Source organism: Aphanizomenon flos-aquae FACHB-1287 (assembly GCF_014698755.1).
GTDB classification, from domain to species: Bacteria; Cyanobacteriota; Cyanobacteriia; order Cyanobacteriales; family Nostocaceae; genus Dolichospermum; species Dolichospermum flosaquae.
Window position 1 is genome coordinate 1 of sequence record NZ_JACJTO010000030.1, and the last position, 54,775, is coordinate 54,775.

At 36.4% G+C, this 54,775-nt stretch carries 51 protein-coding genes; 23 read left to right on the forward strand and 28 right to left on the reverse strand.

Going from position 1 to position 54,775, the window contains the following annotated elements; translation table 11 throughout:
* Positions 1 to 679, reverse strand: a 679-nt coding sequence (locus H6G44_RS14220) for a hypothetical protein (RefSeq protein ID WP_199318021.1), incomplete at its 3' end; no start/stop codon positions are given.
* 842 nt (positions 680 to 1,521) lie between these two features.
* Complete coding sequence (locus tag H6G44_RS14225) at positions 1,522 to 1,959, reverse strand: CAAD domain-containing protein (RefSeq protein WP_190387212.1); 438 nt, start codon at positions 1,957 to 1,959, stop codon at positions 1,522 to 1,524.
* 392 nt (positions 1,960 to 2,351) lie between these two features.
* On the opposite strand from H6G44_RS14225, the gene pcrA reads away from it, so the two are divergent.
* Positions 2,352 to 4,679, forward strand: coding sequence for a DNA helicase PcrA (pcrA, locus tag H6G44_RS14230; protein ID WP_190387168.1), 2,328 nt, complete (start codon positions 2,352 to 2,354; stop codon positions 4,677 to 4,679).
* A 23-nt stretch (positions 4,680 to 4,702) separates the two neighbouring features.
* Here pcrA and H6G44_RS14235 read toward each other — a convergent pair whose 3' ends face one another.
* From H6G44_RS14235 to H6G44_RS14250, 4 genes are all read right to left on the reverse strand, one after another.
* Positions 4,703 to 4,990, reverse strand: coding sequence for a hypothetical protein (locus H6G44_RS14235; RefSeq protein ID WP_190387169.1), 288 nt, complete (start codon positions 4,988 to 4,990; stop codon positions 4,703 to 4,705).
* A 39-nt stretch (positions 4,991 to 5,029) separates the two neighbouring features.
* Complete coding sequence (gene aroH, locus H6G44_RS14240) at positions 5,030 to 5,443, reverse strand: chorismate mutase (RefSeq protein ID WP_190387170.1); 414 nt, start codon at positions 5,441 to 5,443, stop codon at positions 5,030 to 5,032.
* A 106-nt stretch (positions 5,444 to 5,549) separates the two neighbouring features.
* Positions 5,550 to 6,371 (reverse strand): signal peptide peptidase SppA, encoded by an 822-nt coding sequence (sppA, locus tag H6G44_RS14245; protein WP_190387171.1) that lies wholly within the window; start codon positions 6,369 to 6,371, stop codon positions 5,550 to 5,552.
* 248 nt (positions 6,372 to 6,619) lie between these two features.
* Positions 6,620 to 7,729: an S-(hydroxymethyl)glutathione dehydrogenase/class III alcohol dehydrogenase gene (locus tag H6G44_RS14250; protein WP_190387172.1), complete on the reverse strand. Its 1,110-nt coding sequence runs from the start codon at positions 7,727 to 7,729 to the stop codon at positions 6,620 to 6,622.
* A gap of 296 nt (positions 7,730 to 8,025) precedes the next feature.
* Here H6G44_RS14250 and H6G44_RS14255 point away from each other — a divergent pair, with 296 nt between their 5' ends.
* Positions 8,026 to 9,309: a valine--pyruvate transaminase gene (locus H6G44_RS14255; protein WP_190387213.1), complete on the forward strand. Its 1,284-nt coding sequence runs from the start codon at positions 8,026 to 8,028 to the stop codon at positions 9,307 to 9,309.
* 239 nt (positions 9,310 to 9,548) lie between these two features.
* Here H6G44_RS14255 and H6G44_RS14260 read toward each other — a convergent pair whose 3' ends face one another.
* Positions 9,549 to 9,899, reverse strand: coding sequence for a hypothetical protein (locus tag H6G44_RS14260; protein WP_190387173.1), 351 nt, complete (start codon positions 9,897 to 9,899; stop codon positions 9,549 to 9,551).
* Positions 9,900 to 10,114: 215 nt separating this feature from the next.
* Here H6G44_RS14260 and rimM point away from each other — a divergent pair, with 215 nt between their 5' ends.
* Positions 10,115 to 10,771: a ribosome maturation factor RimM gene (gene rimM / locus H6G44_RS14265; protein ID WP_190387174.1), complete on the forward strand. Its 657-nt coding sequence runs from the start codon at positions 10,115 to 10,117 to the stop codon at positions 10,769 to 10,771.
* A gap of 50 nt (positions 10,772 to 10,821) precedes the next feature.
* Here the strand turns inward: rimM and H6G44_RS14270 are convergent, their stop codons facing one another.
* Positions 10,822 to 11,271: a peroxiredoxin gene (locus H6G44_RS14270; RefSeq protein ID WP_190387175.1), complete on the reverse strand. Its 450-nt coding sequence runs from the start codon at positions 11,269 to 11,271 to the stop codon at positions 10,822 to 10,824.
* 299 nt (positions 11,272 to 11,570) lie between these two features.
* On the opposite strand from H6G44_RS14270, the gene mtnA reads away from it, so the two are divergent.
* The 6 genes from mtnA to H6G44_RS14300 all read left to right on the forward strand — a co-directional run bounded on the left by mtnA (position 11,571) and on the right by H6G44_RS14300 (position 16,281).
* Positions 11,571 to 12,617, forward strand: coding sequence for an S-methyl-5-thioribose-1-phosphate isomerase (gene mtnA, locus H6G44_RS14275; RefSeq protein WP_190387176.1), 1,047 nt, complete (start codon positions 11,571 to 11,573; stop codon positions 12,615 to 12,617).
* A 125-nt stretch (positions 12,618 to 12,742) separates the two neighbouring features.
* Positions 12,743 to 13,723, forward strand: a complete 981-nt coding sequence (locus H6G44_RS14280) for an ABC transporter ATP-binding protein (protein ID WP_190387177.1) — start codon at positions 12,743 to 12,745, stop codon at positions 13,721 to 13,723.
* A 33-nt stretch (positions 13,724 to 13,756) separates the two neighbouring features.
* Entirely contained in the window at positions 13,757 to 14,545 is a 789-nt protein-coding gene (locus H6G44_RS14285) for an ABC transporter permease (RefSeq protein ID WP_190387178.1), read from the forward strand.
* Between the two features lie 268 nt (positions 14,546 to 14,813).
* Positions 14,814 to 15,020, forward strand: coding sequence for a DUF751 family protein (locus tag H6G44_RS14290; protein ID WP_190387179.1), 207 nt, complete (start codon positions 14,814 to 14,816; stop codon positions 15,018 to 15,020).
* A gap of 108 nt (positions 15,021 to 15,128) precedes the next feature.
* Positions 15,129 to 15,527 (forward strand): 30S ribosome-binding factor RbfA, encoded by a 399-nt coding sequence (rbfA, locus tag H6G44_RS14295; RefSeq protein ID WP_190387180.1) that lies wholly within the window; start codon positions 15,129 to 15,131, stop codon positions 15,525 to 15,527.
* Positions 15,528 to 16,038: 511 nt separating this feature from the next.
* Positions 16,039 to 16,281 (forward strand): DUF4327 family protein, encoded by a 243-nt coding sequence (locus H6G44_RS14300; RefSeq protein ID WP_190387181.1) that lies wholly within the window; start codon positions 16,039 to 16,041, stop codon positions 16,279 to 16,281.
* A 485-nt stretch (positions 16,282 to 16,766) separates the two neighbouring features.
* Here the strand turns inward: H6G44_RS14300 and H6G44_RS14305 are convergent, their stop codons facing one another.
* Together H6G44_RS14305 and petN are read right to left on the reverse strand one after the other, a co-directional pair.
* Complete coding sequence (locus H6G44_RS14305; RefSeq protein ID WP_190387182.1) at positions 16,767 to 16,928, reverse strand: hypothetical protein; 162 nt, start codon at positions 16,926 to 16,928, stop codon at positions 16,767 to 16,769.
* Between the two features lie 7 nt (positions 16,929 to 16,935).
* The gene (petN, locus tag H6G44_RS14310; RefSeq protein ID WP_013189847.1) at positions 16,936 to 17,022 is read right to left on the reverse strand and encodes a cytochrome b6-f complex subunit PetN; all 87 of its coding nucleotides are present in this window, start codon (positions 17,020 to 17,022) and stop codon (positions 16,936 to 16,938) included.
* A 101-nt stretch (positions 17,023 to 17,123) separates the two neighbouring features.
* Between petN and H6G44_RS14315 the strand changes: the two genes are divergently transcribed.
* Positions 17,124 to 17,564 carry a hypothetical protein gene (locus tag H6G44_RS14315; protein WP_190387183.1) on the forward strand — a complete coding sequence of 147 codons (441 nt, stop codon included), beginning with the start codon at positions 17,124 to 17,126 and terminating at the stop codon, positions 17,562 to 17,564.
* A 193-nt stretch (positions 17,565 to 17,757) separates the two neighbouring features.
* On the opposite strand, the gene H6G44_RS14320 is transcribed toward H6G44_RS14315, so the two are convergent.
* The gene (locus tag H6G44_RS14320) at positions 17,758 to 18,183 is read right to left on the reverse strand and encodes a DUF4363 domain-containing protein (RefSeq protein WP_190387184.1); all 426 of its coding nucleotides are present in this window, start codon (positions 18,181 to 18,183) and stop codon (positions 17,758 to 17,760) included.
* Positions 18,184 to 18,545: 362 nt separating this feature from the next.
* Between H6G44_RS14320 and H6G44_RS14325 the strand changes: the two genes are divergently transcribed.
* Positions 18,546 to 18,830 carry a peptidase gene (locus H6G44_RS14325; protein WP_190387185.1) on the forward strand — a complete coding sequence of 95 codons (285 nt, stop codon included), beginning with the start codon at positions 18,546 to 18,548 and terminating at the stop codon, positions 18,828 to 18,830.
* Between the two features lie 30 nt (positions 18,831 to 18,860).
* Here the strand turns inward: H6G44_RS14325 and H6G44_RS14330 are convergent, their stop codons facing one another.
* Positions 18,861 to 20,096: a glycosyltransferase gene (locus H6G44_RS14330; protein ID WP_190387186.1), complete on the reverse strand. Its 1,236-nt coding sequence runs from the start codon at positions 20,094 to 20,096 to the stop codon at positions 18,861 to 18,863.
* A 279-nt stretch (positions 20,097 to 20,375) separates the two neighbouring features.
* Between H6G44_RS14330 and cofH the strand changes: the two genes are divergently transcribed.
* From cofH to H6G44_RS14345, 3 genes are all read left to right on the forward strand, one after another.
* A complete protein-coding gene (gene cofH, locus H6G44_RS14335) occupies positions 20,376 to 21,518 on the forward strand; it encodes a 7,8-didemethyl-8-hydroxy-5-deazariboflavin synthase subunit CofH (RefSeq protein WP_190387187.1) in 1,143 nt (380 codons plus the stop codon).
* A 99-nt stretch (positions 21,519 to 21,617) separates the two neighbouring features.
* Positions 21,618 to 22,022, forward strand: a complete 405-nt coding sequence (gene psb27, locus H6G44_RS14340) for a photosystem II protein Psb27 (protein WP_190387188.1) — start codon at positions 21,618 to 21,620, stop codon at positions 22,020 to 22,022.
* Between the two features lie 175 nt (positions 22,023 to 22,197).
* Entirely contained in the window at positions 22,198 to 22,773 is a 576-nt protein-coding gene (locus tag H6G44_RS14345) for a Uma2 family endonuclease (protein WP_190387189.1), read from the forward strand.
* 133 nt (positions 22,774 to 22,906) lie between these two features.
* Here the strand turns inward: H6G44_RS14345 and trmB are convergent, their stop codons facing one another.
* Positions 22,907 to 23,569, reverse strand: coding sequence for a tRNA (guanosine(46)-N7)-methyltransferase TrmB (gene trmB, locus H6G44_RS14350; protein WP_190387190.1), 663 nt, complete (start codon positions 23,567 to 23,569; stop codon positions 22,907 to 22,909).
* Positions 23,570 to 23,717: 148 nt separating this feature from the next.
* Here trmB and H6G44_RS14355 point away from each other — a divergent pair, with 148 nt between their 5' ends.
* On the forward strand, positions 23,718 to 24,821 hold the full coding sequence (locus tag H6G44_RS14355; RefSeq protein WP_190387191.1) for a metallophosphoesterase family protein: 1,104 nt from the start codon (positions 23,718 to 23,720) through the stop codon (positions 24,819 to 24,821).
* Positions 24,822 to 24,855: 34 nt separating this feature from the next.
* Here the strand turns inward: H6G44_RS14355 and H6G44_RS14360 are convergent, their stop codons facing one another.
* The 5 genes from H6G44_RS14360 to H6G44_RS14380 all read right to left on the reverse strand — a co-directional run bounded on the left by H6G44_RS14360 (position 24,856) and on the right by H6G44_RS14380 (position 33,480).
* The gene (locus H6G44_RS14360; protein WP_190387192.1) at positions 24,856 to 26,067 is read right to left on the reverse strand and encodes an FIST signal transduction protein; all 1,212 of its coding nucleotides are present in this window, start codon (positions 26,065 to 26,067) and stop codon (positions 24,856 to 24,858) included.
* A 210-nt stretch (positions 26,068 to 26,277) separates the two neighbouring features.
* Positions 26,278 to 26,550, reverse strand: a complete 273-nt coding sequence (locus H6G44_RS14365) for a Uma2 family endonuclease (protein WP_311138773.1) — start codon at positions 26,548 to 26,550, stop codon at positions 26,278 to 26,280.
* Between the two features lie 226 nt (positions 26,551 to 26,776).
* The gene (locus H6G44_RS14370; RefSeq protein ID WP_190387193.1) at positions 26,777 to 27,016 is read right to left on the reverse strand and encodes a 2Fe-2S iron-sulfur cluster-binding protein; all 240 of its coding nucleotides are present in this window, start codon (positions 27,014 to 27,016) and stop codon (positions 26,777 to 26,779) included.
* Positions 27,017 to 27,064: 48 nt separating this feature from the next.
* Complete coding sequence (locus tag H6G44_RS14375; RefSeq protein WP_190387194.1) at positions 27,065 to 32,173, reverse strand: WD40 domain-containing protein; 5,109 nt, start codon at positions 32,171 to 32,173, stop codon at positions 27,065 to 27,067.
* A complete protein-coding gene (locus tag H6G44_RS14380) occupies positions 32,143 to 33,480 on the reverse strand; it encodes a P-loop NTPase fold protein (RefSeq protein WP_190387195.1) in 1,338 nt (445 codons plus the stop codon). Before H6G44_RS14380 ends, H6G44_RS14375 begins: the two co-directional genes overlap by 31 nt.
* 271 nt (positions 33,481 to 33,751) lie before the next feature.
* Between H6G44_RS14380 and H6G44_RS14385 the strand changes: the two genes are divergently transcribed.
* The gene (locus H6G44_RS14385) at positions 33,752 to 34,645 is read left to right on the forward strand and encodes a bestrophin family protein (protein WP_190387196.1); all 894 of its coding nucleotides are present in this window, start codon (positions 33,752 to 33,754) and stop codon (positions 34,643 to 34,645) included.
* A 47-nt stretch (positions 34,646 to 34,692) separates the two neighbouring features.
* Here the strand turns inward: H6G44_RS14385 and H6G44_RS14390 are convergent, their stop codons facing one another.
* The 3 genes from H6G44_RS14390 to H6G44_RS14400 form a co-directional block, all read right to left on the reverse strand.
* Positions 34,693 to 35,613, reverse strand: a complete 921-nt coding sequence (locus tag H6G44_RS14390; protein WP_190387197.1) for an alpha/beta fold hydrolase — start codon at positions 35,611 to 35,613, stop codon at positions 34,693 to 34,695.
* Positions 35,614 to 35,618: 5 nt separating this feature from the next.
* Positions 35,619 to 36,443 (reverse strand): NAD-dependent epimerase/dehydratase family protein, encoded by an 825-nt coding sequence (locus H6G44_RS14395; protein WP_190387198.1) that lies wholly within the window; start codon positions 36,441 to 36,443, stop codon positions 35,619 to 35,621.
* A 146-nt stretch (positions 36,444 to 36,589) separates the two neighbouring features.
* Positions 36,590 to 37,243, reverse strand: a complete 654-nt coding sequence (locus H6G44_RS14400; RefSeq protein ID WP_190387199.1) for a pentapeptide repeat-containing protein — start codon at positions 37,241 to 37,243, stop codon at positions 36,590 to 36,592.
* Between the two features lie 347 nt (positions 37,244 to 37,590).
* Here H6G44_RS14400 and H6G44_RS14405 point away from each other — a divergent pair, with 347 nt between their 5' ends.
* Entirely contained in the window at positions 37,591 to 39,426 is a 1,836-nt protein-coding gene (locus H6G44_RS14405) for an APC family permease (protein ID WP_190387200.1), read from the forward strand.
* 353 nt (positions 39,427 to 39,779) lie between these two features.
* Here H6G44_RS14405 and H6G44_RS14410 read toward each other — a convergent pair whose 3' ends face one another.
* Both H6G44_RS14410 and H6G44_RS14415 read right to left on the reverse strand, forming a co-directional pair.
* The gene (locus tag H6G44_RS14410; RefSeq protein ID WP_190387201.1) at positions 39,780 to 40,208 is read right to left on the reverse strand and encodes a hypothetical protein; all 429 of its coding nucleotides are present in this window, start codon (positions 40,206 to 40,208) and stop codon (positions 39,780 to 39,782) included.
* 66 nt (positions 40,209 to 40,274) lie between these two features.
* Positions 40,275 to 40,967: a hypothetical protein gene (locus tag H6G44_RS14415; RefSeq protein WP_190387202.1), complete on the reverse strand. Its 693-nt coding sequence runs from the start codon at positions 40,965 to 40,967 to the stop codon at positions 40,275 to 40,277.
* 271 nt (positions 40,968 to 41,238) lie between these two features.
* On the opposite strand from H6G44_RS14415, the gene acs reads away from it, so the two are divergent.
* The 3 genes from acs to H6G44_RS14430 are packed head-to-tail and all read left to right on the forward strand — an operon-like array spanning position 41,239 to position 44,411.
* A complete protein-coding gene (gene acs / locus H6G44_RS14420) occupies positions 41,239 to 43,209 on the forward strand; it encodes an acetate--CoA ligase (RefSeq protein WP_190387203.1) in 1,971 nt (656 codons plus the stop codon).
* Positions 43,210 to 43,249: 40 nt separating this feature from the next.
* Positions 43,250 to 43,810, forward strand: coding sequence for a DUF4365 domain-containing protein (locus H6G44_RS14425; protein WP_311138772.1), 561 nt, complete (start codon positions 43,250 to 43,252; stop codon positions 43,808 to 43,810).
* A gap of 4 nt (positions 43,811 to 43,814) precedes the next feature.
* Entirely contained in the window at positions 43,815 to 44,411 is a 597-nt protein-coding gene (locus H6G44_RS14430; protein WP_190387204.1) for a DUF4365 domain-containing protein, read from the forward strand.
* A 319-nt stretch (positions 44,412 to 44,730) separates the two neighbouring features.
* Here the strand turns inward: H6G44_RS14430 and H6G44_RS14435 are convergent, their stop codons facing one another.
* The gene (locus tag H6G44_RS14435; RefSeq protein ID WP_242031745.1) at positions 44,731 to 45,840 is read right to left on the reverse strand and encodes a GUN4 domain-containing protein; all 1,110 of its coding nucleotides are present in this window, start codon (positions 45,838 to 45,840) and stop codon (positions 44,731 to 44,733) included.
* 1 nt (position 45,841) lies between these two features.
* Positions 45,842 to 46,339, reverse strand: coding sequence for a hypothetical protein (locus H6G44_RS14440; RefSeq protein ID WP_190387205.1), 498 nt, complete (start codon positions 46,337 to 46,339; stop codon positions 45,842 to 45,844).
* 354 nt (positions 46,340 to 46,693) lie between these two features.
* Between H6G44_RS14440 and H6G44_RS14445 the strand changes: the two genes are divergently transcribed.
* Together H6G44_RS14445 and H6G44_RS14450 are read left to right on the forward strand one after the other, a co-directional pair.
* Positions 46,694 to 46,939 (forward strand): hypothetical protein, encoded by a 246-nt coding sequence (locus tag H6G44_RS14445; protein ID WP_190387206.1) that lies wholly within the window; start codon positions 46,694 to 46,696, stop codon positions 46,937 to 46,939.
* 13 nt (positions 46,940 to 46,952) lie between these two features.
* Complete coding sequence (locus H6G44_RS14450) at positions 46,953 to 47,363, forward strand: type II toxin-antitoxin system VapC family toxin (RefSeq protein ID WP_190387207.1); 411 nt, start codon at positions 46,953 to 46,955, stop codon at positions 47,361 to 47,363.
* A 291-nt stretch (positions 47,364 to 47,654) separates the two neighbouring features.
* On the opposite strand, the gene H6G44_RS14455 is transcribed toward H6G44_RS14450, so the two are convergent.
* The 3 genes from H6G44_RS14455 to H6G44_RS14465 form a co-directional block, all read right to left on the reverse strand.
* Positions 47,655 to 48,023 carry a HEPN domain-containing protein gene (locus H6G44_RS14455; protein WP_190387208.1) on the reverse strand — a complete coding sequence of 123 codons (369 nt, stop codon included), beginning with the start codon at positions 48,021 to 48,023 and terminating at the stop codon, positions 47,655 to 47,657.
* On the reverse strand, positions 47,980 to 48,345 hold the full coding sequence (locus H6G44_RS14460) for a nucleotidyltransferase domain-containing protein (protein ID WP_190387209.1): 366 nt from the start codon (positions 48,343 to 48,345) through the stop codon (positions 47,980 to 47,982). Before H6G44_RS14460 ends, H6G44_RS14455 begins: the two co-directional genes overlap by 44 nt.
* A 533-nt stretch (positions 48,346 to 48,878) precedes the next feature.
* Positions 48,879 to 51,113, reverse strand: coding sequence for a protein kinase domain-containing protein (locus H6G44_RS14465; RefSeq protein ID WP_242031746.1), 2,235 nt, complete (start codon positions 51,111 to 51,113; stop codon positions 48,879 to 48,881).
* A gap of 209 nt (positions 51,114 to 51,322) precedes the next feature.
* Between H6G44_RS14465 and H6G44_RS14470 the strand changes: the two genes are divergently transcribed.
* Positions 51,323 to 54,151: a cation-translocating P-type ATPase gene (locus tag H6G44_RS14470; RefSeq protein WP_190387211.1), complete on the forward strand. Its 2,829-nt coding sequence runs from the start codon at positions 51,323 to 51,325 to the stop codon at positions 54,149 to 54,151.
* Positions 54,152 to 54,775 lie beyond the last annotated feature (624 nt).

Consider the following 54,775-nt stretch of genomic DNA (forward strand, 5'->3'; position numbering starts at 1 on the left):
TTAGATATTGGTAATTGCTACCACCGATAGTTAAAGTACCACTATTAGTAATAATGTTTGAACTTACGAGCCATCCTCCATTCCATGTGCTAATTGTCGGTAAAGTCCAATTTTCATCTATTTTCAGTGTTCCACCACTAACCAAAAGCTTGCCACTACCGTTAATTTTTGTTCCATTACTAAAGGTATAAACTGAATTATCAATTTGCAGAGTTTGACCGCTAGTGAGGTTGAAAGTTCCACCATTACTAACTCCTCCACCAGAAAGGGTTAAAGTTCCTGCTTCGACATTGACTATTCCCGTATTGTTAAAAGCTACATCAATTGTAGCTGTATATGCGGTAGTTTTCTTGAAAGTTCCAGAATTGTTAAATGTGCCAACACTACTACTACTGTAATTGTCAATTAACCCTTGTTGAAATTCATAAGTGCCGGAGTTATTGAGGATAGAACCATTTTGAAAGTATAGAGAATAATAGCTGGAATTGGAGAAGTTGTAAGAGTGATTCTCAACAATAGTTCCGGTATTATTGAGTTGAGCATTTAGATATTGGTAATTGCTACCACCGATAGTTAAAGTGCCTATTTGGGTAATAGGAGTCACTGAAGATAGAGTTCCATTGTCCCAAAGAGTACCATTTAAGGTAGTTGCGTTAACCCAGTTAAAATTGTTAGCCATGATAGATGCTCCTATATTTTAGAGTTTTTTTGTTCAAGAATTGATTAACTAAATTATTTGATACTGAATTACTGAGATCACGAAGGTGAATCTATCCTGAATTATTCACCAATTTGCCATTGAGTACGAAGAATTTCGGCTGCGCTACGATTGTATTGTGTGCCAAATGTAGTATCGAATAGATTTCAGAAGTTGTCTAAACCAGAAAAAGTGCTGAGTTGATTGTATGTCAGCGTCAGGGCAGAGTTGAGTATGGTATTCATAGATTTAATTAGTTATTGGTATTAATGATGCCCGAAGGCGATAGGAGGTGTCACAACTTGTAACACTTTTGAGTTAAAAACTATACAAACACAAGTTTGACACAAATACTTACAAGTGTCAAGCCCTATATCTATGCGACAAGTTAGAATTTTTTTAAAATTGGTGGTCCCCAATGTCAAGACGACTATCAATTTTTAACAGCTTATATTCCCTTCAAATATGCAATTCAAAGATTAGAGTATGTTTAAAAAGTCTAATTTATGACTAAAATGGAAGATTAAAAGGTTTAGCTCTGCTCATTGGTGTCAACGCTACGCTATCAGTAACCCATATTTATACGGAAAACGGTTCATAGTTTAACCAAATATGAAACCGCTCTGGTAAACCTCTCCCCAACGCTCTCCTAAGAGGAGAGGGAAAAGGAATAATATTTAATACTGGAGAGGCTTTAAACTTGTTCTTTGTATGATAAAAAAGTCCAACTTCTAGCCGTTTTGAGTATATAAGAAAGTAAAAAAGAAAAAAGATACCCGACTCTTTAAAGAAATCGGGTATCTAAAATGATCTAAATTTGCGAGTTAAGATTGAGAAGTGTTTTTACCCACAACTTGGGATTTGAGGGTGGTGATTTCACCGGATAATTCCTGTCTAGTGGAAGCTTTGAGTAAATAGCGGTAGACAAACCACACAGAATAACCAATTCCAATTAATTCAAAAGCAGGTGCTACTAAAGGAACATCATTAAGAGCATCTAATACAGCCAATAGTACCTTAACTGTGACTACTGCTGTTACTACTAAACCAATACTAACAATAGGTTGCTGATATTGACCAAAAAACTTACCTACATAATCTGGTAATGTACCAAAAAAAGCAGAAACTTGCTGCCCGTATTTCAGCCATTGTTCTTGAGGTTGGGAAGGAGGCTGAAGTTTGGTCAGATTTCCAATTTGGGTGTTAATTTCAGGTATGGTTTTTTCTTTGGACTCGGTTTCTTTAAATTCTGGTTCTGGCATTTTTGCTTCCATATTTTCAAAAGTTGAGTTTCTTACTCAGATATCTACAGCCAAAAGGCTGTTAATTGACACTTATACCACTGATAAGGGTGAGAAAGTAGAGATTATTATTTGATCTTAATCCAGAGTTATTCACAAGTATGACAAAACTTGACGCAAAATCTAGTAACATGAGTTGCTATAGTACCCCATTTTGATTTTTTGATTTTTTGATTTTTAAAATTAGGGTGGGTATTGTCTACCGTAGATAAATATTATATTGTACTAGCGAATACAATATTAATATTTTCCGATTTAACAGAGATTGCTTAATATATGTTGGTTTTGCTTGGTAATACCGACTATACTACTTGATATTTTTCAGTGATTTTACCTTGAAATTTTTATAATTTATGACCACAAATATTGATTTTCTTAGTCATCTTAACCCTAATCAACGTCAAGCGGTCGAACACTACTGTGGACCATTGTTAGTGGTAGCTGGTGCTGGTTCAGGAAAAACCCGGGCACTTACCTACCGTATTGCTAATTTAATTATAAAACATCGTGTTAATCCTGAAAATATCCTCGCGGTGACATTTACTAATAAAGCTGCTAGGGAAATGAAGGAAAGAATTCAAAGGATATTTGCTGAACAATTAGCAATTTCACAACATGGTAAAAAGTTTGATTTGCTAACAGAATATGAACAAAGTTTAATTAAATCACAGGTTTACCGCACAACTATCAAAGATATGTGGTGTGGAACTTTTCACAGTTTATTTTCTCGGATTTTGCGGTTTGATATCGAAAAATATCAAGATGAAAAAGGCAGAAAATGGAATAAAAACTTTTCTATTTTTGATGAATCAGATGTCCAAAGTGTAATTAAAGAAATTGTCACCAAAGATCTAAATTTAGATGGTAAAAAATTTGAACCAAAGTCTATTCGCTACGCTATTAGTAATGCCAAAAATCAAGGACTTTCTCCCCAAGAATTTGAAAATGAACAACCAAATTATCGCGGTAGGGTAATCGCTGATGTTTATAATCGCTATCAGGATAAACTGGCTCAAAATAATGCTTTAGATTTTGATGATTTAATTTTAATTCCTACTAGATTATTTCAACAAAATGAACAGGTTTTGAGTTATTGGTATCGCAAATTCTGTCATGTTTTAGTTGATGAATATCAAGATACAAACCGCACTCAATATACTTTAATTCAGCTTTTGGTGACTAATGGAGAAAATCGTAAACGTGAATTAACATGGCAAAATCGGTCTGTGTTTGTTGTCGGTGATGCTGACCAGTCAATTTACAGTTTTAGAATGGCAGATTTTACCATTTTACTGGAATTTCAAGAAGATTTTGGTGATGGTTTGGCAGATGATGATACCCGTTCAATGGTAAAGTTAGAAGAAAATTATCGCTCATGTGAAAATATTCTTCAAGCTGCTAATGAATTAATTGAAAATAACACTCAACGCATTGATAAAATTCTTAAGGCCACAAGAGAACCAGGGGAGGAAATTTATTGTCATAAAGCTGACGAAGAAATGGCCGAAGCGGCTTTTGTCATTAATCAAATTCGCAATTTAGAACATCAAAACCCGGAATTAAATTGGGGTAACTTTGCTATTTTATATCGAACTAATGCCCAATCTCGACCTTTTGAGGAATTATTAGTTAAATATCAAATTCCTTATACAGTTGTGGGAGGAATGAAGTTTTATGATCGCAAAGAAATTAAAGATGCTGTTGCATATTTAAGAGTGATTAATAATCCAGCGGATACTGTAAGTCTATTACGAGTTATTAACACGCCTAGACGAGGAATCGGTAAAGCGACTATTGATGCTTTAGTGAACGCTTCCCAGCAATTAGGAACAACTTTATGGGAAATATTAAGTGATGAAACCTCTGTAAATACTTTAGCAGGACGTTCTTCAAAAGCGGTAAATAATTTTGCCGCAATGATTCAAAATCGTCAAGAACAAATCAAAATAGTCCCTGGTTCGGAGATATTACAAGGCATTTTAGAAGATTCGGGTTATATTAAAGAATTGCAAGATCAAACTACAGATGAAGCTGATAATAGAATTAGCAACGTTAATGAGTTGTATAATGCTATGCTGCAATTCCAAGAGGAAAATGCCGGAGAAAATATTTCTTTAGAAGCATTTTTACAAAGTGCAGCGCTTAGTTCTGATTTAGATAATTTAAAAGAAGGACAAACAGCAGTTTCTTTAATGACCTTACACGCTTCTAAGGGTTTAGAATTTCCCGTGGTATTTTTAGTAGGATTAGAGCAGGGACTCTTTCCGGGCTATCGTTCTTTACAAGATCCTTTATTGTTAGAAGAAGAACGGCGTTTGTGCTATGTTGGCATTACCCGCGCTAAAGAAAGATTGTTTTTATCCCATGCAAGAGAAAGACGTTTATATGGGTCCAGAGAACCGGCAATGCGATCGCAATTTCTCGATGAATTGCCAGCGGAATTAATAAATACACAAAATAAAGTTACCCGTAGTTTTACTAAAACAAATTCGGAAAACTCAAGTAAACAAGGAACTACAGGGAATTGGCAGGTAGGTGATAGAGTATTACATAAGTCATTCGGCATTGGTGAAATTACTCATGTTTTTGGAGAAGGAAATAAGATTTCTGTAGCGATTAAATTTGTTAGTTTAGGACAGAAAATTATAGACCCCAGAGTAGCACAATTACAAAAAGTCTAATTAAGCTGTTATGCAGCTAGTTTTTATATATTCGCGCTTAAACTCTGGGCATAAATAACTTCAATATTGTGAGCAAATTCCAATTTGTCTAAGGATTCTGTAAAAAATACAAAACCCTTATAAGCCGTCACATACTTGTATATTTTCGTAAAATAACCCTCACTGGTGACAATGACCAGCGGCGCTTCACCTTGAGAGAGAACATCTAAAAAAGCATCTAATTTTACACATACACCAGTACTTCGATAAGTGAAAATACTCCCTCCAATAGCAGCAGGTTGGGCAGCCGCGTCACCACTGTAATAGCTCATTTGGTGCTAACTTTTACTTATGTTATTGACCTGCCAATTTTAAACTTTCGTCTCCATTGCGTGCTGTGAAGTTTGTAACGTTTGGGGTAAACTCCAATCTGGACGCAGTTTAGCAGCTTGACGTAAATAAATGTGGTGAATTGGGGTAGAAATCGGTAAATTGGCGTGAATTAGAAAGCGAATGCAGCGGGGTAAACTCCCTTCAACGTGCATTTGTTGGACATCTAACATAGCTACATTATCCCATAAAGGACGACTGCGAGCGATCGCTGCTGGGAAAATAGCATCTAAATCCTTCGTCACAGAAAAAGTCACACTAATTATATCCTCCGGTTGTAATTTATTTCTTTGTTCTAACTCATCTAATAATTCCGTGACTGAATCTTGAATTGCTTCGACGCTGTTTTCTGCAACAGTTGTTGCACCACGAATTGCTCGCATTTGCCATTTCACTACTAAAATCCTCCTTTTGTATTTGTTTAGTTATTAGTTGTTCGTGGTCAGTTGTTCGTTGTCAATTTTTGGTTTTTACCACTGACCATTGACCACTGACCATTGACTATGGACGATATAACCACATAGGTAAACCACTTGTAGATATTTCAAATTCTAGCCAATCAATTCCCGCTCCAATAACCGATTTAGTTTGACGACTTCCCGGTAGAACACGACTCAAAAATGGTTTTCGTTCTTCTAGCGTATAGCAAAGAGTTTTCTCAGGATCAAGTCCTACTAGTTCCGCTGTCCACCGTCGTGCATCTTCTTCCGTCCCTAATCGGTCTACAACACCTAATTCTAAGGCTTGCTGTCCAGTAAAAATCCTGCCGTCAGCAAAGCTTTTTACCTTTTCTACAGTCAGTGAACGGGCCTGTGCCACAGTTTCCACAAATTGCTGATAGCTATAATCAATCAATTCTTGCAGAATAGTTTGTTCCGGTTCTGTTAGTTGCCGATCAAAAGCTAAGATATCCTTGTAGGGACCTGACTTAATAACTTTAAAGGAAACACCAATTTTCTCCAGTAGCACTTCTAGGTTGTTTCCCCGCAAAATTACACCAATACTGCCTGTAATTGTACCTGGATTCGCCATTATATGTTCTGCACCCATACCAATGTAAACCCCACCAGAGGCGGAAATATTGCCAAAACTGGCGACAATCTTGGTTTTTTTGGCTAATCTCTTCAAAGCACTGTAAATTTCTTGGGAATCTCCTACCGTACCCCCAGGGCTATCAATGCGTAGCAGTAAAGCCGGAAATTTACTTTCCTCTACGGTTTTCAGAGCTTCTAGGACGTGCCTACGGGTTGCACCAGCGATCGCACCGCTGACTTCAATCCGCGCAATCTGTTTACGAAAGTTGGGTTTAAATGGCCAAATCATGAGCAATCAATAACTTTTTAATCTTTTGAATATCTTTAATATAGAACCCCCAGCATTAAGCTAACCAGCTTTAAGTAAGTTAGGGTTAAAATTGTCGTTATAGCAAGGCAAAAGACAAAAGTAAAAAAGTTTTCAGTAATTTTAGGTTTCTTAAAAGAGATTGGTTTTATTGTATTAAATTGTATTAATTTACTTATACTCCTTTCCTCCTCTCTGTGCCTGGAGCGTCTCTGCGTGAGCCATAAAACCTAAAAAGTCACCACACTCCGAATAGACTCCCCCCTGTGCATCATATCAAAAGCGTCATTAATTCTTTCAATCGGCATCACATGAGTAATTAAATCATCAATATTAATCTTACCATCCATATACCAATCTACAATTTTCGGTACATCTGTCCGCCCTCTAGCACCACCAAAGGCTGAACCTTTCCAAACTCTTCCAGTTACTAATTGAAAGGGACGAGTGCTAATTTCTTGACCCGCACCAGCAACACCAATAATCACACTGACACCCCAACCTTTATGACAACATTCTAAGGCTTGACGCATGGTGTTAACGTTACCAATACATTCAAAAGAATAGTCAGCACCACCTTTTGTTAAATCTACCAAATAAGCAACTAAATCACCCGTAATTTCTTGGGGATTTACAAAATCTGTCATGCCAAATTTTTCAGCTAAAGCCCGTTTTTTGGGATTAATATCTACACCAATAATCTTATTCGCGCCCACCATTCGCGCTCCTTGGATGACATTTAAACCAATCCCCCCTAAACCAAAAACTACCACATTTGCCCCCGGTTCTACTTTAGCTGTATAGATTACCGCACCAATACCTGTTGTCACACCACAGCCAATATAACAAACTTTATCAAAAGGAGCATCTTCCGGAATTTTAGCAACAGCAATTTCTGGTAATACCGTATAATTAGCGAAAGTAGATGTACCCATATAATGATGAATTATGTCGCCGTTAATACTAAATCTGCTAGTACCATCGGGCATTAAACCTCGTCCTTGTGTACCGCGAATTGCTTGACAAAGATTGGTTTTGAAGCTTAAGCAATAATCACATTGCCGACATTCGGGAGTGTATAAAGGAATAACATGATCTCCAGGTTTGAGACTTTTAACATCAGCCCCGACTTCCACAACTATACCAGCGCCTTCATGTCCTAAAATTGCTGGAAATAACCCTTCAGGATCATTACCAGACAGGGTAAAAGCATCAGTATGGCAAACACCACTGGCTTTAATCTCAATTAAGACTTCTCCGGCTTGTGGTGGTGCTAATTGTACGGTTTCAATGGTTAGGGGTTTACCTGCGGTGTATGCTAATGCTGCTTTGATTTCCATTTGATTCTACCTTTAATTGTATCTCACGCTCCAGGCGCAGAGTCCCAGAGAGAGGAGAATTTTTAATTACTTGTCAAATTATTCTCTGTATAGTACATTAGTATCTATCACATGAGAAATCCCCCACCTTTACCAGTGGGGCTTTATTAACTGTTATATTTTGTTAAAATCGCATTCATTGGTTTAGATTGGTGAAAGGTAGTGGTTGTTTTGGCAACTATAATTAATTTTGTCTTAACTGCAACCACTCAATCAACTATCCACTTTGGCGATTAATTCAGTCTGTAATAAACATGATAAAACCTGCCCTTACTAAAATTGGCGCTCAAATGTCCAACTTAACTGGCGTAAGAGCGATTATGAAAGATATTAATGAAACCCTCAGAGCTAGTAAGGGAAAGGAATTATATAATTTGAGCGCTGGTAATCCCTTGATTTTACCAGAGGTGGAACAGTTATGGCGCGATTGTACGGCGGATTTATTAGCTAGTTCTGAATATGGTGAGGTTGTTTGTCGTTATGGTTCAAGTCAAGGTTATTCACCATTAATTGAGGCTATTGTCCAGGATTTTAACCAGCGTTATGGGTTAAGCTTAACTGACCGGAATATTTTAATTACTGCGGGTAGTCAAACTATCTATTTTTATGCGGCTAACGCTTTTGGTGGCTATACTGAAGATGGTAATTTGAAAGAGATTGTCTTGCCGTTAAGTCCAGATTATACTGGTTATGGTGGTGTTTGTTTGTTCCCTGAAGCTTTGGTTGCTTACAAGCCAACTTTAGATATTGACGCGGACTCACACAGATTTAAATATCGTCCTGATTTTAACCAACTTTCGATTACAGAAAGTACGGGTTGTGTGATTTTCTCTCGTCCTTGTAATCCTACGGGTAATGTTTTAACTAATGATGAGGTAAATAAAATCACTGATTTAGCAGCACCCCATCATGTACCTGTATTAATAGATTCCGCTTATGCACCACCTTTCCCGGCGTTGAATTTTACGGAAATGACTCCGGTATTTGGGGAAAATATCCTCCACTGTATGAGTTTATCAAAGGCGGGATTACCTGGGGAACGCATTGGGGTGGCTATTGGTGATGAAAACCTGATTCAAGTTTTGGAATGTTTCCAAACTAATGTGGGAATTCATTCTTCTCGATATGGTCAAGCGATCGCAGCTAGAGCGATAGAATCAGGTATACTAGCAAATATTGCGGAAAATGTGATTCGTCCTTTCTACCAGCAAAAGTTTGATGTCTTGGAAAGTACATTAGAAGCAGCAATGCCTAAAAATATACCTTGGTTTTTACATCGCGGTGAAGGGGCTATTTTTGGCTGGTTGTGGTTAAAAGATTTACCTATGACTGATTGGGAATTTTACCAGGAATTAAAGAAGGTGGGTGTAATTCTTGTTCCTGGTAGTAGTTTCTTCCCTGGTTTGCAGGAGGAATGGGAACATAAACACCAATGTCTGAGAATTAGTTTAACAGGTAGTGATGAGGAAATTACTATTGGTATGCAGCGTTTAGCGAAGGTTGCTGAACGAGTTTATCAAAATGCGGCTGTAAGTGTGTAAGAGATAATGGTGTTGCTGAATGAAGGTATGATTTTTTTCTCACGCAGAGGCGCGGAGGACGCTGAGAGTAAGAGTTTAAGAACTAGAATATTTGATTTTTATACCTCAATTCAGCAATGCCGAGATAATGAACCACGAAGACGCAAAAAATGTTGATTATCTGCAACAATATTGTTAAAATATAACATACCCCCCCCGCTATAGTCGTTAGATTGACATAGCGGAGGTTTGTTGAATTATTACTGTTTAGCTAGTAAAGCTTTCTTATCTTTAATTAGAGCATTAATTTCGGAATTGATTTCTTTCAACTGTGCTTTTTTTGCCTCTATTGATAGTTTGGTGTTTTCAGCAATACCGTTTTTTTGGTCTCTATAAAATGCAATTAGTTCGTCAATTTCTTCAACGCTTTGGGTTGGTGTAGCATAAGCAATATACTGTACAGGAGCAGTATATACTGAAGCAGCAAGAGCGGTAGGTACGTTTAATAGCAAACTACAGAATGCGAATAATAACACGATTGAATGTAAAAATGCGCGTTTGGCGGTAGTGAAAAGTTTTATTTTTTGATGATCATAATTTCCAATTAGCATACTATTATCTTGTCAGTGATATTACTTCAAATCTTCAAATAATTTAACAATTGAGATTTTTTACTCAGTCCCTGTATTTTCTATTATAAGTAGTCTGACAAAATTAAATTCACTGATTGAGAGAGAGAACAGAGAACAAAAAAATTAGTGCCAATTAACTTAATTTACAACCGTGAAGTGGTAAAATGTAAACAAAGTGAGCAATTAACTAATTAATGAACCACGAAGACGCGAAAAAGAAGCAGGGGAGCAAAGAACCGGGAGTAGAGGGAAAAGTCAAAAACTCTTCAGTTCCCAATCTTGATGATTGGTTAGAAATTGGTAAAATTGTCTCACCTCAAGGTTTAATTGGGGAGTTGCGGGTTTATCCTAATACTGACTTTCCTGAACGCTTTGAAGAACCGGGAAAACGCTGGTTGTTACGTCCAGGAGAAACGGAACTGCAACCTGTGGAATTATTACATGGACGATATCTTGACGGCAAGAATCTTTATGTGATTAAATTAAAGGGAGTGAGCGATCGCCATCAAGCTGAAAATATGCGTGATTGTCGGTTCTTTGTGCCTATAAGCGATCGCCCAGAATTAGCAGCAGGTGAATTTCATGTGGTAGACTTGTTAGGGTTGTCAGTTTTTATGCAATCATCTGGGGAATTTGTGGGAACGGTGGTGGATATATTACCTTCAGGTCATGATTTATTGGAAGTTAAATTTGATCCTGCTTTTATCGCTAAAAATGAAGAATTGACCACTGGTAAACCACAAAAAACTGTTTTAATTCCTTTTGTGATGGAAATTGTCCCTGTTGTAGACTTAGAAACCCGTCGAGTGGAAATTACTCCTCCTCCCGGTTTGTTATCTATTAACAGTTAACGGATGCTACCTAACATAATTGACACTTGATTTCTATGGGAATATACAAATTATAACTGTTGTAAAGTTTTTAATGTTTCTTCAACGTGACCTTTAAAATTGAACATGGAATCAAATACATATTGAACAATCCCATTTTTGTCAATTACGTAGGTTACTCGTCCAGGAAGAAAACCAAGAGCAGTAGCGCCATATTGTTTACGGATTTTGTCACCTTGATCACTTAGAAGTGTAAAAGGTAAATTGTATTTATTCGCAAACTTTTGATGAGAGTCCTGAGAATCACCACTCACACCGATAACTTCAGCGCCAGCGGCCTTAAAGACTTGATACTGATCTCGAAAAGCACAAGATTCTACGGTGCATCCTGGTGTATCATCTTTGGGGTAAAAATAGAGGACAACGGATTTTTGACCACGAAAGTCTACCAGACTGACATTTTCGCCATTTTGGGCAGGTAGACTAAAATCAGGTGCGGTATCTCCAACTTTGATAGACATATTAAAATTTCGCTATTTATAATATTATACTGCTGATGTGAGTTAGCTGTTAAAAAGCTTGTAATTCTCTTGATAATTGCCAAAATATCATTTTAGGCAACCCTGGAAGATTAAATCAAATAATAAGATTGTTTAACTTACAAAGAGGTTATGGGTAAAATTTTGAATTGTGATATTAGACACTTAATTTATCTATAAACTACCTAAAAAAGGGGGCTAAATTTCTAAAAATCGGGAATCTAAGATGTGTGAATACATTATAATTGACAACCAGCAACAGACAACCAACAATTGACAATATGGTTTATCCCGTTATTTGGCGCAATAATTCGGTTCTATTGATTGATCAAACACGCTTACCTAGTGAATATACAGTGGTGGAGATTCACCGCAGTGAAGATATGGCACAGGCCATTACAACCATGATTGTTAGAGGTGCGCCAGCAATTGGAGTGGCCGCCGCGTATGGAATGTATTTAGGGGCGAGGGAAATTGAAACAAGTGATAACCAGGAGTTTTTAAGTAAACTGGAAAAGGCCGCCAATTTGTTACGTTCTACCCGTCCTACTGCGGTAAATTTATTTTGGGCGATTGGTAAAATGATGCAAACGGCCTATGAAACCGTGGGAACAGTGGCCGAAATTCAACAAACTCTTTTAGAAACCGCCCAAAAGATACATGAGGAAGATCTGCAAACCTGTCAAGCTATAGGTGATCATGGTTTAGCAGCTTTACCGAAAACCCCAGAAAAACTAATTATTCTTACTCATTGCAATGCTGGGGCTCTAGCAACTGCTGGTTATGGCACAGCTTTAGGTGTAGTGCGTTCTGCTTGGAAAGAAGGACGTTTAGCCAGGGTATTTGCAGATGAAACTCGTCCTCGCTTACAAGGTGCAAAGCTCACCACATGGGAATGTGTACAAGAAGGTATTCCGGTAACAGTGATTACTGATAATATGGCCGCCCATTGTATGAAACAAGGTTTAATTGATGCTGTAGTTGTGGGTGCTGACAGAATTGCGGTTAATGGTGACACTGCTAATAAAATTGGGACATATAGTTTAGCAATTGTGGCCAAAGCTCATAATATTCCTTTTTTTGTGGCTGCACCTTTATCGACGGTAGATTTTCAATTAGTTAATGGTACTCAAATTCCCATTGAGGAACGTCACCCGGCGGAAATTTATCAAATTGGTGAAACTATCCTCACACCTCCAGGAGTGGAATTTTATAACCCTGCTTTTGATGTTACACCTGCGGAGTTAATTACGGCAATTATTACTGAAAATGGCGTTTTTTCTCCTGGTGATTTATTAAGTGCTAGAGGAAAAATGGCTATGGTTTAATATAGTTTGCAAGTCAAGTAATTGCTACTTCCTGCTTATTGACTACAATTTTTTAAGCAGGATCATTTGTCAGATTATGATTAAAAGAAAGAAACTCAAAGTTATCAGGCAAAAATAAATTTTTTATGTCAATTATCATAGCAGAAAATCTGAATAAATCCTATCCAGTAGCCATTAAAAATCCAGGAATAGGAGGAACAATTACGCACTTTTTTCGTCGGACTTATCGCCAGATTAAAGCTGTTCAGGATGTTTCTTTTACTATTGAACCTGGGGAGATTGTCGGTTTTTTAGGTCCCAATGGTGCCGGAAAAACGACAACTTTAAAAATGCTGACAGGATTAATTCATCCTTCTAGTGGTATAGTTAAAGTTGGTGGTTTTGTTCCTTTTCGTCGTCAAGCAGTATTTTTGCAAAAAATCACCTTAGTTATGGGACAAAAACAGCAATTAATGTGGGATTTACCAGCATTAGATTCTTTAAAAATTAACGCCGCAGTTTATAATATTTCTGATAAAGATTTTCAGCGTCGTGTTGGGGAATTAACAGAAATGTTGGCTTTAGAAGGTAAGCTAACTCAACCAGTGCGAAAATTATCATTGGGAGAAAGAATGAAGGCTGAAATATTAGCAGCACTTTTACACCGTCCCCAAGTTTTATTTTTAGACGAACCAACTTTAGGTTTAGATATTAATGCTCAAGTGGGAGTACGTGACTTTTTAAAAGAATATAATCAACTTTATCAAGCTACAATATTATTAACAAGTCATTACATGGCTGATATTACAGCTTTGTGTCAACGGGTTTTATTAATTCACGAAGGAAAATTAATGTATGATGGTATTTTAGATGAATTATTAGAAAGTTTTGCTCCTTATCGAGAAATTTATGTCGAGTTAGCTCAAGCATTACCATTAGAAAAACTTATGTCCTATGGTGATGTTCAAATGGTTGAAGGAAGAACAGTTAGATTTATTGTCCAACAGGAAGAACTAACTCGCACTGTTTCCCAGATTTTAGCTGATTTAGAAGTGGTAGATTTAACAGTTACAGAACCACCTGTAGAAGAGGTAATTGGCCGAGTTTTTGAAAAAGGATTTATTTGATAAAACCCCACCCCCATGTCCCTATAAATAACCATGAAAAAAGCAATTAAAAGAGCCTTAACATTATTGTCCGTTTACTATGCTTATATGCTGGAATATCGCTCAGAATTAATCCTATGGGTTCTAGCAGGTTCTCTACCAATGATTATGATGGGTGTTTGGGTACAAGCAGCCGAAAGTGGTCAATTTGGGGTTAAACCTGTAGATTTTGCTCGATATTTCTTCGCTGTTTTTCTGGCTAGACAAATTAGTACGGTTTGGGTAATTTATGACTTTGAAAAAGAAGTATTAGAAGGTAAACTTTCCACAAAATTATTACAGCCTTTAGATCCAATTTGGCATCATATTAGTAATCATTTAGGTGAAAGAGTCGCTCGAATGCCTTTTGTATTAATTTTATCAATATTCTTTTTTGTTCTCTATCCCCAAGCTTTTTGGGTTCCTAGTATGGCGAATTTATTACTATTTATCTTAGCAGTAATTATGGCTTTTGCTTTAAGATTTATCATACAATATACCATTGCTATGGTTGCATTTTGGACAGAAAGAGCCGCAGCTTTAGAAAATTTATGGATGTTGTTTTTTCTATTTTTATCGGGTTATATAGCACCTTTAGATGTCTTTCCCGAAAATATTAGAAATATAGTTATGTTAACACCTTTTCCCTACATGATTAATTTCCCGGCGAGTATTTTGGTAGGACTACCTGTCGATTTAACCAGAGGATTTTTAGCAATTATCGGTTGGTTTCTCATATTTTTAGGTGCTAATCGTTTTTTATGGCGTATGGGTTTAAAACGATATTCAGGTATGGGGGCTTGACGCGGTCTTGATTTATCAGGATTTTAGCTTTATTAAGTGAGTTATAAATAAACTATAGTCGTTTAAAACCGACTTTGGTTAATGAAAAAGTAATTTTCTTATATTACTAAATTACCGCATTAGAAAGAAATTAATCTAGTTTTACCCCCAGACCACTTTAAAAATGGCCGTGGGTAAGTTGGTTTAGGGATTTGACTTACCATCTACTTACGATTAAACTAAAAATTAACTAATCAATAAAGTCTATAATAAGGCAGTCTAAATTCAAATGTTTGATGGATTTTGGGATAACGTCTTTCGCTACCCTCGATACTTGGTTAGTATCGTCTTGGGTATTTTTCTAAACACCCTTGAACCGCTATTTCCATTGTTAAAGCGTCCTGTGGCACTGATTGCTATTTTAGGTTTGTTTATTGGTGGTCTTTTTTTCGTAACCCTGACCGTGCGGGCTATGCTGGGGTTAAATACAATCTAGTTAAAGCCAGGAAAAAGTCGAGTTTACGGTTGATGATCTTAACCACCGTCTACTCTGATTTGTATTTAGAATCATGTTATTAAACCTCTGTGAGAAGGCGGAATTTATATGGCTACAAATCGCCGCGTTTCCCGCGTTGCTGAATTAATTAAACGGGAAGTTAGCCAAATGCTACTTAACGGTATCAAAGATGACCGTGTAGGTGCGGGAATAATCAGTGTTACTGATGTAGATGTTTCTGGAGATCTACAACACGCTACCATATTTGTCAGTATTTATGGAACGGAGGAAGCCAAGACGGAAACAATGGCTGGTTTAAAATCAGCTACAGGTTATATTCGCAGTGAATTGGGGGCTAGAATTAGATTACGGCGGACCCCAGAAGTGATATTTGTAGAAGACCATTCTATAGAACGCGGTACTAAGGTGCTGAGTTTATTAAACCAACTGGAGCAAAAACGAACATTATCAAGTAGAGATGAGGTAGCAGAAGAAATGGCTGAATGATTGCCACAAAACTGCCAAAAATCTCTAGAAATCTGCAAATTTTTACCTGTTGGTGCAGCTTAGACAGAGATAATCAGCAATGCCATAATTCCCTATGTTTAGAGAATTATAGGTGTTGCCAATTTTGTATCTGAGGATAGAGGTAAAAATCTGTAAATCTATATTAACCTGTATAGTTAACATCACAACCAATATGATATGATTTTAGTATTTATTTTTATCCAAAATATTGAAAATATAAATATCTAGGTTTGATTAGTACGCTTAACTCCTGTTATCTTAAAAATATGAAGTTCAATTACCATAAATGTCATACTTTGTTGACAAACTTAACATTTCTTTAGATAATTTGGAGGTTTATGGGGTCAGAATGATAATAGTTCCGTATAGCAAACTACAAAACTCTGAACGCAGGTTTAATTATTGCCATTTTTGTTCCTAGCGAATAATGGAAACCCTATCTAAATGTAATTTTGATGTAATTTTGATGTAATTTTGTGAGAAAAAAACCATGAGTGTGAATACGGTGCCTTCTATCAATTACAATTACTACTCTCTGAATATCATTCAGGAAGAAGCCCGCCAACTGGTGGAAAAGGGAATGGTTGGTCGTCAACAGCCAATTTATACACTTTGCCAGTTCATTCCCGCTAGAGAGTGGGTTTATGTAGAATGTGAATTAGAAAAGTGTGATTTTTTACTACGCGATCGCATTGGTGATTTAATCGGACGCGAAGAATGGGATAACGACTAATAATTTTATTTTTTTAATAAACTACTGTTATTTTTTACTGTACTTGTTTGTAGTTTTTTCTATAGACAAGTATATTTTTTCTATTTTATTGGATTTGTGACCGAAAAGACGGGACACAAGCCCCGTCCTTCTAGGACGGCTTTATGTTAAAATTTGGTCATAGTCGCCATAGGGCATTGGGAGACTTTAAACGGACATGGAGGGACGATAAGACCACTTGTGGCGTGTTTCATTGAAGTGTCAAGAATCACCGCACCTTCAGGTCGGTGAGTATGTCAATGAGTATTTCTGAAATGGTTTTCTCACGCGGAGGCGCGAAGAGGAAGAAAATATAATTTTATTATTAGTCGGGTTTAACCGACTTTTGCTTTTAGAGAGGGGATTTATTTTAACAATAAATATAGATTATGTAGGGACAGGATTAGCTGTTATCCCTACATAAACAATGTTTAACGCAAAATACAGCTATATATGCTGTAATAGCATTATTTTCGTTTGCTAGTGCTACGTCGAGTTTGGCGGGTTTCGTCTTCGAGTCGACGGCGATCACGCCAATCTGCTAATGTTAGATAAACAACACCACCAGTGACTCCTATTAGCAGCACTACGCCAAATAAGGCCAAAACACCCAAAAATGGACTTTCCACGATTCCTCTATAGTCCGTTGCGTCCCCAAACTACCATAGAAATCGACCAAGTAAACACAACTAACAGTGATACCCAACCCAGTGTCAAAATCATAGTTCTACTTTTCAAATAATTACAAAAGGTCTCTAATATTTATCATACTGGGAAAATGCGGTTGATTCATTAACTATATTGATGGGAGGTTTGGCAAGATTATGGAACTAATGGCAGAAAGGTTAGAATCTCTCAAAGCGGGAGTAATTGGCAGTATATCTTTAGGTTTGGCTTTCTTTGGCACTAGCTTCATTAATGTTTTATGGTTGGATAAGTATTTTCCCTTGGTTATTTATGATGGAGTTGATATAGTAAATTTACAGATGTTATTAAATGGTGTTATAGCAGGTTTTTCTGGTTTTCTCTTTGGTGTCACCTATCGTTATATTATCCGCGTAGATGCTAATCCTCACCTCAAAACTGGTGGAGTTTGGGCTTTTGGTTTGGTGCGGGGTTTAACTCAAATAGAAGTTGGTTGGCATCTAAATAATCCGATTTTACCTTTTTTAATTTTAGCAGGAGAAAGTATATTATGGTTTGCTCTTGCTGCTTTTGCTCTCGATATTGCTATTTTCCGAAAATGGCTGAAACCTTTTTCATGAATTTATTGTCAGTATCAGGCAGGATGAAAATAGGTATTTGATCACCTATTACTAGTCTCAATTTGATTATTAGCAACTTGAACTAATATCTAATTTACAAATTTATCTAAAAATGGTGGGCACTGCCCACCCTACTGAAAACCGATTATATTTAAATGTTGTCCAATTTAAAATTATTGGATTTGAGATTTTATCAAGACTTAGAAATGGTATTAATTGTTTTTTCTAATGATTGCAATGCTGTGATTAATTTGTCTTTTTGGGGTTTAGCAGCTTTCAGTTCTCCAGAAATTTCGTCCATACTTTTTTCTACATTTTCATAGTTATCAGGAGATTTAGTTTTTATACCATCTTCTACTTCTTCCCATACATCCTCAAATTTATCAAATTCTTTTTTAGCTTCCACAAAATTACCAGATTTAACTGCGGTTTCTGTTTTGGAGACTACAGTGAGTAAATCTGTATTACCTGCTGCAGATGTTTTAGTTGGGGCTTTTTCTGTAGAATTGTAAGCCGGTGCTGGGATAGTTTCGGTGGCAGCTTGTTTAGGTTTATTACAAGCTACTAAAGTCAGTAAGCTGATACTTGCAATAATTAACATTCGTTTGAAATTCTTCATTGTCAACTCCTAATGGATATTTTTTTCACGGTTAATGTTTCCCAGGCTAGAACAGCAAAGTAAAGAACTTGAAAAGAACAGGCAATTTATTGGGAAATACTTTGCAATATTCGTCTAATGGCAGTCTAATCAGGGTAAAATCGTTAAATGGGATGATTTTGTAGTTATGGAAGTAATGGATTGTGGTGTTTATGGGACTAGTGCTTTATGTTCCTTTGTTATACCATTTATTCCGGTTCTCTTTTTTGCATTTTGATGATTTATTAGTTAGTCTTATTGCTGGGGTGTTTAGTATTTTGTGGTTGGAAGGATTGAAGGTTTAACTACGTAGAAATTGAATTTAACAATACTAAGGAATAAACATGAAAAAAGCATTTCGTAAATATCATCGTGTTATTGGTATTATTGTTTGTTTACCGCTGTTGTTAACTGTGTTAACGGGAATGTTAGTAACTGTTGTTAAGGAATGGCCGATTAATACTGGAATTTCATCTAACTTAATGTTGAAAATTCATACTGGGGAAATTTTGCATTTAGAAGCAATTTATCCAATTTTAAATGGCTTGGGATTGATTGGTCTGTTGGTAACGGGTATGAGTATGTCTGGTTTGTTTAATCAAAGAACTAATACAATTAAACGCAGATAAACGCGGATAAACGCAGATGAGTTAATGGATTTATTTGACTTCTGTGACTCGCCAGCTTAGTTTTAGGTTAACCCAAAAGTTCCAAATTGTGGCTACTGCGATCGCTATTAATTTGGCCATATATTGGTTCATACCCAAGCTATTGAATAGAAAATTGACTACTAGGGTTTGGATGATTATCCCAGCTAAACAGACTATATTGAACTTTAAGAATCTTTTGAAACGCTGTCGCTTTCCTGTCTGTTTTCGGGAAATATCCCCAAATGTCCACAAATCATTCCAAAGAAAATTATTGAGAATTGCTATTTCGGCGGATAAAATTGTACTGCGAGTTAACCCCAAATTAATCACGGTACGCATGAGGTGAAATATGGTTAAATCTACAAATACACCACTAAATCCTACCGCACCAAAACGGAGAAATCGCTCAATGGGAAAGTTGATTTTTTGACGAATTTTTCCTAGTCTCCCAGTAGATACCCGTAATCTAATTAAATGTTGAATATAGTCTAGATATTGTTTCCACGTTACCTTGCTTTCTCCTTCTGTGCGTTCTCGGAAGACATAACCAGCTTCAGCAATTTCTCCCACCTGTCCCCGGCCAATAACTTCTAAAAGAATTTTATACCCTATGGGATTAAGTGTAGTATTAGCGATCGCCTTTCGTCGTACCATAAAATAACCACTCATTGGGTCACTAACTCTACCCAATACCCCTGGTAAAATCACTAATCCTAACACCTGGGCTCCACGTGATAAAAAGCGTCTGACTATACTCCAGCTACTTACACCACCACCGTCGACATGACGACTAGCTACTGCTAAATCTGCTCCTTGCTCAATTTTCTGCAATAATTGTGTGAGCACTTCTGGAGGATGTTGCAGATCTCCGTCAATTACACCTAATATACTGCCTCTGGCGGCTTGCCAGCCACGAATTACCGCCGAAGATAGTCCCCGTTCTTCTTGACGACGCATGACCCGTAATTGGGGATAATCTGGAATGAGATTTTCCGCTACTTCCCATGTTCGGTCTGGGCTATCATCATCCACTATAATCAGTTCATAATTACCAGAAATAGCCTTATCCAATAACCCACTCAAGATATTAACTACATTTTGGATATTTTCACGTTCTTTATAGGTAGGGATAACTAAAGATAGGAGAATGGGATTGTTTTCAGTTATTTCCTGGGGTGTAAATTCGGAAATTCTCAACACACCTGTAGGAACTGTTAATAAGGAATTAGATGAGCTTGTCTTCATAAGGTACGTGGTAAATCTTAAATTGCCAAATTGTCTGTATAAAGGTTAGTTTTCCATAGAGTATCATACACTTAGTATGATCCAAACAATTATTCAATATTTCCTTTGCTCAAAGGTGTCTCTCAAGCTCGTTGCTCTACTACTCCACTACCAAGCTAGTGGTTGTTTGACCCCTCCCCCCGTCTTCCTAAAAGAGCCGCACCCAAATAATATTTAAAGGTTGCAAATTTCAATTTATTATGAAACTTAAATAAGTCTTTTATATTTGATTGATCACCAATGACTAATATAACTGTTGATTCTATCCTTGAGTCTGCTTTAACAGATACTAATATATCCCCGAATGATGCGATATTTTTATTAAAACAGACCAATCCAGACGCAGTTACACAAATTCAAGCTACAGCGGATAAATTAAGGCAAAAACAAGTCGGAAATACAGTTACTTACGTTATTAACCGCAATATTAATTTTACTAACATTTGTGAACAACATTGTAGTTTTTGTGCTTTTCGGCGCGATGATGGTGATCAGGATGCTTACTGGTTAAACTGGGGGCAGATTTTGGAAAAAGCTACGGATGCGGTGCGTCGAGGAGCAACGGAAATATGTATGCAAGGGGGATTACACCCACAAGCGCAAATCAACGGTAAGTCCTTACCCTATTATCTCAAACTGGTAGAAACCATCAAAAGCGAATTTCCTCACCTACATTTACACGCTTTTTCACCCCAGGAAATCCAATTTATCGCCAGATTAGACGGAATTTCCTATACTGATGTAATTATAGCTTTGCGAGATGCTGGTGTCGGTTCTATGCCCGGAACAGCCGCAGAAGTGTTAGATGATGATGTGAGACGGGTATTATGTCCAGAAAAAATTGATACTGCAACTTGGTTAGAAATTGTCAGTACAGCCCATCAATTAGGTGTACCAACTACTAGTACAATGTTATCTGGACATATTGAAACTCAAGAACAACAAATTGGACATTTAGAAAAATTGCGATCGCTCCAACAAAAGGCAATAGAAACAGGATATCCTGCTAGAATTACCGAATTTATTGTTTTACCATTTGTGGGACAAGAAGCCCCCAAATCCTTACGGAGACGGGTAGGAAGAAATCAACCGATTTTAGCTGATTCTCTATTATTAACCGCTGTGGCGAGAATTTACCTCGGAAATTACATACCCAATCATCAACCAAGTTGGGTAAAATTAGGGCTGGCTGGTGCTACAACGGCCTTAAATTGGGGTTGTAATGATCTTGGTGGCACATTAATGGAAGAACATATTACCACCATGGCCGGGGCTATTGGTGGTACTTGCATGGAAGTGGAAACTTTACAAAATGCAATAACTTCTTTGAAAAGACCTTACCAACAACGGGATACTTTATATAGTCTAATTGGTAATGGGTAAGGGTTTTCTGGAATTTTTAATTTTGCATTGATTTGTCCCATATCCTCCATATACCAATCCAAGATAGGATGGATTTTGATTTACTTGTTTTTTTGCTTAATGTTTATGAAAAGCTATTGGTCGCGTCTGCTTTCTCTGGTTTTAATTTTAGTTATCGGTTTAGTTGGCTGTGGTGGGAGTCCAGATAGTTTAAGTGGTGATTATCGTCAAGATACTTTAGCCGTAGTCAATACTTTGAGACAAGCCCTAGAAGTATCTCAGGATTCTCCTGATAAAGCCGCTCTACAAGCAGAAGCCCGTGAGAAAATTAATGATTTCTCGGCTCGCTATCAACGGAATAGTTCTGTAGCAAATCTTAGCTCTTTTACAACTATGCGAACAGCCCTAAATTCTCTCGCAGGACACTACAGTTCTTATCCTAATCGTCCCGTTCCTGAAAAGCTGAAAAAACGTCTAGATACAGAATTTAAACAAGTAGAACTATCTTTAAGACGTGGTGCTTAATTTATTCTTCAAGGATTATTTTTTGATAATTAATTGATAATTAACATTAAATATAAACTTCCTTGAAATCAGGAATTAAGACCGTTAAAATGGGAATTAGGGGATCTCACACACCCAAAGATCCCCAAATTTAGTTATTATAAAAGTCGGGAAGATTAATCCCTTCAAACTAACTATGAATCAAGTAAAACTTAAGCTGACTGTTGAAGAATTTCTCGCACTTCCTGAAAATGATACTACCTATGAGTTTGTTGACGGTGAAGCTGTACCTAAATATAAAAATGAGCAAATGTCTCCTAAATTCTTTCATGGCTCAACCACAGGAGCGTTATTTATATTATTATCTACATGGGCGCAATATCAAGGTCGTGTTGTTGTAGAATGGGGGGTAAAATTAACCAGAAATCAAGAAATTTGGATACCCATACCTGATTTAATTTATATTTCCTATCACCGTCTTTCTGCTGACTGGCTTGAAGATGAAGTTTGTCCTGTTATACCAGAATTAGTTATCGAAATTATTTCTCCTGGTCAAACTTTCGGAGATATGATTGATAAAGCTACTTATTATCTACAAGCTGGTATTTTATTGGTTTGGATAGTAGATACAATATCTCAAACTATCACTGTTTTTACATTATCTTCTCTTCCTGTAACTTTTCGAGAACATCAAATTATCAGTCATGAAATATTACCAGGATTAGAAATTACTCCTCATGCTATCTTTCAACGGGCTGGTTTAATTCGTTAGTTCCAAGATACAGCAGGAGTCAGGAATCATGAGTAAAACTGGCTTGCTATCTGGCTTTGAATTTACATCCTGTACCCTATAGCTAAAGCCAAATAACTAATTATTTTTACTGCTTTTACCCTTTTTCCGTTGTTCATGTACCCCCAGAATCTAAAATTTCAGTTTTCTTTCTAAATAAAGCCCTATATACTGGTTCACCTTTATTGTAGGTGGCTATTTCCCGTTCTGTGGGAACTGGAAGGGGATTTTCGGTCAACCATGTTGTTGTTCCTAGCTTTTCAAATGCGGGATGTTCATAAAAGCGATCGCACATTTCCACTACTACAAATTGTATATCAGATTGGAGAAAAACAACACCACCCACAGCTAAATAATTAGCTAATTCTGTAACTAATTCCGGTTGGACTACCCGACGTTTAGCGTGACGATTTTTAAACCAAGGATCAGGAAATTGAATTGTCACTTTTTGTAATCTTCCTGATGGTAAATTGGATAACAAAGAAACTAGGGAATTATTCACATTTGCAAACATATAATGTAAATTTTTTAAACCCATTTCCTCGCGGATTCTATTGGCTTCTACTACTAACGGTTCTCGAATTTCTAAGCCTAAAAAATTCCAATTTGGTTCTATTTGCGCCATTTTCAAAACAAATCTACCCTTAGCACAACCAATATCTAAATGTAGTGGTAGGTTTGGTTGTGTATAAATACTTTCCCAGTCTGGAGAAGCGGTTGGGGTTTGAAATTTACTCGCAAGGGGGTTAACGTGCTGACGAACTCGAACAGGTGACAAAATTTACTCTCCTAAAAAAATAAAATCTTTAATAAATGTATACAAATATTATTAAGTCTAAATATTCCCACACTAGTATACACAGTCAGGGTTATACTTTGAGAATAATAATTTTTTCCAACTAGATTTTTAACATTTTCTTAACCCAATGAAACTCAATTTTCGGTTTGCTATAGTTAGTGACTTACACATTGCACTTCCTGAAACAATCTGGGATCATCCTAGTCGCTTCCATTTGGTGGAAGTGAGTATTCCGGCTTTTGATAGTGTATTAGCACATTTAACCCAATTAGATCTAGATTTTCTGTTGATCCCTGGAGACTTAACCCAACATGGTGAACCGATAAATCACCGTTGGTTACAAAACCGATTGTCTCAGTTACCTTTTCCATCTTATGTGATTCCTGGTAATCATGATATCCCTGTGTTAATAGCTAATGAACAATCTATTGGCTTTGCAGATTTTCCCTATTTTTACCAGCAGTTTGGTTATGAAAATCCTCAACAACATTATTATAATCTTCAGATATTTCCAGGGGTAAGGTTAATCGGTCTTAATTCTAACTCTTATGATCATCAAGGGCAGCAAATAGGACAGTTAGATAGTCAACAATTTCAGTGGCTAGAAGGGGAGTTAGCCGCAATTAAGGATGAATTAGTTTTAGTAATGATCCATCACAATGTAGTTGAACATTTACCGAATCAATCATGTCATCCGATGGCCAATCGTTATATGCTGAAAAATGCTCCAGAACTCCGGCAATTATTACAACGCTATGGAGTTAAATTAGTATTTACGGGACATTTGCACGTTCAAGATGTGGCCTACGCAGAAGGTATATATGATATTACTACTGGTTCTTTAGTTAGTTATCCTCATCCTTATCGAGTATTGGAATTTAACCGCGATAAATTGGGTAGTGAATCGTTGAAAGTGGTTTCTCACCGTGTAGAATCACTTCCAGATTTCCCCGATTTACAAACATTATCACGGCAATGGATGGGCGATCGCTCTTATCCTTTTGTGTTGAAGTTATTAACTTTACCACCTTTAAGTTTACCACTAGCACAGGCAGAAACACTAGCGCCGGGTTTACGGGACTTTTGGGCAACTATTGCCGATGGTGATGCAATGTTAGAATATCCTCATTTTCCCATTCATGTGCGTCGTTACATTGAAAAATATAGCGCGGTTAATGATGGGAATAAGTCTTTGATTGATAATCATAGTACGCTTTTAATTGGAAAATAGACAAGGGTAAATAAAAAAGATATTTTTCCATTCCCTATTCCCTGGAACGACAAATAACAAATACAGAAGTATAACCATGTAGAAAAGTTCTACCGCTAACAGGACCTATTTCACCGTCGCAGAAAAAGCCACTTATGGGCAGATTATGGAGATAACGGCTGAATAGTTGAGAATCGACATTAGGTCGGCCATAAAGTCCTTTTCCTCGTCCTAAACAGGTAAATATCAAAGATCCCACAGGAGAGCAAGTTCCGGTATTTTGACTTTGATATTTTTGGAGTAAAATTTCTAGATCTTGGGCGGAAGCTGAGGCATCTCTGAGATGAAATTGTAACCTTTGACCGACACGAATGCGATCGCCAATTGCAATCACCCCAGCATTAGGTTCTACTCCTAAAATATTACGAATTAGAAAATCTCCTGAATGTAAATTCAGCCGAAATTCATCCATTGCTAAACCCACAAACAAAGAATCTTGGGCTAAATTTCGATCATATTCACTCAAACTACCAATTAAATCCCGCAATACCATTAAGGGTTTTTTCTCATCCAACTCGATAATAATATTCCGTTCAGCCTTAGTGATTTGCAATGGTTCACCAATAGGACGACATCCCTGGGCAACAATAGTATCTAAGACAATATTGCCAGTTAAAGTTATTCCTATGATACCTTCCCTTAATAACTGATCATTACAAAATAAACCAATGCGGCCATTCATAAAGCCGCTGCTGGCCTGTCCTCCCACGACTACCGAACCAGGATAGGCAAAATCTAAACCTGCTAACAAATCATTAATTTCTGAACCAAAAGGACTAGACAAGAGAATAAATTGGGGTGCTGGTGACGCTGGTACACCCATTAAGTCAATCCAAGCCTTGGGGGAACTATCGGAATCTGGCAAGTCTTCGACTAGAATGTGAAAAGGCCGGATTTCCACGCCGGGAAGATGGGCTAAGGTCAGACTGAGTGCTGATTCTGCTTCTATTTCTTCAGTTTCTTCTGCTTTTTTTCTGCCAATGATACCTCCAGCACTACAACCAATTAATACAGGTACAGAAAGTTTTTCCGCCAATAAGGGTAAAAGTCGGGGATACTCACTCATGAAGGCAGAAGAAATGAATACGAATCCTAAATCCGCAGGTGCGGTTAAAGATGCTGTTGCTTGTTCTACGACATCATTAATTGCTGCTTCTAAGGAAGCACGAGTTGATAGGGCGTTTGTCCACTGCATTTGGTCTGACATGAGTTTTTGTGTGTTTCTGTTTTAGGGTCAATGGATAATTTTAACTAAGTTTGTCCTATGGTTGCAGGAAATTGATAATTTGTACAATACAATACGTTTGGTACAAGAGCCAAAAATTAGGTTAAGGAATGTTCACAATTTGTGGTAAAGCTATAAACCAAGAATGGTTAATATTTATGATTTAAGATCAAAAATTGCGGACATAAACACCTATTCAAATACAGGAGGACTTAATTCAGAAATAGCAATTTCCCAACCAGGAAATAATTCAGTTAGTGTTAATTGATCATCTTCTGTTAATAATGTAATTTTACCATCAGGATGATAAAGATTAACAATTAATTCATCAGAATTGATGAGAATTGCTACTTTTGCACCTAATTCTAAAAACAATTTAAGTTGATCTTCTAATTTAGAAACTCTATCAGTTTTTGATTTAATTTCTACTACTAAATCAGGAACTAAATTCCCAAAATCTCTCACAGTTCGTTTTAATATTTGGGCAAAAATAAAGGAAACATGGGAGCGCGTAAATCAGTATTTGACATCATAAACCCACCCCTGGAGTCAAATATTCACCCTAATTTAAGAGGTTTTATCTAATTACCTATGTAAGCTCTAAAACTAGTCTAGAAATGATAAAACTCTTGTGGTGCGGGCACTTATACATAAATTTTACCTCACTCAAGCGGAATGTGCTATATGATCATTACCAAGTTGGATCACTAAAAAGATGAATCGTTAATTTCTCCTTTCCCGGTGGAACTACGGTAATACAAGCCCGGACAATTTCCCCATTATCTAATTCTACAGTACAAGCGTGACAACTCCCCATAAGACAACCCGTAGAAATTGATACTCCAGCCCGTTCTGCTACATCTAATAAGGATTCTCCCACTTGAGCATTTACAGTAACATCATCTGGTAAAAAATTAATTTGCATAGTCATAGGTAAATTTTTATTCGCTAAAAAATGGGTAAATAAATAGTAATTCTCTCAATCATTTTCACACAAATTTTTATGAATTTTATCGCCATAACCATTATTTCTAGTCATAGTTTGATTATATAGTAGATAGTCTTTTAATATCTCACAATTACTTCTAAGTAATCTTTCTAAAGTAATATCTGATAACCTACGTAAAATTATATTACCTTTACCACTACCAGCAGCCAATATTTTACCATCTGGACTAAAACTAACACTGGTTAATTCTTCTTCATCACCTTTTAAAGCCATGAGTAAAACACCTTCTTGATTCCACAACCTAAGCTGATTATCACTGCTAACCGCCAAAGTTTTACCATCTGGACTAAAATTAATACTAATAAAACCATCACCATATCCCATCAGTGTTTGCTTTAATTCACCAGTCGTGCTCCAAATTTTGACGGTACTATCCAGACTAGCTGAGGCTAAAACATCACCATTAGGCGACCATGCGACACCATTTACTCTGCGAGTATGACCAGTTAGATCTTTGATTATTTGACCATCAATTGTCCATAATTTCACTAGTTTATCATCACTAGCAGAAGCTAATAATTTACCATTCGGACTAAAACTAACCCAATTAACAGCATCAGTATGACCATTTAAAGTTTTTAGTAATTTACCATTTCGATTCCACAATTTTATTGTTTTATCCTTACTAGCAGAAGCGAGAATATTACCATCAGGCGACCAAGCTACAGCTAAAACCGTATCATGATGACCATATAATGTTTGTAGTAACCTACCTTCTTGACTCCACAATTTGACTGTTTTATCCTCACTAGCAGAGGCTAAAATGCTTCCATTTTTACGAAATCCTAAAGGAATAGGCGACCATGCTACACCCCAAACTTGATTATCATGACCGGTGAGTGTTTTTAGTAATTTACCTTCTCGATTCCAAATTTTTATTTTCTGATCTCGACTAGCACCAGCAATAGTATTATTATCAGGACTAAAACTAATACTTGTTACCCAATCATGATTAACTTGGGGATCACGCAAAATTAGATTATCCCAACGCCACAAAATAATAGTTTTATCTCTACCAGCAGAGGCTAAAGTTAGTCCGTCAGGACTAAAATTAACGCTATATACCCAACTATTATGTCCTCGTAAAGTTCCTAGTAAATTACCATCAAGACCCCAAAGTTTAACTGTTTCGTCCATACTAGCAGAGGCTAAAGTATTACCATCATGACTAAAATTGATACTAATAACACCGTTACTATGTCCAGAGAGAGTTTTCAGTAATCGACCTTCCTGATTCCATAATTTAATTTGTTTATCTAAACTTGCAGAAGCAATAATTCTCTTATTAGGAGACCAAGCTATAGCGACTACAGCATCTTTATGAGCTAATAAAGTTTTTAATAATTCACCTTTCCGACTCCATAATTTGATTGTTTTATCAGCACCACTAGAAGCCAAAATTTCACCATCACTAGACCAAGCTACAGCTAAAACAGCACCTTTATGACCTAGCAAAGTTTTTAGTAATTTACCTTTTTTACTCCACAATTTTATGGTCTGGTCTGTGCTTGCAGATGCGATAATTTGACTATCAGGACGAAAACTAACGCTATTTACTGAATCTTTATGACCTAATAAAGTTTTTAGTAGTTTACCTTTTTTACTCCACAATTTAATTGTTGTATCTTGACTAGCAGAAACTAACATTTTATTATCAGGGCTAAAATTCACACTATTGACTATATCTTCGTGGCCTGATAAAGTTTTGACTAAACGACCATTAGGACTCCAAATATTAATTGTTGTATCTGCACTAGCCGAAGCTATTAAAGATTTATCAGGACTGAATATCACCATTCTCACTCCCGATAAATGACCTTCTAAACGGTTACGTTCTTTGACTCCATAAACCGCTTGATACAGTGCACTTAGTACCTTTTCTTTGGTGGAAGTATTTATCCATAGAGTTTTTTCTAAATTTTTCCCTGCTTTTAAACTTTCTTTGAGAGCATCAAGACCTTTTTGAGAAGCAAATAAAGCCTCACTAGATGCACTAAGGGTTTGCATTTCACTATCTTTGGCTGTAATCACCGAAATAGTTAAACCAAACATAGCAATAATAGAAGCGGTTAAAGCTATTTTCAGTGCAATATTTAATCTAATTGCACTCAAGCGTTGTTTTTCTTGACTATCGGCTAATTTTGTAATTAGCTCTTTTTCTTTTAGTTCTGTTTTTAGGTGTTCAATTTCTATTTGACTTTCTTCTTCTCGTTTGCGTAATTCTCTCAATTCTGTTAGTAAGTTATCTCCTTCTTGGTTATAAGTCTGTCCTAAAGTTACGCTGTATTGCGTTTTCTTTAATTCACTTTTAAGACGTTCGATTTCTTCAAAACTATTTCTAACTTTATCCCGTAATCTATTAATTTGTGTTTTGAGTCCAGATTCCTGTTGTTGCAGATAACGAATTAAGTTTACTAAATAATCATGAATTAATTGATAGCGTTCAGGAATATTAGGAAAGAGAACAACCAACCCTGAGCGCACTAAAATATCTAAGATTAACTCTAATTTTTTAGCATCTTCTACTTCTGAGAGTTCTGATTTTAATTCTGCACGAGTTTTAAAAGGTCTTTTATTATGATCATCAGTTAATAGATATAAAACTAGCAGAGCAGCACGTTCATTTTCTTTTCCACATTCTTTAATTAATTCTTTGATATATCCTATAATTAACTGATTTGGGCGATAGGGTTGATATTGTGCAAGAGTAGTAATATATTTATCTTGTAATTGTGTACCTACCAATTGTAATTCTATGGGACGAACTTCGCCAAGTTCTGAGGACAAATCAGCAACTAGAGCATCAATTAAATCCGGTTCTAATTTAAATTTTAATTCTTGATGTGAACGTTCAGTTAATTTTTGAATAATTTTTCTCGCATTTTCAGGAGAAAAGTTATTAATTTGATAACGAATATTTTTGTCAAGGATATTATTATTAATAGCTTCAACTGATGAAAGATATTGAAATTCTAGGAGGCGATGTAAATAATCTTCACGCAATGTCAAGATAACTTTTACAAAAGATATACCCAAACAATCACTAATAAATTGATCAAATTCTTGTTTTTTATGAATATCTGTATAACCAAAGAAAAATTCTTCAAATTGGTCAAAAATCAAGACTGTAATTAAATGATTATCTGCATTTTTCCGTAGTTGTTGCAAAATCAAATTAATAGTTGTGGGTGGAGAAGAACTTACTAAAGATTCTGTTTCTATAGCTGATATTTTTTGCAATTCTAACATGGCTCTGGTTAAGGATTTTCCTAATTCTCCTAACCAATCTGTATACACTTGTAACACCACCGGGATAGCAATTTGATCGCCTATAGCGCGGTTTTGCAGCGCGGGAACTAAACCAGCCGTAACAATAGAACTTTTACCTACACCTGATTGTCCATGAATAACGATCAATTTTTGGTCAGCACGACTAATTCTACCAATTAAATTATTAACATCATATTCTCGGCCAGAACCAGTAATTTCTAAAGCTATACTACTATTTCCAAATGTAGACATTAAAGCCGGATTAGTGACTTGTCTTTGAGGTTGTAAAGGTCCAGCACCAATAAATGGCACAAACCCATATTGTTGTTCTACAGAATGAAGTTTTTGTTTAATAATGTAGGCTTGAAGATATTGACCTGCTTGAAAGTATAATGATCTGAGAATATGTAATAAGCGAATATAACGATGGGCATCATATTGATGTTCACTATTTTCTAAAGCTAATGATAGTTGTTCAGCCGCCTTATCTATATGTTCTTTTGCTATTGTTATTCGTGTGATATTCTTGAGGGCTTTAACTAGAGTTAATAACCAAATTTGTTCTAATAGTAAAGGAAATAAACAATGATCTGATTCATATTGATTTTTGGCTTGTTCTAATTGGAGTAATGATATATGAGCTAAAATACTAGCTTCCATCCAGTTTGAATTATGTACAGCTATCTGTGCTAAGAAACCATAATCACAAGCTAATTGAATTTTATTACCATAAATTTGATGTAATTCTAGAGATTTTTGAGCGACAACCTGCAATTCAGACCATGATTTTAAAGTATATAAAACCTCTGATAATTGCCCAATATATTCAGAAACTAATTCTAAATATCCAATGATTTCTAATATTTCTAAACATTCTTGAAAATATATTTTTGCTGATTGCCAATATCCCTCACTCGTTCTTTTGTCTTGTTCAGCAAGACGACAAAAACATAGTCCAATATGCAGTAATAAAATTGCCTTTTTAAAACGATAAAGATGATCAAGGGAAGAATCATATCCTTTTCTGAGAATTGGATCTTCTATCTCGTTTAATCTTTCTTGTAAATGCCAAAATTGCAAACTTTGCTGAAAATTAGTTAAAGCAGAACTAATGCGATTATTAATATAATTATCTATACCAAAGATAAACTCTAAACTGATATTTAATTCAGCTTCTATTGTCATACCATGGTCTTGCAATTCTTTAATTGCATAATTGAGTTGGTTACTACTAACCCATATTTTTTCCAGGGTAAAATAATTACCTTGAGGATGATTATTTTGTAAAAATCTAGTAAATAAATCCTCTGTTTCCTGTTGCAGAAATTCTAGTAACCCCAGAGAAGTCATTTCAAATCTAATTGGTGTAGCAGCCCAACTAGCAAAGTCTGGAGCTAACCGCAGAATTTTTTGTAAGACTTCATCATTTACCCATAAAATCATGGGAATTTGATAACATTTACGAAATTCATCCCGGACTTGATTAATGGCACGGAGGAGGTCATCTATTTCATAGACTGACTCAAACCCCATAATCATTAATCCTGCAGGTTCATTAATAGTAAGTTGTGATTGAATTATGTTATATAAACTGGTGGTATTTTTGGCTAGGGTAATATTTTGAATCCTCTGATTACCCCAACCTTTAACTGCTAGTTGCTCTAAGATCAACTCTCGCAAAAATTCGTAGTTACAGCACAGAAAGATGACTGAAAACTGATTTTTAGAAAAGGTAATTGCTCTTTCTAAACTACGTAAAGACTGTTCGTTAGCAGTAATTATATTCTCTGCTTGCTGTCTTTTAACCATAATTGAAATTTTTCAGTTTCTGCTAAAACCGGATTAAGTGCAAACCAAACACCTTGGTGATCACGATATTCAAATACGAATAAACTCCTTAATAAAATATCATACTCTACATTGCCTCTGACTCGTTGATCTTGAATCACCTGAAAGATTAATTCACTTTCATCCATATCAATAGCATTAGATCGGTAATCTCTTTGTCTTTGAATCACCAATTCAACACACTTACGATCAAAAGGTGGATCTTGTTCTCTTAAACAATCAAATAATAGTCCTAATAAGTCGCGGACATGACCACCACTAATCAGACACAAACGATCTAGAGTGTTCACATGATCAAACAATTGAGTAACTAAATTTAAACGATCTGTTGGTAAAATTTCAGGAAAGGCTCTTGCTAATACCATTTGTTTCATTAGCCCTAGCCCTTCAGGATTAATTTCTCCAGAGCGCTTTCGTACGGGAATCATTGGTAATACTTTCGGCGCGACTCCACCCCCTAAACGATGTTGTAGTTCGGCACTATCGTTAGAAAATGTCAATGCTAGGGGAATTGTGTAAACTATATGGCAATTTAGCTTGCGTAATTGTTCCCCCCGATCAATAAATAAGTATTCTGGTAACGAGCGCCCAGAAGGTAAGGGACGTATCGCCACCCTATCCAGGTTATCAACGATAACCACTAATCCTTTTTTACCCCGAGCTTTAAATTCTGCATTGGCATGGTCTAATAGTTCCTTGTTGATTGATTGTAATATATTTTCTGTCCGTGGTTCTAAATAGTCTCTTAACCTTCTTCGCAAATGTGGGCTTTCTTTGGTTTTTGCAGTGATTTTAGCAATACCTACGGACAATTCCGCTTCTAAACCCAATTCTAGGGGCGTTTGTAAAAATTCTAGCACCTCCCTAAATAATTTGGTGAAGTAACTAGGTTGAACACTTAGTTTCATCGCTTCCAAGTTTTCACTGACTAAACCAGCGATTGCTAACAAGATATCTGTAACATCTATATCTACCATTTCTAAGACGTGGGTAGATTCAAAATAGATAACATGAAAATCTTGCGCTTCTAACTCGGCTTTGAGTCGTAACAATTCCGTAGATTTTCCACAACCTAAATGTCCCGTAAATAATTGACAAGTTGGTATATTTGGCGAAATTTTAGTAATAGTCCGTAGCAAAGCCTCAATAATTTTACCACCACGAACTAAGGTAAAATCAGTATAATACATCCGGTCGTCTACATTCTCAATCATCAACGGACGGGAAGGATTACAGGCTTGATAAAATCTTTCTAAATTAAAGATCATAAAAAATCAATTCACACTGTTATGGTAATCACATAATCTGTCACAATCCCTTTTACAGTCGAAAATGAGACTTATCCGCAAAAATTAGTACCAGAATCGGAAATTGTGGACTGATACTGATTCCCCCGTGCGTCCTGTGCCATCCGTAGTGGTAAATATCACCAAACACAATGGGTCATAAAGGTGAGGTCTGAATAACTAATGAAGTATTGCTAGATTTCAGGACATTTTGTATAATTTTATTTAATCTTGGAAATCACGAGGGAATTTTATGGCTGAGAAAAAATCGCAGTGGTTTGAAATTGCTTTACAAACGAAAGGTTCAGTAATTTCTGCTATTTACAAACGGGTGCTTTTGTCTGGTATTTTTGGGGTATTAGTTTCTATACTTTATCATTTTAAAATCCCTGTTTCTCAACCTATTTTAAGTACAGTAATTCCCAGTATTGTTTTAGGTTTATTATTAGTATTTCGTACCAATACAGCTTATGATCGGTTTTGGGAAGGTAGAAAATCCTGGGGTGCAATAGTTAATACTACCCGTAATTTAGCTCGACAAATTTGGATATCTGTTGATGAAAAAGAATTAAAAGATAAAGATCATAAAATTGCTGCATTAAACTTACTTGTGGCCTTTGGAGTAGCGACAAAACTACATTTACGAGGTGAACCTGTTAATAGTGATTTAGAAGCACTAATTCCAGCAAATAAATTTACCAAGTTAAAGATGATGAATAATCCTCCCTTGGATATATCTATCTGGATTGGAGATTATTTACAAGAACAGTATCAGCGCCATTGCATCAATAATTATCAATGTGCAAATATGCAAGAATTATTGAATATATTAGTAGATAATTTAGGAACTTGTGAAAGAATTTTAAAAACCCCCATGCCTCTAGCTTATGCTATTCACCTCAAACAATTATTGTTACTATATTGCTTTCTCTTGCCATTTCAAATAGTAGATGATCTTCATTGGTGGACTGGATTAATTTCTGCTTTAGTTAGCTTTACTTTGCTAGGGATTGAAGCCATTGGTTTAGAAATTGAAAACCCCTTTGGTTATGATGCAAACGACTTACCTTTAGACACGATTTGCAAAGTGATGAAACGGAATATTGATGATTTAATCAGCATTACTCCTACTGTGCATAAATCATGAATTTTTAACCGGAAATTTTTAATAGCAATGGCAACAAAAAACTTCTCTTAGTTATCGGAAATAGCAGTGATAAATGGTGAAACTGCTTCAACAAATGCTTGAGTATATTCATAGGGCATGACATTTTTGCCAATGATTTTGACTCCCTGACCTTGAGGTAAGCAATTTAGATAATATGCTAATCGTTCATCAATTTTTTCTTGTTTACTTTCTTTACTAATACCACGAGCTTGTTCTCCCACAATTAATAATGTTTGGTGAGGAATTGAGGCAATATCACCGCTGTAATCTCTTTGCCAAAATCTCGCTAAAAAGGCGAATACCGCATAACGTCCATTCATATTTTTAGCGTTTGCCATAAGAGTATTTAACCATTCATCATCAACATTTTCCTGAACAGCAAACAATTTTTCAGATGAGAAAGAATACAAAAATTTGCGGGTACGGGCATAGCGAAAAAATGCATTACCTATGGGAGATATAAAAATACTCCAAAGTAGGTTTTGTTGCCATTTAGGGACATTTTTAGTAATTACAGGCCAAGATGTAGGATCAGAAAATACTAACCCGGAAATTAAGTCTGGTTCGAGTTTTACTAATTCAATCGCAACTGGCAACAAAGCTCCTTGTACTACTATAATAACCGGTTGTTTAACGACGTTTTTCAAAAACCATTGTAACTGTTTTGCCCAGTTAATTGGTGTATGGGCTAAAACTGGCATATCACTTTCACCACATCCCAATAAGTCGGGGTTATAAATAGGATTTTGGTGTTTTTTATCATACCATTCTCTGCAAAATCTTTGCCAAAATTGCCGTGATAATCCTACTCCTATGGGATGAATTAACAGTAGGGGAATACCAGTTGCTGGAGAATTAACAGGTTGATGAATTTCATAGGCACAACTGTAGTTTTGCCAGGTATAATACTGGGTTGGAGATGCTGTGAAATGATGAGAATTTTGCATAGTGACTAAAAAATTATTTGTGGATGAATGAATTGATATCCAGCATCTTTAAGCTTTTGATTGGATACCCAGGCATTATATGGGCGTATACTTTTACTATCTGCATCCCAAATAACATTAGGTAAATTATTTTTTGTCATCACATTATCAATTAATTCTTTATTTGTCAAATGACTATCATTTACAAGATTATAAATACCTTCTAAGCGATGCTTACGGGCAAATTCTATTGCCCCAACAATATCATCAAGGTGAATCCAATTGGTAATATCTTCTCCATTGCCGGGACGGGTTGTTCCTGCGATTCTACCAAATATTTTTTCCAGATCTCTACCCGCTCCATAAATACCCCCTAAACGTAAAATACAAATGCGAGTATTCTCGTTATTTGCTGATAATAATATATCCTCTGTTTTTCGCAGTAGTTGAGAATTGCGATTAGCTGGTGCTGGTGGGCTTTCTTCGTCTACCCAGATACCATTTCTATCCCCATAAATTGAATAACTACCTGTATATATAACTTGTTGAATATTCAGAAATTTGGGTAAAAGAGAAACTAAAGTTTTGGCAGTATTTACATAGGTTTCTTCGTAAGAATCAGCGGTTTTTGCCCCTACACTTAACAAAACAACTTGCTGATCTTTTAATACAGTTTGCAAATTTTCTAGATCATTGCCTAAAGTGACTACAACCTTTTGCGCTACTGTTTCTAAACTAGGGACACGTTGGGGATTAGTTGTAGTTACAGTTAGGATCAAATTACTATTTGACTGCCAATATTTGCTAACTGCATAACCTACATAACCACAGCCAATAATTGCAATTTTCATGATGATTAATAGAACTAAAATAAATTATTTTTAACAATTACCAATCAATAATCAGAGCAGGGAACAGGGAACAGGGAACAGAGAATAAATTAGTGTGTATTTGATTAGACTGGGAAACGATATACTTTTTGCCCGTGATATGATTATTAAGTGTGAATTATACCATCTGGCATGATCGCTCCCGCTAATTTAGCACCAATCAATTTTACCAGTAGGCGATCGCCTGAACGAATTCTCGCTCCTGTCAAATCAGCCCCCCGCAAGTCAGCACCGCTAAAATCCGCACCAATCAAATTGGATGAGCGTAAATTAGCATCTCTTAAATCTGCTAAAAGTAAATTAGCTCTGAATAAATTAGCTTCTGACAGGTCTGCACCCCTAAGAATCACCTTGTGCATAAAAGCATCACTAAGGTTAGAGCCGCTTAAGTTCGCATAACTCAAATTCCTACCTGATAGGTCACGATTACTTAAATTAGCGTGGCTAAAATCTTTACCACTTAAATCTGAATTTGGCTTTTGTGGTGAGTAGGCATAAGTAGATGATGGTTTAGGGGCTGGAGGTGGTGGAGAATAGGAGGAAGGTGGCTGTCTATCTCGTAAAGAGCGTAACTGATCACGAGCTTCATTAAAGGATTTCAGCTTTTCCTGTGCTTTGTGTTGTAAGCGCAGGTTATCTTTAGGGAGACGGTCTGGATGCCAAACAAACACTAAATCTTTATAGGCCTGGTTGATCTCTTCGAGTGTAGCCCCTAGCTCTAATTCTAAGATTCTGTAGTATCGCTCCAGTTCGCTCGTCATGGTGTCTTGATGAAATGAATTAATAATTGAACAAATGATGAATTATGCGGTTATTTGTTAAGTATAGCCATTGATTACCTTAGAGTAGAAGGAAAGTTAACGCTTGGGAAAATACCGCAAGGGATCTAAGCTAAGTGGACTCGTTAAACAAAGAATTTTAGCGTCTTTAATATTGCTATCTCCATTAAAGATAAATTGAGGGAGCTTATTTTTGTCAGAAAAATTTTAGGCTAAAATTTAACATTTAATTGGTAACAAATCTGTCAGAATTACTATATTCTATAAGCTCAGATTAAAGTTAATTCTCAACTGAGTAAGAATAAACACATTTGTCAGATGGACGTTCTATGTTCTTCTACCCTCAGATTAAGCAATTTTTTCTCGGTAAATCTCTGCCAACCAGTGCCCATAGTGAAGAACGATTGAGTAATGCCGCAGCTTTAGCGGTACTTTCCTCAGATGCTCTTTCCTCCGTGGCTTATGCAACAGAAGAGATCTTACTAGTTTTAGTCGCAGCAGGAAGTGGTGCTCTTGGCTTGTCTTTACCTATTGCTATAGCAATTATTGGCCTTTTAGGTATAGTTGTTCTTTCCTATCGACAAACCATTCGCGCTTATCCACAAGGTGGTGGTTCTTACATTGTTGCGAGGGAAAACCTGGGTCTTTATCCAGGGCTGGTGGCTGGTGGTTCGCTGATGATTGACTATATTTTAACTGTAACCGTCAGTATATCTGCTGGTACAGCCGCGTTAACATCAGCAATTCCTGTACTTAAATCTCACACAGTTCTCCTGTGTTTGATTTTTATTTTCTTGTTAATGCTGGCAAATCTCAGGGGTGTTAAGGAGTCGGGACAGATATTTATGGTTCCTACCTTTGCCTTTATTGTGAGTATTTTTCTGTTAATTGGCGTTGGCTTGTTTAAATATAGCACTGGACAAGTGATTACAGAATATCCTTCTCTTCCTGCGACGGAAGGCATTAGTGTATTCTTCATTTTACGGGCTTTTTCGGCTGGATGTACAGCATTAACAGGAGTAGAAGCAATATCTGATGGGGTATTAGCTTTTAAAGCCCCAGAATGGAAAAATGCTCGTCTCACTTTGTTGTATTTGGGAGTAATCTTGGGATTCATGTTTGTAGGTATTACTTACTTAGCAAATATTTATCATGTTGTTCCCGAAGAAGGACAAACTGTAGTTTCCCTTTTGGGTAGAGTCATTGTGGGAACAGGACCTATTTACTATTTCCTGCAAATTGTTACCCTGTTGGTTTTAATGTTAGCTGCTAATACCAGTTATGCGGATTTTCCTAGACTGTGTTATTTTTTAGCACGAGATGGGTTTTTACCTCGCCAATTGTCCCTTTTGGGCGATCGCTTGGTCTATTCTAATGGTATTATCCTTCTGAGTACCTGTGCGGGCATTTTAGCAATTATTTTCAAAGGTCAAGTTAACGCCATTATTCCTCTGTACGCAGTTGGTGTCTTTACTTCCTTTACCCTTTCCCAAGCGGGTATGGTACGTCGCTGGTTTCACGAAAAAACCGAGAATTGGCGTGCAAGTGCCCTAATGAATGGTTTAGGCGCATTTGCTACTTTAGTGGTATTAATAGTAATCATTTGTACTAAGTTCCTATTAGGGGCTTGGTTAGTAGTTGTAGCAATTCCCTTAGTAGTGACTTTATTTGCAGCTATTCATCAACATTATCAATATGTAAGTCAACGTCTAAGTATCCATGATTTAGCCCCTCGGAGTTATATCTCCGTTCCCAAACCAGCAGTTATCACTCACCCTGCTGTGGTAGTGGTAGGACAACTAAACCGAGGAACGGTAGAAGCTTTAGACTATGCACGTACCATTGCTGATGAAATTGTTGCTATTCATGTAGATATTGGTTCTACAGACCGGGAAGAACTGCAAAGAAAATGGCAGAATCTAGAATCGGATATTCCCTTGGAAATTATCGAATCTCCTTATCGTTCTGTAATTGACCCAATTGTTGATTTTGTTGGTCAGTTCCAAAAATCTCACCCAGATGTTTTCACAACTATCATTATTCCCGTTTTTGTGCCTCGGAATTGGTGGGATAGTATTTTACATAATCAAACAACTTTGTTTTTGAAGAATGCTTTACGAGCTAACAAAAGTCGCATTGTCACAACTGTTAGATATTACTTGTAGGGAGCATAGGTGATAGACATTATACCCCTCTTCCGTTAGTTTTAGAATAAAGCAAGTAGTGAATAAACTAAATTATCCGATTTTCCTATCTTGTATTTTATCTATCACTACGCTAACCAATACTTTCTTGATTCTATAGTAGTTCCCGTGGTTGTGAGGAAAAAATTTTTTTAGTTTTAGGGAATAGGGAACAGATTAGTGTGTACTTCATTTATTTAATCTTCGGCTCTTTAATTTATTTACTGACCAATCTAAGTTAGCGATAAAATGTTTGAGAATTTGCACTTGTAGAGTTTGATTTTTTGATTCTCTGATAGACCCGGAAAGTTATAGAAGAGGGATATTTTAGGCTTTTAATTTTCGTGAACACATTTATCTACAAAATGATGTGCTAAATCCAATAATTGCAGATCATCAATATCAATATCATTTGCTAATACATCCTTCACCGCAGATATTTTATCACTGTCCTGAGTAATTCTTAAACACTCTTCTAAATCCACCGCTAAATCAAATAACGATATGTCCCCCACATACTTTCTAATTTTCGTTGCTACATGATCATCACTAACTAAAAAATCCTTAATAACATTAAATAAAGGATTAGATATTTCATCATCTCCCCAAGTTTCTAACCAGTCACTCTCCACATCTTCTACGTAAATATGAACAAAATTTAGCCCATAATTTAGCCAATCTTGCTGCATATTCCGGGCTGCTGCTAACGCTTCTGTCAGGTTTTCGAGTTGAGCGCTATTATTGGTCTGTTGTTGATTAACCATAAATGGTGTTTTTGGCGGATTAATGATGTTGGGTAAGATACAGAGTTCGATTTTAGGATTTAGCAATCAGGAAAAATTTATATATTTACCGTCTGCAAGATGATCACTATTATACAGTGCAACATTGACTAATTGATGAACAAAATCATTTTCTTGAGGATTGTAACTTAAGAATAATCCCCTTTCTATTTTCCACAATTGCAGTGCATTTTCCCACTTTTGATATTTTTGGCCATGAAATTCCTCGCTAACACTTGTAACTTGAATACAGAGAGGTTTATTTTGATGACTACTAACAATTAGGTCTGTTGCCATAGAAAGGTCAGCTATATAACGTCGCCAAAAATCTCCTTTTCTATCAACAACATCCTGCGCTATATACTTAATAATATCACTATCAGTCTGATTAAATTCCCCGGCCATCATTTTTTTCTTCCAAATATGAAATTTGGTATCTGTGGCATTTATCCATTTAGGAAATAGATAACCATACCAATATTTTTCATTGGCAGTCATTTTCTCAAACTGTAATTTTTGCTCTTCTTCCGAAGATAAAGATCTAATTGCCAACCAAACCTGAGAATCGGTAATTACTTCTAATAAAAAAGCGACAACGATAGGTTTAGACATCAGCGAACCAAGCTTGATATATTTAATCCAACGGTTTATCTCCCTTAATTTTCTTGTGAGATTCGGATCTATGTCAGAGGCTTGCTCAATTAATAAATTTAGTTTATCCTTAATTTCTTTAGCTTGCAAACTATACCCTATTGTAAAACACTAACACAGCATCAAAAGAGTGATATCCTACTAAATCGGTAAATGAGTTTGTTAACAACATGATCATTATTTTACCTTATTATGGTACTGAACAATTTGGCATTGATTCATTGTCGTACTAAAGTAGGAACAGACGAGCAAATCAGTAAATAATCTTTACATGGGGTCAACTTCATGAAAATCTAAATATTGTTTGCTACAACTTCGTTAAAAACAGTTTTCAGTCATCCTATCATTTGCATCCATTATCATGTCTCAACCAACCATAGAATCTATTTTACAGGAAAAGCGGCTATTTCCGCCTACCAGTGATTTTTCGCAAAATGCCCATATCAAGAGTTTAGCAGATTATCAGCGTCTTTACGACAAAGCCAAAGCCGATCCTCAGCAATTTTGGGCAGAATTGGCTGAAAGTGAGTTACACTGGGTTCAAAAGTGGGATACTGTGCTAGATTGGCAACCACCTTTTGCCAAATGGTTTGTTAATGGTAAGATTAACATTTCTTATAACTGTCTTGATAGACATCTTACCACTTGGCGTAAAAATAAAGCTGCGTTGATTTGGGAAGGAGAACCGGGAGATTCTCGCACTCTTACATACTCGCAATTACATCGAGAAGTTTGTCAATTTGCCAATGTACTAAAACAATTAGGCGCGAAAAAGGGCGATCGCATTGGTATTTATATGCCGATGATTCCCGAAGCCGCAATAGCTATGTTAGCCTGTGCTAGAATTGGCGCACCTCATAGCGTTGTCTTTGGTGGTTTTAGTGCTGAAGCCTTACGCGATCGCTTGAATGATGCAGAAGCAAAGATAGTAATCACAGCGGATGGTGGTTGGCGTAAGGATGCAATTGTACCCCTTAAAGAACAGGTAGATAAAGCTTTAGAAAACAATGCAGTTCCCAGTATTACAGATGTGCTAGTTGTCAAACGCACAAATCAAATAATACAAATGGTAGCCGGTCGTGATCATTGGTGGCACGATTTACAAAAAGGCGTTTCTGCGGATTGTCCTCCAGAACCAATGGACAGCGAAGATATGCTGTTTGTTCTCTACACTTCCGGTAGTACAGGCAAACCGAAAGGAGTAGTTCACACCACAGGAGGTTATAACTTATACAGTCATATCACTACCAAATGGATTTTTGATCTTCAGGATACAGATGTATATTGGTGTACTGCCGATGTCGGTTGGATTACGGGACATAGCTATATAGTTTATGGACCCCTTTCCAACGGTGCAACGACTCTCATGTATGAAGGCGCGCCCCGTGCTTCTAATCCTGGTTGCTTCTGGGATGTAATTGAGAAATACGGTGTTAATATTTTTTATACTGCACCAACAGCGATTCGCGCCTTTATCAAAATGGGTGAACACCATCCTAAATCTCGTAATCTTTCTTCTCTGCGATTACTGGGAAGTGTGGGTGAACCCATTAACCCCGAAGCTTGGATGTGGTATCAAAAAATTATCGGTGGTAAACGTTGCCCAATAGTTGATACCTGGTGGCAAACGGAAACCGGTGGAATTATGATTACACCCTTACCTGGGGCAATTGCTACTAAACCAGGTTCAGCGACTCTACCTTTTCCTGGTATTATTGCGGATGTTGTGGATTTAGATGGAAACAATGTCCCTGATAACGAAGGTGGTTATTTAGCAATTCGTCATCCTTGGCCGGGAATGATGCGGACGGTGTACGGTGATCCTGATCGCTTCCGTCGTACCTATTGGGAACATATTCCGCCCACAAATGGTAAATATACGTACTTTGCTGGCGATGGTGCAAGAAAGGATGAGGACGGCTATTTCTGGGTCATGGGGCGCGTGGATGATGTCCTGAATGTCTCTGGACACCGTTTAGGAACGATGGAGGTAGAATCTGCCCTAGTGTCTCATCCAGCGGTGGCTGAGGCTGCTGTAGTGGGTAAACCGGATGAATTGAAGGGTGAGGAGGTTGTAGCTTTTGTGACTTTGGAGGGGACTTATCAAGCCAGTGAGGAGTTGAGTAAGGAACTGAAAAAGCACGTTGTGAATGAGATTGGAGCGATCGCCCGTCCTGGTGAAATCAGGTTTACTGATGCTTTGCCGAAAACCCGTTCTGGTAAGATTATGCGGCGTTTGTTGCGGAATTTGGCATCAGGACAGGAAATATCGGGGGATACTTCGACTTTGGAAGATCGCAGTGTTTTGGATAAGTTGCGGGAAGGGAATTAATTTAGGTTAGTTTTTCATAACTGTGTAAAATTTGTATGGGGTGGGCAAAATTGCCTACCCTATATTGTGTGAAGAAAATTATAACTTGAATTATGATAGGGGTATATATAAGAAAATGAGGGATGCACTAGGACGAAGAGGTGAATCGCTATTTGACGTTTTAATAACAGAATTTCATTCTGATGATGGTCCAATTTTCAAACCGCAGTTTTTAGGAGAGAAATGGCAGTATGTTGATTTTATTGTTGAGTTAGTAGGTGCTGGTTCTTATATTCCTTATTTTTTTGTACAAGTTAAAACTACTAGGCAAGGTTATACTAAAAAAGATAAACGTCTGAAGGTGAAAGTAGAAAAGGAATCTATAATTGGTATAGCATCTTATCTAGCACCAACTTATATAGTTGGAATTGATGACATTCAAGGAACAGGTTATATAGTTTCTGCTAATGGAGAAAATTTAAAATCTCTCTCAAGCCTATCTACTGAATTTCCTATTAATAAACAAAATAGAGAAATCCTTTGGAATGAAGTCAATGATTTCTGGAAACCTTATACACAGAATAAACAAAAAAATTTAAGTTCCAAGTTCAAATGGAGATGAAACAATGCAAATAGAACAACCTTGGTATATTGGTTTACGTTCAAAAGCTTTAGCAATAGTATCTTTAACTGAACGTGATGATTTGATTGTTTATAGAGATACAAAAGATTATGATTTAGATGTTCTAGTTTCCATTAGCAAAAATGGTGAGGATATTAATAGGCTTTTTGGTGTGGAAATAAAAGCTGTAAAATCTACACCTAAGATAATTCAAAATGAGGATATTTTCAATATAGAAGGAGCAGATATAAATGTTCTGCAATCACGATTTACAAAGTGTAATTTTCCAATATGTCTATTTTTCTTTACTCTGGATAATGATAATGGGTATTACAAATGGATTCTCGAACCAATTATTGATAACGAAAACGGTAACAAATTAAAACGTAATGGAAGTCCAGAATTTAGAAAATTAACCAATGAATCAATAAATAATATTGTTGATTTAGTGAATCAATGGTACAATAATGCACGAATTGATTATAAAATACCTGATGTAATACCAAAACCTTTACTATCAAAGCGTAAAGTGAAACGGTTTTTAAAACAAATGGAAAAAATTACAAAACAGCAGAAATCGCAAGATAATATCAATCATTAAGTACATAAAAGGTGGCTTTTACCAGTGAAGCATCATAATCAATTGTCTGAATCAGGATGTCCAGGATTTAAGGATTTGCAGGATGTGATTGAATGATTGTTTGTGAGGATGTTGGGTATTTTATTTGTCTGAATCAGGATGTCCAGGATTTGAGGATTTTCAGGATGTGATTGAATGATTGTTTGTGAGGATGTTGGGTATTTTCAGGATGTTTTTTGATAATTTTATTTAAATGATTATAAACCATCTAAAAATTACCATCCTGTACATCCTTTAATCCTGGATATCCTGATTCAGACTTAATAATTTTCTAAAAGCTTTAGATGTTACAGTTTACAAGTCTCGATACAAGAGAAAATATGCGAACAACGCGACTCTGAAAATCCCCTAAAAAAAATACCCTTCCATAGATACTAAAGGGTAAGTGTCCTCTTGGTATCTGATTTTTATGAACATCATACCATCCCACATCCTGAACAAACATATTCCAGGCTAAAAAATCATATTCATCGCTACTAAACTCACCACCGACACTCAAATAAATTTCCTTTTGGACGCTGAAGCCAAATCTTCCGTTACTGTAATTTACCCACAATTGGTCAATTGTGCGAAGGTCTTGGCATGGAAAATTTAATAGTTCATCAATTGTAAAGTTAAAGTAGTTACCTGACTTTTTACCCACAGCTTTAATCATAACTTCGTAAGTTTCTTTATCTGCTTCTTCCCAGTTCTGTGCTGCTAGTAAATCGCGTAGTTTGCTGTAGTCTATGCCTTTTTCTGAGCGTAGGTCGTCTATCTGAGTGGGTGGCTGAATATTAGTAAGTGGCTGAATAATATCTACAGCCTGACTTGCTGAAATTTTTGCAAGATGTGAGCTTAAAAGTTCTAATGGCTTAGTAAGTGGCTGAATAATATCTACAGCCTGAGTTGCTGAAATTTTTGCAAGATGTGAGTTTAAAAGTTCTAATGGCTGTTGAGTCTGAACAACGGGTTGTGACGGTTGCGACTCTGGCTTTATTCCAGTAATACCCCAAATTAACTGCTTCATTGGGTCAGGGTCTTGTTGACGAAAATCAACCCAATGAAAGCTTCTCAAAAATCTTGGGGTTTGTGTTTTCAGTTCGCTAAGTGTGTATTTGCAACTTGGGAGGATAACTAAGCCCATTCGTAGCTTTCGTTCGACAAACTCAACCAGAAACTCCCTCATTTCAATATTAGCCCAAGGTCCCACATCAGAAGAACCAACAAATATAGCCGCAGCTTCAATTTGACCAATAATTTCCTCAAGTTGGTCTTGCCAAAGACGAAACGGCTCAAAGTCATACTTATCTAGCCAGGCATCTATTTCTCTCTGTAATAGCTCTGTTCTAATCTTTTCTACCTCTGGCTTGTCCTCGCTATTGTGGCAGAGGAAAACATTTTTTGCCATTCTACTCCTCTACACCTGAAATAACAGCCAAAGCCTTCGCATACTCTTCCAAACCACCTCGCAACGCAGCTAACTCACTTCGCAACGTTGCTTCTTCTGTCCAACTTACCTCATGTTCTTTAGGACTCACCCCCACAGGTCGTCTTGCTTCCCAAGCCTGTAACACAGGATGCCATTTAGCCAAAAACGGTCTTAACCCATTATTCAACACCGCAATAGCAATTCCCCCGACCGAGTTCTTAGAAGCACCCACATCAGGTCCAGCGGCTTTAAGAACTTCGCGGGTAGTTCCGAATAAACTATACAATGAGTTCAATGCTTCCCGGACTAATCCCTGATCCTCTTCTAAGGACTGGACAGCAATGCGTGTTACCAATTCCACATACAAAGACCAAGCGGCTTTACGTTCCGTTGTATCGGCTTCCCATTCCGCAGAACCAATACCGAAAGGAAGACTAATAGCGACTTTTTTTAATTTTGCGGGGTCGTGCTTGGGCATAAACGACTACTGGAAATAAATATCTAAATCATAGTACCTAAAAATTAGCATATTTTAGCCGCAAAATTAACTGAAACTACTCAATAATGGTCTTTTTTAATAACACGAAATTTTACCATATATGCGCGGACAGATTTCCACTCATAACACAAGTATAGTAGAAATTTTGCGTCTTGTCAAGTCTAAAAATGTAAAATTCCTTAAAATCATATTTTGTCTGAATCAGGATTCGCTAGGCAGGGTAAAAAACAGATTTCCCCAATAGTTTCTTTTTTCTAGCTTGCCTTTTGTTTATACTTTTTGCCAAACTTTTGCTAAAATCGTATTAGACATCCATTAAAATACCATCATCTTATGCAAACCAAAGAATTAATTATACAAGAACTACAGCAAATACCAGAAGTTGAACTAACCCAAATACTTAATTTTATTCGTGCTATCAAAGAAAAAACCAACGCGAACCCAAATGAATATAAACCTATTTGGGAAGTAGCTGATGATATTATTAAAGACATTCCTGAAGAAGTCTTAGAAACACTTCCTAGTGATGGAGCAGAAAAACATGATTACTATATTTATCAACAAAAATTCATACAATAATAGACAATAAATAATGAAAAGAGTTTTTGCAGATACGTTTTATTGGATAGCGTTAATTAATAAAAGTGATTCATGGTATCAGCGTGTAAAAAGCTATAGCGTTAATCTTGAAAATATTGAAATTATTACAACAGAGGAAGTTTTAACAGAAACCATAAATTTTTTTGCTTCCTTTCCCGCACCAATGAGAGCAGTTTATCAGCTAGTAGTTCAAATTATTCAAGATCATAATATTCAAGTAATACCTCAAACCCATGAATCATTTATAGCTGGTTTAGAGTTATTTCAACAAAGATTTGATAAAGAATATAGTTTAACAGACTGTATTTCTATGATAACAATGAAAAATCTCAATATCATAGATATTTTAACCCATGATAAACATTTTACACAAGAGGGATTTCTCATCTTGTTTAAAGATTAAAAGTCAACTTATGTATGGGTTTATGAAAAGCGATGAGGACACAGAGAAAAAATATCAGTTATTAAAATGATGTACTTATCTTGTAATTTGTCAGAATCAGGATGTCCAGGATTTGAGGATTTACAGGATGTTTTTTAACAATATCTTGTTTTGATTTTTGATTATTCATCTTTATCTGTGTTTATCCGCGTTTATCTGCGTACCCTTCGGGAAGCAAGCTACAATTATTCTTGGTATTACTGTTACATTAGCATTATTTATTTAACTATTGATTTATTTGAATTAGCGAGATTATAGATAGTCTACTAATTCTAGAAACTCTTCGGATCTTTCAATCAGTAGTTTTGCATCTTCAGCAGTTAAACGTTCAGAACGATCATAATCTCCCTTTAAACGTATCTGTTCTGCATCAATTAGATAACGGTGAAATTTGGGATCAATTTTACTAGTTCTGGCAAAAAGTTCGCCAAATTTACTAATTACAGCAGAGTGTTTGCTAAAACTGAGATTTTCACCTACTAGGAATGCTTCAGCTATATAAAACATGGCATAATAAGCACGAGAAGCAGCAAAATCAGGTAGATTTTCACCAGCTAAAATTTTAGCCGCACGCAGGCTATCTTGAGCTTTTTGCACTAGAAACTCTTGTTCTTTGTTCATAAAAATAAATACCTTCTTTTTTGATATTTTGGATTAGCATTGTTTGTTCTTTTTCAAAACGACTGAGGGAGTAAAACAGGTTAGAAATTACTACACTATATTTTAAACAAAGGGGACTAAGAAAAAAGCCAATTTTTTCAATTTCTTTGGTTGCTTGCACTAAATCCTTCAGTATAACTAATACATCAAAATCTGAATCAGGAGTAGCATCACCACGCGCTTGAGAACCAAAAAGAATCACTGCAATTAGTTGATCTTGGTATGTTTCAAGCAAGTTATTACACAATTCATGCATAATTTCTTCTAGTTTTGGGTGTTTCATCGTTTAGTAATATTTTCTACTTGGAGATATAGCATTTTTTGTCAGAATCAGGATTTTAGGATTTACGGGATGTTGATTTTATTTGTGCTGTACTAATATTTTAATTTGTCTGATAGCGAAGCGTGGCGTTAGCCATATCAGGATGTCCAGGATTTTAGGATTTACAGGATGTTATTTGAAAGTATCATGTTTTGATTTTTGATTGTCTATCTTTATCTGTGTTTATCTGCGTTTATCTGCGTTTATCTGCGTTCAATTATTCTTGATACAGCATATTTCATTGCTATGAGGTACAAATCATAATCATAAAACTCTTGTGGGGTGGGCATCTTGCCCGCCAATAGTGTACCTTATTACACCGTAAATTGCTGTATTTTTTAAACAATATCATTATGGTGAGAAAAGTTGAGTATGAATGACCGCACAGAGTTCTATAACAAGCATCAGGAAGTTAGATTTTTGTCAAGGGGTGGGGAAAATATTTTTTAGATAATAATTCATTCGGAAAATACAAAATCTCCAAATTTTTACATTTATTTAGAAAACCGTTTGAAAAGCTCTGGATATTCTTCAACTGTAATGTATTCAATATTTGCACCACTACGTTGATAAAATTTTTCATCGTATGATGTGGGGTTTTCTCCAGCTTTTAAACAAAAGATCAGTACACTTTTATCGTAATAATCAATTATTTTAATCTCTCTACCTATAGTATCTTTAACTGTTTGAGAAATAGGTTCTGATTTAATTTGTTGAATTATCCAGCGATAAAAATTATCAATATTTCCCTGTAATCTCTTTGCTTCGTGTTCTATTCCTGTTATTTTAAAATTTTTATACTTCATTGGTTCAATATTATATAATTTTTTTATTCTTTTTGCTGTATCATCATTATCTGCTACTCCAACACAAACATAACCAGTTGCACCAGGTGAATGATTTGCCATAGCAGTTAAAGTTAGAATTATTTTACTAAAACTTTCTTGATCAAATTGTCCTCTTCCATCTAGTTTTGTAAAACCTTGTTTAAAATCATATAAAGTTTGTTCTGTGTTTGATTGAGTTAGTAGAGTTTCAAACTCTGTTAACCATGAATCTTTAGCAGGATCGTTATTATTTCTTATTTTAAAGAACTCTCTAATAATTCCTTTAACCTTGTTAATGTTACGTCTTTTATTTTGATAACTCCATGTTTGTCCACTAGTAATATCTATATCTTTATTAATATTTTTTAAAGATTTTATTAATCCATCATAATTAGCTATTTCCATTTTCTCCCTAAAGACCAAATCGTAAAAACTGAAAAATATTACTTGAAAAGGACGAGGCATATATTTCAAATTGTTTAAAGTAATTAATTCACTAAAATTTCTTTTTGATTCTTGTAATATCTCACGAATATGATTATATATAATCATAAATTCTTTTTTAATAGATTCAGGTTGCTTCGACACTAATGCAGTTTCTATTTTTTCCTGATTTTTACCATTTTTAAAGCCATAATATTCATCTGAGATAGATGCGCTACTTCCAGGTGTCTCAGGTAACAACATATATGCAATAATATCAGAAACAATTTGTTCATCTCTTGACTCTCTCAGCATTTCTTTTGTTAAAATTTTGTTTTTTACCCAAAAAATATCATCAACTTTAATACCATATTCCAGTTCTTTATTAGTAATACTAATTTTTTTCATCTCATTAAGAAGAACAATATCTGAAGCTGATGCGTCTGATCTTATTTCGCTTGAAATTATTCTTACTAAATTAGCAAATTTAGAAGTTGCACCTGCTGAACGTAATTCTTGTTTTGATAAATGTTTACCATTCGCAACTGCTAACATTACCCGTGTTGTTTCTTCATCTGCTTCTTCCCATTTCTCTGCTTTGAGTAAATCACGCAGGTTATTGTATTCCATTCCTACGGATGATTTTAATTGTATTTCTTGCTCTTTTTCAATATTAACTAAACCCAAATTTTCCCGAAACTTCAATACTGTCTGAGTCCGGTTTTCCGGTTCTAATTCCATACCCTGCAAAATAGCATCATTCACCCTCTGACTAAGACTTTGATTATAAAATTTTGGTTTTGCTAAAAGGTCAAATTGTTGACGTTCGTATGCGGGTGCTGGAGTAGATTTTGAGTCTTGTTTCAGTCCATCAGCAGTGAGAAGATAATATAAGGTTGCAGCTAAAGAGTAAACATCGGTATGATCTCCAAAATTGCCTTTATCCCGATATTGTTCAATAGGTGCATAACCATCTGTGAATGATTTAGTCATGCTTGTGTTAGCCATACTGCGAGTTGAACCAAAATCAATTAAAACCGCTTCTTGTTGATTTTGTTCATTTTGGCGTAAGAGAATATTTTCGGGTTTAATGTCGCGGTGTAAACTTCCTTTGGCGTGAATATATTCTAAAGCCTGACTAATTTGATTTATATATAGTAGTGCTTCACTTTCGGAAAGTTGTCCTTTATTCTGGACATACTTAAATAAAGTTACCCCATCAATATATTCCATCACCACGCCAACCAATCTAAATTTCTCTTCCTCAATTACTTCTACTTCTTCGATAACTTCATGGACTTTGACAATGTGTTTATGATCAAAACTTGCTATTTTTAAAGCTTCGTTAATAAACTTAACTTGTTGGGCTGCAAAGTCGTCTCGCAATTGCATTTCCTGATTGAGCGTTTTAACGGCGTATAATTTACCCGTCTTGGGTTCTAAAGCTTTGTAGGTAATACCAAAACCACCGATACCCAAGGGTTTGCCTTGAATGATATATTTACCTTTGTTGATTGGTTGCCCTGGTCGCCAAATTATCATCGGTTCAGAAATATATAAAGATAATTATTTTTATAGTGACTCATTTTACCATCTAACCACCCCAAAAAACCCACCCCACACCTCAGACAGATGAAAAGGTATAGACTCAGCATCTAAAATATCGAAGCCCGATTGATACTAAAAGTATGAATTCCAACTTTCATATTTGGACGCTGACACCTACAGATGTCTACAAAACACTAACAACAACTCCTCAAGGTATCAGCGAGGCCGAAGCCAATTTAAGATTAAAACAATCTGGTTATAACGAACTACCCGAACCCCAAACACGCCCTTTAATTCTGCGTTTTACCGACCAATTAACCCATTTTATGGCCTTGCTGTTGTGGGTAGCGGGAATATTAGCTTTTATTTCCCAAACACCAGAATTAGGTTGGGCAATTTGGGCAGTAATTTGGATTAATGCTATCTTTAGTTTTTGGCAGGAATATCAAGCCGAAAAAGCCTTATCAGCCTTGAAAAAAATCTTACCTTCCCAAGCTAAAGTTTATCGTGATGGAAAATTATCTATAATTGCTGCCCGTGAGTTAGTTAGCGGCGATGTCATGCAGTTAGAAGAAGGTGATAAAATCTCCGCTGATGCCAGAATTATTCAAAGTCAATCTTTATATGTAGATGTTTCCGTACTCACAGGGGAATCTTTGCCCGTTCCCCGCATTAGTGAACCTGTTACCGCAGCCAATATCCATGCTTCAGAAGCTAGTAACTTAGTATTTGCCGGTTCTACCGTGGCCGCCGGTCGGGGTTTGGCGGTTGTTTATGCCACAGGCACACATACGGAATTTGGTCAAGTCGCCCATCTTACAGCCAATGTCAAGCGCGAAGCCAGCACTTTAGAAGTGCAAATTTCCAGAGTAGTTCACATCATTACCATCATTGCTTTGAGTATGGGGGTGGTGATATTTTTATTAACTAAGTTGCTGGTAGGAATGCAACTCAAAGAAAGTTTCATTTTTGCCATTGGTATTATTGTGGCTTTTGTTCCCGAAGGTTTATTACCTACTGTCAGTTTAGCCTTAGCTATTGGTGTCAAACGCATGGCTAAACAAAATGCTTTGGTGCGGCGTTTGTCGGCGGTAGAAACTCTGAGTGCAGTTACTGTAATTTGCACTGATAAAACGGGGACTTTGACTAAAAATGAAATGACTGTCCGCCAATTGTGGATTCCCAATACTAATATTAACGTCACTGGGGTGGGTTATGAACCTAAGGGAGAGGTGGAAATTCTTACGGAGGAGTTACGAACCACGGAGGCACAGAGGACGCGGAGAAATGAGGTGCGGTTAATGTTGGCTGGTGCGGCACTTTGTTCTAATGCCCGGTTAAATCATCCCCCTAATTCTCATCAATGGCAAGTATTGGGTGATCCTACGGAAGGGGCGTTATTGGTGGCTGCTATTAAGGCGGGGTTGAAGTTGGAGGAGTTGCAATACCAAGCCCCAAGGGTTCGGGAAATTCCCTTTGATTCCCACCGACGAATGATGACGGTTTTATTACAGGGAAATTTGCAGTTAGATGATACCGAAAATTCCCAGTATTTGATTTTTACCAAGGGGTCAACTTTAGATGTATTGCAACATTCGCGGTATTTATGGCATTCAGGGGAAAGGCTGGAATTGTCTTCAACCCAGCGGGAGGAAGTTGTCGCGGCTAATGATCAATTAGCAAGTCAAGGTTATCGTGTTTTGGGGGTGGCTACTAGGCACGGTGGGGCGGAATTAAATGACCTGGATGATAAGTTAGAACAGGATTTGACTTTTTTGGGCTTGGTGGCGATGATTGATCCAGCCCGGCCAGAAGTTGCTGATGCGATCGCTCTTTGTCATCGTGCCGGAATTCAAGTGACGATGATTACGGGTGATTATGGCTTGACAGCGGCAGCAATTGCACAACGTATTGGTTTAGCCAACGGTAAACCCAGAATCATCACCGGTGAACAATTGGGACATCTTTCTGATACCCAATTGCGGCAAATCCTCCACAAACACAAAACTGGGTTAGTATTTGCCAGGGTAATGCCGGAACAGAAACTCAGATTAGTAGAAGCATATAAAACCCTTGGTCATGTCGTCGCTGTTACTGGTGATGGTGTCAACGATGCCCCCGCCTTACGCGCTGCTAATATCGGCATTGCCATGGGAATTAGCGGTACTGATGTTGCCCGTGAAGCTGCGGATATTGTTCTCATAGATGATAATTTTGCTACTATTGTTGCTGCCGTTGAACAAGGTCGGTCGGTGTATCAAAACATCCGCAAATTCATGACTTATATTCTCGCTTCTAATATGGCGGAGTTTTTGCCTTTTTTGGCAATGGTGTTTTTGAAAATACCTCCAGCTTTGGTGATTTTGCAGATATTAGCCATTGACTTAGGTTCAGATATGCTGCCAGCATTGGCTTTAGGGGCAGAAAAACCGGAAGCTGGTTCAATGGAGTTACCACCCCGGAAGAAATCCCAACCACTCTTAGATTTACCTTTATTGTTACGTGCTTACTGCTTTTTAGGACTGCTGGAAGGTTTGGCAGGTATGGGGGGATTTTTCTTTGTTTGGTGGACAAATGGTTATAATATTACCCAATTACAGGCACTTAGTGCCAGTATTTTATCGCACTCGGCTAATGCTACCACAATGGCGATTTATTATCAAGCAACAACAATGACTTTAGCCGTAATTGTGGCTTGTCAAGATGGTAATGTTTTTGCCTGTCGTTCGGAACGGTTTTCTATTTTGCGTTTGGGCTTTTTTACTAACCGTTTGATTTGGGCAGGAATTGCTGTGGAATGGTTTTTAATTCTCTCTATTATTTATTCTCCTACTCTGCAAAAAATCTTTTCTACCGCAGCTTTAAAACCATCATATTTACTAATTTTATTGCTTTGTCCACCGTTGATATTGATGGCTGATGAACTGAGAAAACGAATTATTAGCAATGTCAACTTTCCAAGAATTTGAGATTTTATGTATTGCTAGTTAAAGCTATGAATTTAGCTTAGGTAGAGGTGATCTAAGCGCAGATAGTAGGATGTGAAAATCTGGTTTTTAATCAGGATAAAATACGGAATTTATTTGGATATTTCTATAGTAATTTTAATTTATGTCCGTATTTTTGGAGGGCATTTTTTAAAATATTCAAATTCTTGATCCCGGGGATCACAAGTCACTATGATATTAAGATCAAGGTAACAATTTATTTTTTATTTGTGCTTTTATGTTTGTCCTATAGACGCAGAAAACTATAGTTTTTCCTGATGTTATGCTATATACATCATTTTCTGCTCTAAGGAGGTACAAAGTTCAATCATGAAACTCCTGTGGTGCGGGCATCTTGCCCGCTATATATATACCTCATAACATCAATAAGTGCTGTATTTATGTTTAATTTTGCTAGATTTCTCATCTTCTAAATATTCTGTTGCAGAAATATAGTATTGATCTTGATTAATAATAATTGTCGTATTTTGATCAGAAATGTTGAATGTCGTTACAAAACTTTACATATTTAAGTATACTAGTATTATCAAGGGTAAAAATGTCAACATTTCATAATATCTTCCATCCAATGAACATAACTGATTT

Bases quoted from the DNA above. Each gene is read 5' to 3' on its own strand.
- H6G44_RS14250 (WP_190387172.1), bottom strand. From the start codon at position 7,729: ATGGAAATCAAAGCAGCATTAGCATACACCGCAGGTAAACCCCTAACC.
- pcrA (WP_190387168.1), top strand. From the start codon at position 2,352: ATGACCACAAATATTGATTTTCTTAGTCATCTTAACCCTAATCAACGT.
- H6G44_RS14370 (WP_190387193.1), bottom strand. From the start codon at position 27,016: ATGACTATGCAAATTAATTTTTTACCAGATGATGTTACTGTAAATGCT.
- H6G44_RS14430 (WP_190387204.1), top strand. From the start codon at position 43,815: ATGCAAATAGAACAACCTTGGTATATTGGTTTACGTTCAAAAGCTTTA.
- H6G44_RS14470 (WP_190387211.1), top strand. From the start codon at position 51,323: ATGAATTCCAACTTTCATATTTGGACGCTGACACCTACAGATGTCTAC.
- H6G44_RS14315 (WP_190387183.1), top strand. From the start codon at position 17,124: ATGGAACTAATGGCAGAAAGGTTAGAATCTCTCAAAGCGGGAGTAATT.
- H6G44_RS14455 (WP_190387208.1), bottom strand. From the start codon at position 48,023: ATGAACAAAGAACAAGAGTTTCTAGTGCAAAAAGCTCAAGATAGCCTG.
- H6G44_RS14410 (WP_190387201.1), bottom strand. From the start codon at position 40,208: ATGGTTAATCAACAACAGACCAATAATAGCGCTCAACTCGAAAACCTG.
- H6G44_RS14400 (WP_190387199.1), bottom strand. From the start codon at position 37,243: ATGACGAGCGAACTGGAGCGATACTACAGAATCTTAGAATTAGAGCTA.
- H6G44_RS14390 (WP_190387197.1), bottom strand. From the start codon at position 35,613: ATGCAAAATTCTCATCATTTCACAGCATCTCCAACCCAGTATTATACC.
- H6G44_RS14375 (WP_190387194.1), bottom strand. From the start codon at position 32,173: ATGGTTAAAAGACAGCAAGCAGAGAATATAATTACTGCTAACGAACAG.
- H6G44_RS14360 (WP_190387192.1), bottom strand. From the start codon at position 26,067: ATGTCAGACCAAATGCAGTGGACAAACGCCCTATCAACTCGTGCTTCC.
- H6G44_RS14290 (WP_190387179.1), top strand. From the start codon at position 14,814: ATGTTTGATGGATTTTGGGATAACGTCTTTCGCTACCCTCGATACTTG.
- acs (WP_190387203.1), top strand. From the start codon at position 41,239: ATGTCTCAACCAACCATAGAATCTATTTTACAGGAAAAGCGGCTATTT.
- rimM (WP_190387174.1), top strand. From the start codon at position 10,115: ATGAACCACGAAGACGCGAAAAAGAAGCAGGGGAGCAAAGAACCGGGA.
- H6G44_RS14300 (WP_190387181.1), top strand. From the start codon at position 16,039: ATGAGTGTGAATACGGTGCCTTCTATCAATTACAATTACTACTCTCTG.
- sppA (WP_190387171.1), bottom strand. From the start codon at position 6,371: ATGATTTGGCCATTTAAACCCAACTTTCGTAAACAGATTGCGCGGATT.
- H6G44_RS14355 (WP_190387191.1), top strand. From the start codon at position 23,718: ATGAAACTCAATTTTCGGTTTGCTATAGTTAGTGACTTACACATTGCA.
- H6G44_RS14270 (WP_190387175.1), bottom strand. From the start codon at position 11,271: ATGTCTATCAAAGTTGGAGATACCGCACCTGATTTTAGTCTACCTGCC.
- H6G44_RS14440 (WP_190387205.1), bottom strand. From the start codon at position 46,339: ATGCCCAAGCACGACCCCGCAAAATTAAAAAAAGTCGCTATTAGTCTT.
- H6G44_RS14445 (WP_190387206.1), top strand. From the start codon at position 46,694: ATGCAAACCAAAGAATTAATTATACAAGAACTACAGCAAATACCAGAA.
- H6G44_RS14380 (WP_190387195.1), bottom strand. From the start codon at position 33,480: ATGATCTTTAATTTAGAAAGATTTTATCAAGCCTGTAATCCTTCCCGT.
- rbfA (WP_190387180.1), top strand. From the start codon at position 15,129: ATGGCTACAAATCGCCGCGTTTCCCGCGTTGCTGAATTAATTAAACGG.
- H6G44_RS14235 (WP_190387169.1), bottom strand. From the start codon at position 4,990: ATGAGCTATTACAGTGGTGACGCGGCTGCCCAACCTGCTGCTATTGGA.
- H6G44_RS14285 (WP_190387178.1), top strand. From the start codon at position 13,757: ATGAAAAAAGCAATTAAAAGAGCCTTAACATTATTGTCCGTTTACTAT.
- H6G44_RS14345 (WP_190387189.1), top strand. From the start codon at position 22,198: ATGAATCAAGTAAAACTTAAGCTGACTGTTGAAGAATTTCTCGCACTT.
- psb27 (WP_190387188.1), top strand. From the start codon at position 21,618: ATGTTTATGAAAAGCTATTGGTCGCGTCTGCTTTCTCTGGTTTTAATT.
- cofH (WP_190387187.1), top strand. From the start codon at position 20,376: ATGACTAATATAACTGTTGATTCTATCCTTGAGTCTGCTTTAACAGAT.
- H6G44_RS14395 (WP_190387198.1), bottom strand. From the start codon at position 36,443: ATGAAAATTGCAATTATTGGCTGTGGTTATGTAGGTTATGCAGTTAGC.
- H6G44_RS14280 (WP_190387177.1), top strand. From the start codon at position 12,743: ATGTCAATTATCATAGCAGAAAATCTGAATAAATCCTATCCAGTAGCC.
- H6G44_RS14435 (WP_242031745.1), bottom strand. From the start codon at position 45,840: ATGGCAAAAAATGTTTTCCTCTGCCACAATAGCGAGGACAAGCCAGAG.
- H6G44_RS14325 (WP_190387185.1), top strand. From the start codon at position 18,546: ATGAAAAAAGCATTTCGTAAATATCATCGTGTTATTGGTATTATTGTT.
- H6G44_RS14330 (WP_190387186.1), bottom strand. From the start codon at position 20,096: ATGAAGACAAGCTCATCTAATTCCTTATTAACAGTTCCTACAGGTGTG.
- H6G44_RS14460 (WP_190387209.1), bottom strand. From the start codon at position 48,345: ATGAAACACCCAAAACTAGAAGAAATTATGCATGAATTGTGTAATAAC.
- petN (WP_013189847.1), bottom strand. From the start codon at position 17,022: ATGATTTTGACACTGGGTTGGGTATCACTGTTAGTTGTGTTTACTTGG.
- H6G44_RS14320 (WP_190387184.1), bottom strand. From the start codon at position 18,183: ATGAAGAATTTCAAACGAATGTTAATTATTGCAAGTATCAGCTTACTG.
- mtnA (WP_190387176.1), top strand. From the start codon at position 11,571: ATGGTTTATCCCGTTATTTGGCGCAATAATTCGGTTCTATTGATTGAT.
- H6G44_RS14225 (WP_190387212.1), bottom strand. From the start codon at position 1,959: ATGCCAGAACCAGAATTTAAAGAAACCGAGTCCAAAGAAAAAACCATA.
- H6G44_RS14260 (WP_190387173.1), bottom strand. From the start codon at position 9,899: ATGCTAATTGGAAATTATGATCATCAAAAAATAAAACTTTTCACTACC.
- H6G44_RS14405 (WP_190387200.1), top strand. From the start codon at position 37,591: ATGTTCTTCTACCCTCAGATTAAGCAATTTTTTCTCGGTAAATCTCTG.
- H6G44_RS14385 (WP_190387196.1), top strand. From the start codon at position 33,752: ATGGCTGAGAAAAAATCGCAGTGGTTTGAAATTGCTTTACAAACGAAA.
- H6G44_RS14450 (WP_190387207.1), top strand. From the start codon at position 46,953: ATGAAAAGAGTTTTTGCAGATACGTTTTATTGGATAGCGTTAATTAAT.